This is a genomic window from Chitinasiproducens palmae (genome assembly GCF_900095735.1).
In the GTDB taxonomy this organism is placed as follows: Bacteria; Pseudomonadota; Gammaproteobacteria; order Burkholderiales; family Burkholderiaceae; genus Chitinasiproducens; species Chitinasiproducens palmae.
In genome coordinates this window covers 1-41,667 of the sequence record NZ_FNLO01000018.1, presented here as the reverse complement: position 1 = coordinate 41,667, position 41,667 = coordinate 1, and the positions used below count along the sequence as shown (strand labels likewise).

Sequence of the window (41,667 nt, the reverse complement as noted above, 5' to 3'; positions counted from 1 at the left end):
GTAGTGCTGTAGTGCTGTAGTGCTGTAGTGCTGTAGCGCTGTAGCGCCGTAGTGCTGTAGTGCTGTAGTGCTGTGGCTGCTGGCGGCGCCGGAGGCCTTGGCGGACGCGCCCGGCAAAGCGGCCGGTTGCCACCCGGTCTGGCGTCGTGCCGGCGCGCGGCCGCTGCCTCGATCAAGACGGCCCCGCGCCGGCGTCGAGGCTGGTCAATGCCTGGAATCGTGCGCGGATGCCGCACGCCGCGACCCCTACGCTGTTCACTAAGTTAATGACTTTTCGTGCGTTGCCGGGCCGCCGGCGGGTTGCTATCCTCGGTCGCTGTCAAGCTTTCAATAATCCAAGGAGTCAACATGATCGGACACGTCAAACGGGCATTGGTCGCGGCAGTCGCCGTCGTCGGCTTTGGCGCGCTTGCCTCGCAGGCCTCGGCCGAGACCTTGAAGATCGGCGCGTCGGCCGTACCGCACGCCGAGATTCTGAACTTCGTGAAACCGAAGCTCGCCTCCGAAGGCGTGACGCTGCAGATCGTCGAATTCTCCGACTACGTGCAGCCGAACGCGGCGCTGGCCGACAAGCAGCTCGATGCGAACTTCTTCCAGCACAAGCCGTATCTGGACTCGTTCAACAAGAATCACGGCACCAACATCGTGCCAGTGCCGAACGGCAATGTGCACATCGAGCCGTTCGGTGTCTATTCGCGCAAGGTCAAGGATCTGAAAACGCTGAAGGACGGCGCGACGGTTGCGATCCCGAACGACCCGTCGAACGGCGGCCGGGCTCTGCTGCTGCTGCAGAAGGCCGGCTTGCTCAAGCTGAAGGATCCCAGCAACCTGCTGGCGACGCCGCTGGACGTCAGTCAGAACCCGAAGCACCTGAAGTTCCGCGAACTCGAAGCCGCGCAGTTGCCGCGCGCCCTTGACGACGTGGATATTGCCCTGATCAACACGAACTATGCGCTGCAGGCGGGCCTGAATCCGACGCGCGATGCGCTGCTGATCGAGAGCAAGGACTCGCCTTACGCGAACTTCATCGCGGCGCGGCCGGATAACGCCAATTCGCCGGCGCTGCGCAAGCTGGTGAACGCGCTGCACACGCCGGAAACCCGTCAGTTCATCGTCGACAAGTACAAGGGCGCAATCGTCCCGGCCTTCTGAGCCACCGCCTGACGCGGCGTCGAGACCGCGAACGGTCCGCTCCGCTTTGCGGACCGTCGCCGAGCGCGGTGCTTGCGGACCGTTCCGACCGGCGCCGCCGCCCGCACGAAACGGCCATGCCCGACACGCGCCGTTCGTGCGCCCTCCTGCACCCGCATAATGCCGCGGAGCGGGTCCGGCACCCGCCCCGGCGAATCGCTATGATGGTGACATAGCCGTCGACGCGCTTGCCCCCTCGGCAGCCGACGCCGACCGTCCCGGCACGGCGCGCGCGACGTCTTCCGGCAGCGACGGCAATGAACTCACGCCACAACCCCGCACAACGATCCCAGTCAAAATGAAACCGTTCCGCTCCCTACTGCTGCTCGGCCTGCTGCAGGCCGCCTTCATCACGTCGGCAGTCGCCGCCGACGGACTTGCCCAGATCAAATCGGCCGGCGTCTTCAAGATCGGCACCGAAGGCACCTACGCGCCCTTCACTTACCATGACGCGTCGAACCAACTGACCGGCTTCGACGTCGAGATCGGACGCGCGATCGCCCAGCGCCTTGGCGTCAAGGCGGAGTTCGTCGAAGGCAAGTGGGATGGCCTGATTGCGGGCCTGGACGCGAACCGCTACGACGCGGTGATCAACGAGGTGGCGATCACCGACGCGCGCAAGGCGAAGTACGACTTCTCCGACCCGTACATCGTTTCGCATCCGGTGCTGATCGTCGGCTCGGACAACACGACGATCAAGTCGTTCGACGACCTGAAAGGGAAGAAGTCGGCGAACACGTTGACCAGCAACCTCGGCCGGATCGCCAGCGAACATGGCGCCCAGGTGGTGCCGGTGCAGGGATTCAATGAATCGATCGACCTGCTGCTGTCGCGACGCGTCGATGCCACCGTCAATGACAGCCTGTCGTTCCTGGACTTCAAGAAACACAAGCCGGACGCGAAGGTGAAGGTCGTCGCCACCGAGACCGCCGGCGGCGACCATTCGGCCGTGCTGCTGCGCAAGGGCAATCCCGAGCTGGTGGCGGCGGTCAACAAGGCGCTGGCCGACCTGAAGGCCGACGGCACGTATCGCAAGATCTCCGAGAAGTACTTCGGCCGCGACGTGTCGAAGTAAGCACGCGCGTCCTCGCAACCGACCCGGCCGCGCGGCGCTGGCTAGCCGGTCGGGCCGCGCTTCATCGCTGCGGCGACGCGCAGGGCGCGCCACCGCTGCCCGTACCCTGCGTGGCGCACCACCTGCCGCACCGCCCGCCGCCAGGACCGCACGGTTGTGGTTGTGCGGGTGCTCGCCGACGCCGCGCCCGTACGTTGCGTCGCCCGCCGTCGTTGCCGACTTGCCGTCCAGCCACCCGGCCCGTTGACCCGACAAGGCCGGCACGACCGACGCGACGAGGCTGGCAGGGCCGGCCCTGGCCGCCGTTCGCGCGGCCTGCCGAATCAAGCGGCCACGCCGCCGCGCGTGTCGATTCGCCGCGACACTTCACAGATCGTCAACCAGCGCATTCATCGACCAAGCGCGACTGCGCGCGACACAGTACGATGAAGCGGCGCTTGCCCCACTCATTTCAGGATGTCCTTCATGCCCGCATGGCTGACTCTGATGCGCGAGTCGTTCTGGCCCCTGCTGCAGGCCGGTCTCGCCTTCACCGTGCCGCTCGCACTGGTTTCGTTCGCGCTCGGCCTGACGCTGGCCTTCCTGGTGGCGTTGGGCCGGCTGTACGGTCCGCGCTGGCTGGTCCAGGTGCTGCGCTTCTACGTCTGGCTGATCCGCGGTTCGCCACTGCTGGTGCAGCTGTTTCTGATTTTCTATGGCTTGCCGAGCGTCGGCATCGTGCTCGATCCGCTGACCGCGGCGGTGATCGGCTTTACGCTCAACGTCGGCGCGTACAACTCCGAGGTCATCCGCGGCGTGATCGAGTCGATCCCACGGGGCCAGTGGGAAGCCGCCTATTCGATCGGCATGACGCGTTCGCAGGCCCTGCGTCGCGCGATCCTGCCGCAAGCCATGCGCGTGGCGTTGCCGCCGCTCTCGAACGCATTCATCTCGCTGGTCAAGGACACTTCGCTGGCCGCCGTGCTGACCGTGCCCGAGATCTTCCAGGCCGCGCAGCGCATCGCCGCGGTCACCTACGAACCGCTGGTCCTCTATACCGAAGCGGCGCTGATCTACCTCGTGTTCAGCTCGGTCCTGTCGTCCGCTCAGGCGCGGCTGGAAAAGCGCTTCGGCCAGCATGCCCGTTTCTCCCGATCCTACAGCTGAAGCGATGATCCGACTCGAACACATCGACAAGCGCTTCGGCGACCACCACGTGCTCAAGTCGATCGACCTGGCGCTCGCGGAGAACAGCGTAACCGCGTTGATCGGCCCCTCGGGCAGCGGCAAGAGCACCTTGCTGCGTTGCGTGAACCTGCTGGAAGTGCCGGACGCCGGCCGTCTCGTGCTGGGCAGCACGGCCCTCACGCTGGTGCCCGGCAAGGCCCCGGCGCGCGAGTCGGTGCAGGCGATCCGACGCAAGACAGGCATGGTCTTCCAGAATTTCCAGCTGTTTCCGCATCTGAGCGTGGTGGCGAACGTGATGGAGGGGCTGGTCACGGTGCAGCGCTGGGATCGGCCACGCGCGCGCAAGCGCGCACTGGAACTGCTCGACCGCGTCGGCATTGCGGACAAGGCCGATGCGTGGCCGACGACGCTCTCGGGTGGCCAGCAACAACGCGTGGCGATTGCGCGTGCACTGGCGCCGTCGCCGCAAATTCTGTTGTGCGATGAACCCACTTCGGCGCTGGATCCCGGGCTGGCCGCCGAGGTGGTCGAGGTGTTGCGTTCGTTGGCGGCAGAGGGAACGACGATGCTGATGGCCACGCACGACCTTCGGCTGGCCGCCACGATCGCGCGCGAAGTGGTGTTCCTCAGTGACGGCGAAATCGTCGAGTCGGGCACGCCTCGCGATGTTTTCACGCGCCCCCGCGAGCCACGCACGGCGTCGTTCGTGGCGACCATCACCCAGGGTTTGCCCGAAGACTGGAAACGGCCTGCCTGAGCACTAGACACTGAGCACTAGACACTGAGCACTGGACACCGCGCCGAGCACCGCGTCGACGCACGTGGCGCGTGCTGCGGCAGGCCGCTACCCCGGCGCGCGTCCGGGGATCGAAGGCGGATCGCGAAGTACCCAGCGCATAACGTGCGGCGCCGCGCTTTGCTCAGCATAGCTTGCGATATGATGGCTGCCGGCAATGCGCCCCCGCGCGGACGCGTCCGCGCGGGGCGGGGGAGAGCGGCATAGGAATGCGCTCCTCATACGGCCGACCGGCAGCCTGCCGCGCCGTCGTTGCGGCCACGTCCGTGACGCCAAGTCCGTGACGCCCAGGCCATGGCGTCCATACCGTTGACCGGGCAACCGAAAACGCGCGTCGCGCGGCGGTGACTTCCGGGCAACCGGTCAAACGGTTGCTGTCGACTTGCCGGTTCGTTACGGCGTTGTGCTGTTCGACCGGTGCTTGGCGTATGCTTCGTAGACCGTAGCGCCACCTCACGCAGGGCCGCGCCGATTCCGCCTTCGCCTGAGCATATTGGTCTGCGCGTGTTGGTCTCCACGTCTTGGTCCTGGCGTGTTCCACCATGCGCGCGCGGCCAGCACGCGTTACGGCAGGCGCCGCGGACCGCGTGCGCGAAGGCCGAATCACCGGAGTTCTCCTTGGAAAGGCATGACCATCCCTTGAGTACGCAGGCGGAGGGACGCGTGCTCGGCCAGCTCGCGCGGCCTGGCCGCTGGCTTGTGCTGCCCGCCGTGGTCGGCGCAGTGCTGGCGCTGGCGCTGGCTGTGCTCGTCACCGCATGGACCGGCCAGCGCAATCTGGCGTCCGCCGCACGCCAGGCGCTGCAGGTGCAGAACGAACGGACCGCGGAGTTGCGAGCCCTGTTCAACGCCCTGGACCAATGGACCGGCACGCCGTGCACGCCGGAGCATCTGACCGCGATGCGGACCTTGTTTCTGCGGATCGGACCGGTGCTGGACATCGCTTACCACCAGCGCGGCCACATGCGGTGCTCGACCACGCTGGGTACGTCGATCCGGTCCCTGCCGCCGATCGCCCCCGGCGAGCGACGTCTCGACGCACAGCTGGCGATTCGCGACGGGGTGCGGCCATCGTTCGCGCCCGAGGTCGTGACCTCGCAACTGTCGAACGAGCATTACTCGGTGCTGATCGAGGGCGCGAAAATCACCGATGGCGCCAGACGGGCGTTGGCCCGAAGCGTGTCCGGCGGCGCGTGGATCGGCTTGAGCTGGGCCGATGCAAGCGGGCATCCGACCGACGTCGGCACGGAGATCGATGCGGCCGGCGTCGGTGGTACCGTCACCCACTCGCCGGCGTCGCTGCGGGCATCACTATGTGCCGGTCCCGATGGGCTGTGCGCCACTGTCGTCGAGCCGCCCGCCGCGTGGCTGGGCCGCGCGGCCGCTGCGCTCGGTGCGGCGGCGCTCGCCGGCGCGCTGGCCGCCGCCCTGCTCGCCGCTGGCTGGCGCGCGCGCCGCTTCCGCGCCACCGCGCTCGACCGTCGGCTGACCGAGGCGCTGCGCGAGCGGGCGTTCACACTGCACTACCAACCGATCGCCGACTGCATCGATGGCCGCGTCGTCGGCGCCGAGGCCCTGATTCGCTGGACACCGCGCGATGGCAAGCCGGTGCCGCCCGACGTCTTCATTCCGGTGATCGAAGCGATGGGCCGCATCGGCGAAGTGTCCTGCTTCGTCGTCGAACAGGTCGGCCGCGAACTCGGCGGCTTCCTGCGCGACCGTCCCGGCTTCTCGATCAGCGTCAACGTCCATCCGGCCGACCTGGCCAGCCAGACGTTCCACGCCTGCCTGCGGACCTGCCTGGAACGGCACGGGCTGGCGCCTCGGCAGCTGTCCCTGGAACTGACCGAGCGCCAGCCGGTGACGCTGGACGCGGAGCTGGACGGCATGCAACGGCTAGCCGCGCGGGGACACCAGTTCTACCTGGACGACTTCGGCACCGGACATTCGAACATCGTCCGCCTCGACGCAATGCCGGTGCACCGCGTCAAGCTGGACCGACACTTCACCGCATCGGTCGGCGCGGCGGGCGCCCGCAACCCGATCGTCGAATCGACGCTGGAAATGATCCGCGAGACCGGCCGTGACGTCGTCGTCGAAGGTATCGAAACCAGCGATCAGGCCAGCTATTTCGCGCTGCGCGGCGTGCGGCTGATGCAGGGGTGGTGGATCGGGCGGCCCGTACCGGCGGCGCAATTCATGCCGCTGGCGGATCGGCCCACCCCGGTCGCCACGGTGCCGGACGCCGCCACCGTGACCGCGGCGACCGAGCGGAGCGGTCCGAAGCGGCGCTCGCCGGGACAGGCTGGCCGGCAGGCGGACGAGCGGCTTGGCGTCACGTCAGGCGCCCAGCTAGCCGCTCAGGCAGGGGCTCAGGCAGGGGCTCAGACAGGCCCCCAGACCGGCGCCGAGACTGGTGCGCAGGCCGACGCGCGCGCGGCCGACGGTGCCGGCTGTGCCGACAGTGCAGGCCCGGGCGGCGCGATTGCGGCCGGCGCGCACGCCGTCGTCGGCCCGCAGACCTGAGACGGCTCGCGCGAGCTGGCCGCCGCGCGTGCCGGCCGCGCCTGTGCAATGCTTGCGCGCAACGCCGCTTGCCCGCATCCTAGTCGTTTGGCCCGTCCTTCGTTTCATGCAATCCGATCCATCGCTTCAATCCGTCCCAAACACGATTGCCGTCTCGCAACAGCGCGCGACCCGCGTGATCTTCCTGGCCGCCGGCCTCTCGATGGCGACCTGGGCGCCGCTGGTGCCGTTCGCGAAAGCCCGGCTGAACATCGACGACGGCGTGCTCGGCCTGCTGCTGCTGTGCCTCGGCGGCGGCTCGATCGTCACGATGCCGCTGGCCGGCGCGCTGGCGGCACGCGTCGGCTGCCGTGCCATCATTGCCGGCGCCACCGCCCTGATCTGTGTCGCGCTGCCGGCGCTCGGCGGCGTCGCAGCCACGCCGTTGCTGGTCGCGGCGCTGCTGGTATTCGGCGCCGGCATGGGCGCGATCGACGTCGCGATGAACATCCAGGCGATCCAGGTCGAGCGCGCCAGTGGCCGCGCGATGATGTCCGGCTTCCATGGCCTGTTCAGCCTCGGGGGCATCGTCGGCGCGGGCGCGGTCAGTGCCTTGCTCGCGTTGGGTGCCTCGGCCCTGCAGGCCGCCGTCGCGATGGCCGCATGCACCGCCGCGCTGTTCCTGCTCGCGCGCCCTCACCTGCTGGCCAATGGCAGGGCGGAGGGCGGCGCACCCGCTTTCGCGCTGCCGCATGGGCCGGTGTTGCTGCTCGGCGCGCTGTGCTTCGTGGTTTTTCTCACCGAAGGCTCGGTGCTCGACTGGAGCGCGCTGTTCCTCGGCAGCGAACGCGGCGTGCCGCCAGCGCTGGCGGGTCTGGGCTATGCCGCGTTCTCCGCGACCATGACGGTCGGACGCCTGACCGGCGATCGGGTCGTGCATCGCTTCGGCGGCAGTCGCGTGGTCCTGGCCGGCGGCGTGGTGGCCGCGCTCGGCATGGCGTTGGTCGTTGCCGTGCCCGCCTGGCAGGCGGGGCTGGCGGGCTATGCGCTGGTGGGCGCGGGTTGTTCGAATATCGTCCCGGTGCTGTTCACCGCGGTCGGCCGCCAGCGCGCGATGCCGGAGAGCACCGCCGTGCCTGCGATGACCACGCTCGGCTACGCCGGCTTGCTGGTCGGGCCGGCCGGCATCGGTTTCGTCGCGCACGCGCTGGATCTGCGCGCCGCCTTCGTGTTGACGCTGGTCCTCCTGCTCGGTGTCGCCGCCTGCGCACGGCTCCTGCCGTCCGGCCGCGACTGAGTCCGCCCGTCCGCCACCCACCCGCCGCCCTCGCCGATGCGCCTCGTCCGCCACCTGTTCCGCTACCACTCGCCGCTGTTGGTCGCGGCCACCGCCGGCGCGCTGGCGAGCGCCCTGCTGCCCGACCGCATGGAGACGGTGACGCGTGCGCTGATCGGCTGGACGCTCTGCGCGTGGCTGTATCTCGGAGTCGCGTGGTTCACGATGGCGCGCGCCTCGGCCACCGACGTGCACACGCTGGCCCGGCGCGAAGACGAGAGCGCGGGCACGTTGCTGGTGGTGATCGTGGCGGCAAGCTTCGCGAGCGTTGCGGCGATCATTCACGAACTGGCCCGCGCCAAGGGCGGACTCTCGCCGGGCATGCGTGTCGAGCACGTGGCGCTGTCGGTAACCACGCTGCTTGGCGGCTGGCTGCTGCTGCCGACGCTCTTCACGCGGCACTACGCGCGACTGCATTTCGCGTCGGTCGACGCCACCGGCGAAGGCCTGCGGTTTCCGGATGAGAAGGTGAAGCCGAACTATTGGGACTTTGCCTACTTCGCGTTCACCATTGCGGTGGCCTCGCAGACCGCGGACGTCTCGATCGCTTCGCCGCGAATGCGACGAACCGTGCTGTGTCAGTCGGTGCTGTCGTTCTTCTTCAATCTGGCGGTGCTCGGCCTGTCGGTCAATATCGTTGCCGGACTGTTCGGCTGACCTCGCCCGATGCCGTCGGCCGGCGACGACGGTCGGCTCGGCCGTGCATCAGTGCACGCCACGTGCGGCATCCGTACGTATTCTGGACGTGCTCGGGACGTGCTCGGGACGTGTTCCTGACGCATTTCCGACCCGCACCGCTCGTCTTCCGGCCGCGCTCGCGCGATGATTCGGCATTGGCATCGCACACGCGGTGACGACGCGCCGCCGACGTCGTTGCATCAACGCCCTTGCACGCCGGGCCCGCGTCCCACCTTGTCGCCGCCCTGTCGCTGCCTTGTCGCCGCCCTGTCGCCGCCTTGTCGCCGCCTTGTCGCCGCCTCTCCCGTCGGCATTCAATCTCTCGCGATCATGAAACCACGCCGTGGACTGCTGCTCGAAGTGCTGGTCAATTTCGGCCTGCCATGGCTGCTCTACAAGCTGGCCGTTGGTCCGCTCGGCAGCCGTGATGCATTGCTGCTCTCGGCGTTGCCGCCGGTGCTGTGGGCGATCTGGGAATTCGCGCGCAACCGGCGGCTCGATGCGCTCAGCGCGCTCGTCGTGATCGGCATCGCGGCGTCGCTGCTGGCCCTGGCACTGGGCGGCAGCCCACGCCTGCTGCTGATGCGCGAGTCGCTCGCGTCCGGCGCGATCGGCCTCGCCTTCCTCCTGTCGCTGATGATGCCGCGCCCGCTGGTCTTCCATCTTGGGCGGGCCACCGTGGCGCGCGAGATGGACGGCGGCGCGGCCCGGTTCGAGCAGTTGTGGGATGCCCAGCCGGGTTTCAGGCGGTCGATCCGGCTGATGACGCTGGTCTGGGGAATCGGCCTGACCGGCGAGAACCTGCTGCGCGCGTGGCTGGCGTGGCACTGGCCCGTGGACCGCTATCTGGCCGTGTCGCCAGCGATCTCGTACGGCATCTACGGTGCGCTTGCGTGGTGGACGCTGTGGTATCGCCGGCGCATGAAACACAAACACACGGTGGCGACCGCGCGGCGGCCCCACTCGATACGCTGACACGCTGACACGCTGAAGCCGAGGCAAGTCGGCGGCATCATGCACCACGGCCTGCGGCCACGTGCGGCCACTGTTCGCCGCCCGCGACAATGGCTCCGCGTCATGCGGACGGTGCGTTGGCGGCCGTCGCGCAGCCCCCGCGTGATGCGCTGGCGCGGGGGACGGCGCGTCAGGCCGGCTCGACCTGCTGCGCCGGCTGCTCGGTCTCGTTGAGCAAGGCACGAATGTCCTTCTTCGTGATCTTGCCATAGGCCGACTTCGGCAATGCGTCCCAGAACACGAAGCGCTTCGGCCACTTGTAGCGCGCGAGGCGCGGCGCCAGATGATCGAGCAGGGTCTGCTCGTCCGGCTGGGCGGCGCCCTCCCGGCAGACGACGACCGCGACGCCAGCCTCGCCCCACTTCGGATCGGGCATGCCGAGCACCGCGACCTCGCGAACCGCGTCGTGCATCAGCAATGCTTCCTCGACCTCGCGCGGATAGACATTCGAGCCGCCCGAAATGTACATGTCGGACTCGCGGCCGGTGATGTAAAGGAAGCCCTCGCGATCCAGATGGCCCAGGTCGCCGGTGTGGAACCAGCCGTGCTTGAACGCCTTCTCGTTCGCTTTCTCGTTGTTGTCGTAGCCGATGAACACGGCCGGGCCGCGCACGCAGATCTCGCCGGTCTCGAACGGCGCGAGACGCTGGCCAGCCGCGTCGAGGATTGCGATGTCGATGCCCGTGCGCGCGTAGCCGCAGCTTCCAACCCGGCCGAACGACGCGTCGTCCTCGTCGTGCAGCCAGGGCGGCAGCACGGTGATGTTGCCGGTCACTTCTCCAAGTCCGTAGTACTGCACGAGCACGCGCCCGAGCTTGCGCAATGCATGCTTCTGATCGGCGCGGTACATCGGGGCCCCGGCGTAGATCACGTATTTCAGCGAGCTGTGGTCGTAGCGATCCACCGCCGCATCCTCGGTCAGCATTTTCACGATGGTCGGGACCGTGAACATGTTGTCGACGCGATGCGCTTCGACCAGCGCCCACGCTTCGTCGGCGTCGAGGCGCTCGCCGCCGGGCAGCACGCTCGCGGCGCCGCGCGCGGCATTGACGATCGCGTGGATGCCGGCGCCGTGCGACAGCGGCGCAACCACCAGCGAGCGCGACTCGTGGGTCACGCCGGGCATCAGGTCCGCCAGATGATTGTTGACCACGAAGGCCATCTGGCCATGGGTCAGCGTGCCCGCCTTCGGCAGCCCGGTGGTGCCCGACGTGTAGAAGAACCAGAGCGGATCGTCCCGGTCGACCTCGGCGGACGCGAACGGCTGCTCGCGACGGGCCGCGGCCAACGTCTCGTACGCGTGTTCGCCGTCCCGCGGCGTGCCGATCGCCAGCACGTGCTTGAGCGCCGGCGACGCTGCCCGGACCGCATCCACGTACGGTTCGAAACCCCGGTCGTAGATCATCACGCTGGCGCCGCTGGAGCTGCCCAGGTAGGCGGCCTCCGGCGGGGCGATGCGGAAATTGGTCGGCACCCACACCGCGCCGAGCTTGAACGCGACCCAGGCGCTTTCGAACAGCGGCAGGTTGTTGCGCGAGTGGACCAGGATGCGGTCGCCCTTGCCGACGCCGAGCTCGCGCAGCGCGCCCGCCACGGCGTCGACGCGCTGGTTGATCTCGGCCCAGGTATGGCTGCGCTCGCGCAGGATGAAGCCGGGCGCATCGCCGAGCCGGCGGGCGTTGTTGCTCAGCAGATCGCCGAGATTCATGACGGTGGTCAGCATCGTGTCTCCTTTTTCGTGGTCGTGGGCCGCATCGCCTGGGGCCTTACTGGCGGCGCTCGAGCACGCTCAGATAGTTGGTCACCGCGGCGCCGCCCATGTTGAACACGCCCGCCAGCCGCGCGTCCGGAACCTGCATGTCGCCCGCCTCGCCGGCCAGCTGCATCGCGGCCATCACGTGCATCGATACGCCGGTTGCGCCGATCGGATGCCCCTTCGATTTGAGACCACCCGACGGGTTGATTGGCAGGCGGCCATCCTTGCGGCTCACGCCGTCGAGGATCACCTTGGCGCCCTGACCACGCTCGGCCAGGCCCATCGCTTCGTATTCGATCAGTTCCGCGATCGTGAAGCAGTCGTGGGTCTCGACCAACGACAGATCGTCCAGCGTCAGTTTCGCGTCGGCCAGCCCGCGCTGCCACGCGATGCGCGCGCCCGCGAATTCGGTCGGGTCGCGGCGCGACAGGGGCAGAAAATCGCTGATCTGCACGGCGCTGCGGAAGGCGATCGAACGCGCCGCCTCGCGCGCCAGATCGTCCGACACGATGATCAGCGCGGCGGCGCCGTCCGAGATCAGCGAGCAATCGGTCCGCTTGAGCGGGCCCGCCACGATCGGGTTCTTTTCCGACGGCGTGCGGCAGAAGTCGTAGCCGAAATCGCGGCGCATGTGCGCATACGGATTGGCGACGCCGTTCGCATGATTCTTCGCGGCGATCGCGGCAAGCGCATCCGACTGATCGCCGTAGCGATCGAAGTAGGCCTGCGCGATGCCGCCGAAGATGCCCGCGAAGCCGCCCGGCACGCCGGCTTCCTCCTTCGCGTACGAGCACTTCTGCAGGATCTCGCCGACCGTCGCGGTCGGTTGGCTGCTCATCTTCTCCACGCCGATTACCAGCGCGCAGCGCGAGCGCCCGGCGGCGATCGCGTCGAGTGCCGAGTACACGGCCGCCGAGCCGGTTGCGCAGGCGTTCTCGCAACGCACGGTGCTGGCAAAGCGCAATTCGGGCAAGGCGTTGAACACCAACGCCGAAGGAAAGTCCTGATAGTTGAAGCCGCCGTTGAAATGTCCGACGTGGACCGAATCGACCTGCGTGGCGTCGATGCCCGCATGGGACAGCGCCTCGCTCGCGGTGCGCGCGATCATGTCCTCGACTTCCAGCGCGTCGATCTTGCCGAAGGGCAGATGGCTCCAACCGATGATTGATGCACTCATGTTCGCTCCCGGATGCGAAGCTCGCTCGCATCGTTTTATATTGTGAACCCTAGGATCACTGCATTTCTCGATTAGAAACCAATAACCGCAACGTTTCAACGTCTGCAATCCAATACCAAGGGAAAACCATTGGATCAAATTGTGGACCGTCTGAGAGATTCTCTGCCGAGCCGTGGCCAGCCACCCGCGCGCGGCCAGGCGCGCGGGTCGGCAGGGCCGCCGCGACGGCGTGCCACCGCACTGCGCCCTGGCCGCTCAAGATTTGCCCGGCGCGACCGTTGACCATGGAACAACCATGCGGCGCGGTCACGCCACCCGTGCGCGCCGTCTCCAAGGGGATCACCTATGGAAACAGGAGCCGTACCACGCGCAGTCCTGGGTGTGCACGCCAACGCGGCGCCATCGCCGCGCAACACGCGATGGCGCCGCGGACTGTCCGTGCGCCTCTCGGTAAAGACCACGTTGCGCCTGGCGTTCGCGATTCTGTTGTGCGGCGCGCTGGCGATCGGGGGTTTCGCGCTGTGGCAGATCGACCGCCTGAGCCTGTCGGCGCAGTCGATCTACGATCACGGCCACGTGGCCAGCCGTGCGGCCGAACAGGCGCGCGGCTATCTGTTGCGCGCCAGCCGCTCGCAGAAGATGTTGGTCACCGCGACGACCGCGAAGGAACGCGACGAACTGGCGGCCGACATCGAGCGCGATCTGGACGGCCTGTCAGAAGCCTTGACGACGCTGCGCCGATACTCCGGCGCGACAGGGCGGGCCGGCACCTCGGCCGGCGATGGGGACGCGCTGCAACGCGCCTTCGCGTCGGCAGTCGCGACATGGCGCGACAATCTGCGGGCGTTCGTCAAGCTGGTCAGGGAACAACCGCTCGATCCGTCGCAGATGAGCTGGCGAGTCGGCACCCAGGACGTCTCGCTGCTGGTCGAGACCGGCAAGCTGGAAAAGCGCGTCGACGAGTTGGTGACACGCAGCGGCGCCACCGCCAGAACGACGATGGAAGCCTCGATGTCGATCTTTCGCACGTCCTTCCTGCTGATCGCGGCCATCACCGCCGCGCTGATCGTCGGCGCCCTGGTGGTCAGTGAATGGGTCGTGCGGCGCCTGACCGCGCAACTGGGCGGCGAGCCGGTCCACGCGATGGAAATCGCGCGGCGGATCGCCGGCGGTGAGCTGGACCGGCCGATCGGCCTGCGGCGCGGCGACAGTTCGAGCCTGCTTCATGCGCTGAGCGAAATGCAGCGCGGTCTGTCGGTCATGGTCGGCGAAGTGGCGAGCAGCGCCGAAGCCATCGCGGCCGCCTCGGGCGAGATCTCGGCCGGCAACCTGGACCTGTCGCGGCGCACCGAGGAACAGGCGGTGTCGCTGGAACGCACGGCCAGCAGCATGGCGCAGTTGACCACCACCGTTCGGCAGAACGCGGACCACGCGCGGGAGGCGAGCCGGCTCGCCGAAAACGCCTCGGCCATTGCACAGCGGGGTGGTACCGCGGTGGCGCGGGTGGTCGCGACGATGGGCGACATCAGCCAGAGCGCACACAGCATCGCCGACATCACCGGCGTCATCGAAGGCATCGCGTTCCAGACCAACATCCTTGCCCTGAACGCGGCGGTCGAAGCGGCGCGCGCCGGCGAGGAAGGACGCGGCTTCTCGGTGGTTGCCGGCGAAGTCCGCTCGCTGGCGCAGCGCAGCGCGGCGGCCGCGAAAGAGATCAAAACCTTGATCGACGCATCGCTCGCACGCACCGACGCAGGCGGCGCGCTCGCCCAGGAAGCCGGCGATACGATGCATGAAGTCGTCGACGCGACGCGACGGGTCACCGAGATCATCGCCGCGATCTCGTCCGCCTCGGCCGAACAAAGCGCCGGCATCGAGGGAATGGGTCATGCAGTGGCGCAGATGGACGCGAGCACGCAGCAGAACGCCGCCCTGGTCGAGCAGGCCAGTGCCGCCGCGCGGTCGCTCGACGACCAGACCCAGGCGCTGAAACGTCTGTTTTCCCGCTTCCGACTGGCTCGCGCCTGAGCGGCAACGGTCGCGCGCACCGCGCCGGCGGCGCGCGCCAGACAGGAGCCCGCCACGCCTACTCTCGCAGCCCCCGCCGGGGCGAGGCCCGCGAGTGCTCCGAGTGCCGCCGCCGGGCATCGGCGCGGCGCGCAGCCGGCGTGACCGATGACCGGTTTCCTGCCGTGCGGTCGCGCGCCTCGCCGTTCCGACGGGCGCGGCAGCGCGGCCGCCATGGCCGCGCTGATCAAGCGCTGGCGCGGCCCGCGCGGCTTCCGGCAACGCCAATGTTGTATTACAGTGTGAGCCGATTCACCTACGCCACGGTCGGCGCCCGACGTACGCGATGCCTGATGGCTGATCGTTTCGCTCGGTCCCGCGCTCCACGGAACGCTCTCATGGCTTCACAGTATGGACCCCAGGACGCGGCCAGTGAAGCCGTGCCGGGCACGCAGGCGGTGGCGCGCGCGTTTCGCGTGCTACGGGCCGTTGCGCGCAGCCGCGCCGCCGGCATCAGCCTGGCGCAGGTCACCCGCGAGACCCAACTGAACAAGGCCACCGCGCATCGGCTGCTGCTGGCGCTAATCGCGGAGGGGATGATCGAACAGGACCGGCAGAGCCTGCGCTATTTCGTCGGTCCCGAATGCCAGGTCCTGGGCAGCATCGCAAACGAGCGCTTCGGTCTCGGACGCGCGACCGGCGACGCCGTCGCCCGGCTTGCACATGCATGCGGCGATTCCGCGTTCTTCTCGGTGCGCAGCGATGTCTTCGCGGTCTGCGTGAGCCGCGCCGACGGCGATTTCCCGTTGAAAACGCACGTGCTGATGCCGGGCACGCGTCATCCGCTGGGCGTGGGCGCCGGCAGTCTGGCGATGCTCGCGGCATTGGACGACGAGGACATCGAACGCTGCCTGAATGCCAATCGCGCGCTGCTCGACAGCACCTACCCAACGTTTGCTCCGGACACGCTGCGCGCGGCGGTTGCGCAGACGCGCGCGCGCGGCTACTCGGTCAACGAGGGCGGCGTCGTGGCAGGTTCGTGGGGCGTGGGCGTCGCCGTGCACTCGCCGCAAGGCGAGGTGGTCGGTGCCCTGAGCATTGCCGCGGTCGAATCCCGTCTGCCGGCCGCGCGCCAGGTCGAGCTCGGCAAGCAGTTGCAGGACGAGGCGCAGCGTCTCGAAACCCGCTTGCGCGAAGCCGCGGCCGTGCGCGCCGAGCCGACGCCGCGCAAGCGCTGACGCGTGCGCGGGCGCCGCTCCGTCGGTCCGGCAGCCCGTCGGCCGCAAACTTCCGCGGCGCGCCATGTTTGCGCCGCGCCGTTAATTCGGTAAAGTCGCGCAGCCTGCCCGTGCAACGCTGCGCATCGCTTCCCTTCCCGTCAAACGATCGCCATGTCGAGTTCCTCCGCCTCTTCCCGCACCCTCCCCGCCGAGCAACGGCGGCGGCAACTCATCACCGACCTGCAGGCCATCGTCGGCAATAGCTGGGTGTTGACCGCGGACGAGGCGACGCGCCGCTACCGTACCGGCTTCCGCTTCGGCAGCGGCAAGACCGTCGCGGTGATCCGGCCAGGCAGTCTGGTCGAACAATGGCGCGTGCTGCAGGCCTGCGTCGCCGCCAACGTCATCGTCATCATGCAGGCGGCGAACACGGGATTGACCGGCGGCTCGACGCCCGATGGCGACGACTACGACCGCGACGTCGTCATCATCAATACCTTGCGCATGAAAAAGCTGCACGTGATCGATGAAGGCCGGCAGGTGATCTGCTTCCCAGGCGCGACGCTGGATCAGCTTGAGCAAACGCTGAAGCCGCTGGGCCGCGAGCCGCACTCGGTGATCGGCTCGTCGTGCATCGGCGCCTCGGTGTTCGGCGGCGTGTGCAACAACTCGGGCGGCTCGCTGGTGCAACGGGGTCCGGCCTACACGGAAATGGCGCTGTTCGCGCAACTCGACGAACACCATCAGCTTCACCTGGTCAACCATCTTGGCGTACGCCTGAGCGGCACGCCGGAAGAAGTGCTGGATCGTCTCGAACGTCACGTCTACACCGACGACGACATCGAGCATGGCGCCGGCGCCGCGTCCGACCGCGAGTATGCGCAGCACGTGCGCGACGTCGACGCCGATACGCCGGCCCGCTTCAACGCCGATCCGCGCCGCCTGTACGAAACCTCGGGCTGCGCGGGCAAGCTGATGCTGTTCGCGGTGCGTCTCGACACCTTCCCGATGGAAAAGGGCGCGAAAGTGTTCTACATCGGCACCAACGATGCCGGCGACCTGACCGAGATCCGCCGTCACGTCCTCGCCCACTTCCAGCACGTGCCGATCGCGGGGGAATACCTGCATCGCGACGCGTTCGACATCGCGGACGTGTACGGCAAGGACACCTTCTTGCTGATCGATCGGCTCGGCACCGCGCGACTGCCCTCGATCTTCTCGGCCAAGAGCCGCGTCGACGCGTTCTGCGATCGGCTCGGCTTCCTGCCGGCGAACCTCAGCGACCGCGTGATGCAGGCGCTCAGCCGCCTGTTTCCAGACCACCTGCCGCCGCGCATCCGCGAGTTCCGGGCCCGCTATGAACATCATCTGCTGCTCAAGGTGAGCGCCGCGTCGGCCGACGAGACCCGGGCCTTTCTCGCCGAGCAGGCCGGGCGCGGCGGTGCCGCCTACTTCGAATGCAGCGACGACGAGGGGCGCAAGGCGTTCCTACTGCGCTTCGCCGCGGCGGGCGCCGCGGTGCGCTATCGCAACGTCCACGCGCGCGAGGTGGAGGACATCGTGGCGCTCGACATCGCGCTGCGCCGCAACGACCGCGACTGGCTCGAAACGCTCCCGCCCGAAATGGACCGCGACATCTCGATCAAGATGTATTACGGTCACTTCTTCTGCCATGTCTTCCACCAGGACTACATCGCGAGGAAAGGCGTCGACTGCCTGGCGCTCGAACACGCGATGTGGCGCCTGCTCGACGAGCGCGGCGCGGAATACCCGGCCGAGCACAACGTCGGCCATCTGTACGAGGCCAAGCCGGCGTTGCGCGACTTCTACCGCAAGCTGGACCCGTGCAACTGCTTCAATCCGGGCATCGGCAAGACACCGCGGTTCAGCCACTGGGTCGACCAGGCGGCGGCCGAACAGGCCGCGACCGCGGCCGAATGAACCGTACGCCGGCCGCTGCGCCGGCGCAGCCACTCGAACCGCTGGCGCGCGTGCGCGGCCGGCCCAAGCGAAGGAGGCGGCATGACCGCGATGGACGAACACGAGCGCTCGCACGGCGAACGCGCACACCAGGCGCTGCGCGAGGACGTGCGCATGCTGGGCAAGATGCTTGGCGACGTGCTGCAGGCCCAGGAAGGCATGCAGACCTTCGGCATCGTCGAGGACATTCGTCAGCTTGCCGTGCGCTTCGCGCGTGACGCGGATGGCGAGGCGCGCGCGCGGCTGGACGCCCTGCTCAACGGACTCGAAGGCGCTGCATTGCAGACCGTGGTGCGGGCCTACAGCTACTTCCTGCTGCTCAGCAACATCGCCGAGGACCAGCACCAGATCGATCTGAGCCGTCAGGCGGAGATGCGCGGCGATCCCCCCGGCGAAGGCAATCTGCAGGCGGAATGGCCGCGCCTGGCCGAGCGCGGTCTGAGCCCCACCGACGTGCGGTCCTTCTTCGAGCACGCACTGATCGCACCGGTGCTGACCGCCCACCCCACCGAGGTGAAGCGCCGGTCGATCCTGGAGTGCGAACGCAATATCGCGCACTTGCTGCGGGTGCGCGCCCGGCAGACACTGACGCCCGAGGAGGCCGAGGAAAATCGCGCCGAGCTCGCGCGCAATGTGCTCACGCTATGGCACACGCGCATGCTGCGGCCGACCAAGCTCGCGGTGACCGACGAGGTGAAAAACGGCATCAGCCACTTCCAGGACACGTTCTTCTCCGAACTGCCGCGCATGTACCGTCGCATCGAGCATTGGCTCGCCACGATCGAACAGCAAGACGGCGGCGCACCCGGCGACGCGAAGGCTGGCGCCGGCGACGGCGCGCGCCTGCCAGCCTTCATGCAGATCGGCTCGTGGATCGGCGGCGACCGCGACGGCAATCCGTTCGTCACCGCCGAAGTGCTCGACGAGACGTTTCGTCTGCAGTCCGCGGCGCTGCTGCGGCTGTACGAACGGGAGTGCTACGCGCTCAACATCGCCCTGCCGCTCTCGACGTCGCTGCGGGCCGCGACACCCGGCCTGCTGGCGTTGGCCGAGCGCTCCGGCGACACGTCTCCGCACCGTGAGGACGAACCGTACCGCCGCGCGCTGATCGGCATCGAGGCGCGGGTTCGCGCGACCGCGCTGGCCCACGCGGAACGCGTCGGCGAAACCGGCGGCCGGCCGGCCGCCGAGCGCAGCCGCGCCGCCGACGGAGCCGCGCCCTATCCGGACGCGGCGGCGCTGCGCGCTGATCTCGTCTGTGTCGCCGATTCGCTGCGCCAGCAGGGCTGCGACGACCTGGCCAACGGCCGTCTCGGCGATCTGATCCGGGCAGTCGAAGTATTCGGGCTGCATCTGGCGACAATCGACCTGCGGCAGAACGCCGAGGTGCACGAGGCCACCGTCGCCGAATTGCTGGCCCGCGCCGGGCGCGCCGACGACTACGCCGCGCTGCCCGAGGACGCGCGCGTGGCCTTGCTGACCGAGGAACTGGCCACGCCCCGTCCGCTCTGGTCGCCGTATCTCGATTACTCGGCGCAGACGCAAGGTGAGTTGCGCATCTTCTTCACCGCGCGCTGGCTGCGCGAGCGCTTCGGCGAGGCGGCGATCCGCCACGCGATCATCTCCAAGAGCACCAGCGTCTCGGACATGCTCGAACTGGCGTTGCTGCTGAAGGAGGCGGGCCTGTTGCTGCCGGCGGAGGCGGCGCACGCGACACGAACCGGCGCGGCGGCCAATGCGGGCGAAAGTAGCGAAGGTGATGGAAGTGGCGAAAGCGGCGACCTGCGCGCCGGTGGACCGAGGCTGGCGCTCGACATCGTGCCGCTCTTCGAAACAATCGACGATCTGCGCCACGCCGGCCAGGTGATGGAAGCGCTGTTCTCGCTGCCGCTCTATCGCGCGCTGCTGCGCTCCACCGGCGACCGGCAGGAAGTGATGCTCGGCTACTCCGACAGCAACAAGGACGGCGGCTTCCTGACCTCTGGATGGGAGCTGTATCAGGCGGAGAAAGACCTGATCGCGGTATGCGCCCGTCACGGCGTCGGCCTGCGCCTGTTCCACGGCCGCGGCGGTTCGGTGGGCCGCGGCGGCGGCTCCAGCTATCAGGCGATCGTCGCGCAACCGGCGCGCACCGTCGACGGACAGATCCGCATCACCGAACAGGGCGAGGTCATCGCATCGAAGTACGCGACCGCCTACATGGGCCGGCGCAATCTCGAAACGATTGTCGCCGCCACCCTGCGGGCAAGCCTCGGCGACGGTCGCGACGCGCCCGCCGACGAGCCGCGCTACTGCGAGGTGATGGCCGAACTCTCCGAGCTGGCCTACCGCGCGTATCGCGAACTGGTCTACGAAACGCCGGGCTTCGTTGCCTATTTCCGCGAGTCGACGCCGCTCGCCGAGATCGCCGACCTGAACATCGGCAGCCGGCCGGCGGCGCGCAAGCCGGGCGTGCGCATCGACGACCTGCGCGCGATACCGTGGGTGTTCTCGTGGTCGCAATGCCGGCTGATGCTGCCCGGCTGGTATGGCTTCGGCACCGCGCTCGAACGGTGGCTGACAGCCAACCCCGACGGCATGGCCACGCTGCATGCGATGAACCGGGAATGGCCGTTCCTGCAGATGCTGCTCGGCAATATGGAGATGGTGATGAGCAAGAGCGATCTGGGCATCGCGTCGCGCTACGCCGAACTGGTCGAGGACGTGGAACTGCGCGAGCGGATCTTCGGCACCATCCGCGACGAGTGGCAGCGCACGCACCGACTGTTGCTCGCCGTGCTCGAACAGGACGCGCTGCTCGCCACCAAGCCGGCGCTGCGCCGCTCGCTGCGGCAACGGCTGCCGTACATGGACCCGTTGAACCACCTGCAGGTCGAGTTGCTGCGCCGCTACCGCAGCGACGATCGCACGGCGGAAACGCAGCGGGCGATCTATCAGACGATCAACGGCCTGGCCCAGGGACTGCGCAACAGCGGTTGACCGGTCAGTCGCCGGCGGCGGCGTTGGCAAGGCGCGCGACCAGCGCGCCGAGCCGCCGCAGCGCATCGTCGATCGCGGCGGAGAAAGGCGCGGGGCAACTCAGCCGCATGCAATGCGCGTAGCGGTCGGAGTTCGAGAACATCGTGCCGGGCGCCACGCGGATGCCCTCCTCGACCAGCGCCCGCTCGAACACGCGCTGCGACGACACCCCCGTCGGGAGTTCCACCCACAGCACCAGGCCGCCTTCGGGCGTGCCCAGGCGCGTGCCCGGCGGGAAATAACGGCAGATCGCATCCGCGCAGGCCTCGCGCTGCGCGCGCAAGCGGGTGCGCAACTGCGCGAGATGGCGGTCGTAGGCGCCCGACGCGATCATTTCCGCCGCCACGATCTGCGGCCACGTCTCGTTGTGCCGGCTCTGCGCGAACTTCAACATCGCCACGCGCGCCTGCCAGCGCCCCGCCGTGATCCAGCCCAGGCGCAAACCTGGCGCCAGCACCTTGTTGAACGACGCGCAATGAATCACGCCGCCGTCCCGGTCCCACGCCTTCAGCGCCTTCAACGACGGCGTGTCGGCCAGTTCACGGTACGGCTCGTCCTCGATCAGCGGCACGCCATGGCGGGCGCACAGGGCGACCAGCGCAGCCTTGCGCGCGTCGGGCATGATGCTGCCGAGCGGATTCTGCAGATTCGGCACGACCACCACTGCCGCGATGCGCTCGTAACTCGCCAGCGCCAGTTCGAGCGCTTCGACCGACAGGCCGTGGCGCGGGCTGGTCGGGATCTCCAGCGCGCGCAGACCCAGGCTCTCAAGAATCTGCAGCAGACCGAAGAAGGCCGGTGACTCGATCGCCACTGTATCGCCGGCCTGCGCCACCGCGCGCAGGGCCAGATTGACCGCCTCGATTGCGCCATGCGTGACGATCACATCCGCCGGCGCCACGGTGAAACCAGCCGACAGCGCGCGGCGCGAAATCGCCTGGCGGAAGGCGGCGTGGCCATGATCGGCGCCGACCGCGGTCAGCAAGGCCGGCTCGCGACGCAGCGCCTTCGTTGCCAGCGACTGCAGACGCTCGCCCGGATACAGCGCCGGCGCGGCGGTCGCGCCCCCCAGGTTCATCGCATCCGGGTAACGCTGCTGCATCGCGATCACCGCCGAGATGCGTTCGTGCAGACCGACGTACTGCGCGGCCGCGGGCAATGCACTGGTCTCCGGTTCGGCGACCGCGGGCAGCGTCGCGCCGCGCTGCCGCCGCACGAAATAGCCGGACCGAGGCCGCGCTTCGAGCCAGCCGGCGTCCTCCAGTTCATGGCACACGCGCGTGGCCGTGGCGAGGCTGACGCCGTGCTGCCGCATCAATGCGCGGACCGACGGAAAGCGATCGCCGGCCTTCAGCGCGCCGGCGGTCATCACGCGACGATACTGCGCCGCCAGGCGCTGATAGAGCGGCCCATCCTGCCTGGGGCCAGAGACGGAAGCGTGACCGGCGACAGGCGCAAGATCGGAGCCGGCGTCGAGGTCGGTCTCGGAGGGGGAAGCGGACAGCGTCATGCGCACAGGATGCCCGCAGCGGCGTGCGCGCGGCAGATACAGAGGCGGCCGAAGTGGCGCGCTACAGCAAGTGAAAAGGGCGGCTGTATCGACACAGACGGTGAGCCGCTGTGACTGTCGCGGTGATCGAACCCGCCGTAGCCTGACGTCATCGTTCCACTCGCTCCGCTGCCATGTTCACGCGTCATATGCTGCCCTCCCGCCTCGTCCGAAACCTGTCCTGGCTGGCCGCGCTGTCCCGTCGCGCACTCGCCGACCTCATGCCGCCCCACTTCGCACACGGCCGCCCGGCGCGCCTGTCGGCCGTGGCGGCCACTGCGGCGAACTCGGTGCGCGCGGCGGTCGGCCCCGGCCAGTCCGACCTCGCCGAGCGCGCTCACGATGCCACAGAAGTGCTGATGCTGCCCGCCGGCGCCTGCCGATGGATACGAACGCGACGCGGCGACCGCTTGCTGGTGCGCGCCGGCGTCGTGTGCATCGCCGTGAGCAATGGCGCGGTAAGCGAGCTGGCGCACGACGCCGGGGTTCCCGCCGCGACGTGTCGCGTCGCCGCCGGCCAGGACTGGCACGCCGACGGGCCGGCCTGGCTGCGGCTGGCCAACCCAGGGCCACGCAGCGCGGATTGCCGTCTGGTCCGAGCCGCCGGGGCCGGGCTTGCGCGCCGCTGCTCACGTCGCCACGCCAGCCGACGTTGAACCGGCACGCCGCGCGCCGGCATGGCCAGACGCGGCCGGCCCGCGCCGCCGATCATCGCGCAATTCTGGCTTGCCCGCACGCGCGGGCACGGGCCGCGGCGTTAGAATTCGGGCTCGACTCCGCGACCCGTGCCGCCCCGCTCACGACGGCATGCCGCGGAGCCTGTCGGAATCCACGGATGGCGGAGAGCGTGTCGAATCGATCGTCAAAAGGCGTGCTGCTGTCGGTGATGGCATCGGTGCTGTTCAGCGTGCTGTACTACTTCGTGACGCTGCTCGGCCCGCTCGATGCAACGGAAATCTTCGGCTGGCGCATGCTGCTGACCGCTCCCTGCGTCGCCCTGTTCGTAGTCCTGAGCGGTGCCTGGCCGCAGGTCCGCGACATCGCCGAACGTGCGCGGACGCACGGCGCACTGTGGCTGGCCATGCCCGTCTGCGCGTTGCTGCTCGCCGTGCAGCTGCTGCTGTTCATGTGGGCGCCGTTGCACAACCGCGCGCTCGAAGTCTCGCTCGGCTATTTCCTGCTGCCGCTGCTGATGGTCGTGATCGGCCGGCTGCACTACGGCGAGCGATTGACGCCGCTGAAGCGCGTGGCGACGCTCTGTGCCGCGTTTGGCGTATGCCATGAACTCTATCGCGTCGGCAGCGTGTCGTGGGAAACACTGGTCGTGGCGCTCGGCTACCCGCTCTACTTCATCCTGCGCCGCCGTTTCCGGCTGGATTCGCTGGGCGGCTTCTGCTTCGACGTATGGCTGATGGTGCCAATCGCGGTCTATCTGGTACTGCACGGCCCGTCGACGCTGGCGACCTATCGCGCCCATCCGGCGCTGTTCGGTCTGGTGCCGGTGCTCGGCCTGATCAGCGCCGCGGCCCTGGTCAGCTACATGGTGTCGAGCCGGCTGCTGCCGTTCGGGCTGTTCGGCCTGCTCGGCTACGTCGAACCGGTGATGCTGCTCGGCGTCGCATTGCTGCTGGGCGGTCGCATCAGTGGCGATGCGTGGCTGACCTACGCGCCGATCTGGCTCGGCGTCGCGATGCTGGTCGCCGAAGGCGCGATGCATGTGCTGGCGAGCCGCGCAAGCCACGCGGCGCGCTGAGGCAATCCTGCCCCGTCTGCCACGCATCCGTGCCATGTGGGCGGCGGGAGGGCTGGGCGCTCAGGCCGGCCGGTTGAAACGCGGACGTTGCTCGACCGTGTCGGCCTGATAGAACGCCGGGAAGCGCTCGAACTGCCGCGCCGCGTCGGCTGGGTCGACACCTTCCTTGAGCACCGCGCTCGTGAAGCCGACACGTTCCATCTGCACCAGTTGATCGATCAGCACGTCGCCGGTCGCACGCAGGTCGCCGGTGAAACCGAGACGCCGCCGCAGCAGATAGGCCTGGCTGAACGCCCGTCCGTCGGTGAAGTCGGGAAAATGCAGGTCGATCCGTTCGATACGATCGAACGAGTCCGCCAGGCTGGCCGGATCGGCGTCGTTGGCCAGCGCGATGCTGCGGATACCGTCGGCCGGCACATGGTCGCCGGCGAGCAGGAGTTGGAAATTGACCGGATTCATGAGGCTTGGCGAGTGGCGGACGGGGTGGCAGACGAGGCTGCCGCTGTGGCTGCCGCCGTGGCGCCATTCGGGGCGGCATGGCGGGCGGCATTGGCCGCCGCCTTGAACGCGTCGAGGCCGACGCGCCGGACCGTCGCGGCGAAGCTTTCGCGCGCCTGTTCGGTGGCAACGCGCGTGTCGCGATAGGTGGCGAGCACGGCCTCGATCACGTCCGGCACCTCTTCGGCCGAGAACGACGGCCCGATCACCTTGCCGGCCTGGGCCGCGCCGTTGCGCGACGAACCGTCGGCACCGCCGAGCGTGATCTGGTACCACTCCTTGCCGTCCTTGTCGACGCCCAGAATGCCGATATGACCGCTGTGGTGGTGTCCGCAGGAATTGATGCAGCCGCTGATGTGCAGATCGATCTCGCCGATGTCGTCGAGCTCGTCCAGATCCTGATAGCGCTCGGTGATCGCCTCGGCAATCGGAATCGAACGCGCATTGGCGAGCGCGCAGAAGTCGCCGCCCGGACACGCGATCATGTCGGTCAGCAACTGGACATTGGTGCTCGCGAAGCCTGCGGCGCGCGCCGCCTGCCACAGTGTGAACAGGTCCTCCGCATGGACCCATGGCAACACCACGTTCTGTCGGTGCGTGACGCGCGCCTCGCCGGCCGAAAAGCGGTCGGCCAGCTCGGCGACGGTGTCGAGCTGATCGGCCGACGCGTCGCCCGGTGCCTGGCCCGGCCGCTTGAACGACAGCGTGACGATGCGCAGGCCCGGCAGCTTGTGCGGCGCGACGTTGCGGTCAAGCCAGCGCGCGAACGCGGGTTCGGCGGCGGCATGCGCGTCGAGCTGCGCGGCCGCCGCGTCAGGGTCATGGGGTGCGCGCTGTGCGAGCGCCGGCGGCACGAAGCAGGCAGCGACGCGGTCGAGTTCCGCCTGCGGAATGGTGTGCGGGCCGCCGTCATGTTCGACGATCTGCCGGTACTCCGCCTCCACCTCGTCGATGTAACGCTGGCCCTCGGCCTTCACGAGGATCTTGATCCGCGCCTTGTACTTGTTGTCGCGGCGCCCGAACCGGTTATAGACCCGCACCACCGCTTCGAGGTAGTTCATGATCTGGTTCCACGGCAGGAAGTCGCGCAGCCGGGTCGCGATCACCGGTGTGCGTCCCATGCCGCCGCCCACGTGCACGCTGAAACCCAGTTCGCCGGCCGCGTTGCGCACCAGATGCAGGCCGACATCGTGCCAGCCGGTGGCGGCGCGGTCCTCGCTGGCGCCGCTGATCGCGATCTTGAACTTGCGCGGCAGGAAGGCGAATTCCGGGTGGAGCGTCGACCACTGCCGCATGATCTCGGCAAACGGCCGCGGATCGGCCACTTCGTCGACGGCAATGCCGGCGCGCTCGTCGCTGGTGATGTTGCGGATGCAGTTGCCGCTGGTCTGGATGCCGTGCATGTCGACGTCGGCCAGCAGGTCCATCACATCGGCGGCCTTCGTCAGCGGGATCCAGTTGAACTGGACATTGGTGCGCGTGGTGAAGTGCGCATAGTGCGTGGGCAGATGGCGCGTGCCGAGCTTGCCCTGCGTCTCCATCGCGGTGCGGTAGACCTCCGCCTCCGGCTCATCGTAGTCGCGCGCCACCCTGGCGAGCGCACGCAACTGGCGGCTCGACAGTTCGCCGTACGGGACGGCGACGCGCAGCATCGGCGCATAGCGTTGTACGTACCAACCGTTCTGCAGCCGCAGCGGGCGGAATGCTTCCTCGGGCAGCCGGCCGCTCTGCCAGCGTTCGAGCTGGTCGCGGAACTGGGCGGCGCGGCTGCGCACGAAGGCTTTGTCGAATTCTGTGTATTGATACATCGTATCGGGAACGAGCCGAGCGCATCTACCGAGGCAACACGGCAAAGCGGTATGCGGGGGGCGCCGGCGGACGGCGCACTTGTCGGGGTCGAGTTTCAGCTATTGCATGGGAAAAGCGAAATACTTTTTAGTTGAAGACATATAACCGGCTCTGGCTTGGGCCGGCATCCCCGATGGCGCGGCGCGATTCTTGCGGCGACGGACGCTTCAGCGCTCCCTGGCCCCTTCGATGCCCGCTCCCCGCGACACCCAGACCTCCGCCCCCGCGCGGCCCGGCGCTTGCGCCACCCCGCGCCGCGTCATGTCTCGCCGCGTCATGTCTGGCCGCGCCGGCTGGCTGCGTCTGGCGGCGGCCCTGGCGATCGCACCGATCACAGGCGGCTGCGCGTGGACGCTCAATGCCACCGCGGGTCACGCGCGAACGGTGCGCGACGTGTCGTACGGCGGCGCGCCGCGCCAGCGCCTCGACGTGTATCTGCCGGCACAGACCAGCGGCGAGACCGGTCCCGGTGCAAACGCGAGCGAGCCGGCAGCCCACGCCGCGCCGGGTCGCCCGATCGTGGTTTTCCTGTACGGCGGCACCTGGCAGCACGGCGACAAGGCAAATTACCGCTTCGTCGCCACCGCGTTCGCCCGGCACGGCTATGTCGCGATGGTTCCCGATTATCGCCTCTACCCCGAAGTCCGCTATCCGACCTTTCTGCAGGACGCCGCGCAGGCCGTGCGCTTCGCGCGCGATCACGCGGCGGACTACGGCGGCGATCCGACCCGGCTGGTGCTGGTCGGCCACTCGGCCGGCGCCTATATCGCGGCGATGCTCGCGCTCGATTCGCGCTGGCTGGCCGCAGAGGGCCTGCGCCCCGAACGGGCGCTGCGGGCGGTGGTCGGCATTGCCGGACCTTACGACTTCCTGCCGCTGACCGATCCCGTGCTGCAGGAGATCTTCGCCACGCCGCAGGGACTGCCATCGACGCAGCCGATCACGCACGTCGGCGAGGCCACGCCGCCGATGCTGCTGCTGGCCGGGGCCGCCGATCATACGGTCGACCCCGGCAACACGGAACGTCTGGCGGCCCGTATTCATGAACACGGTGGCCCGGTCCAGGCGGCCGTCTATCCCGGCAACGTCAGCCACCTGTCGATCATCGGCGCGTTCGCCCCGCCGCTGCGCTTCCTGGCGCCGAGCCAGCGCGACACCTTCTCGTTCATCGACGCGCAGACCGGCTGGGCCGAGTCGGCGAGCGCAGGGAGCGCGGCGAACGTGACCGCAGCGACGCGCGCGGCCGACGCGCGTCCCTGAGAGCCGGCCGGGGCAAGCGGTTGGCCGGTCGTGCGGGCCAGGCGGTCCGATCGTTCAAGCAGACGGCTCAAGCGCTGCCGAGCCGGCCTGCCGGCAGCGGCCGGCAGCGGCCGGCATCAGGCACAGGGTCGCGAAGCGCGGCATACGCTCCGGCGTTGTGTCGCGCGGTCAAGCATGCGCTCAACCGTGGCAGTCGGGCACCGATTGGTCGAGGTAAACGTCGAAGGCGACCTGCCGCGACCACTGCCCCGCCAGGCGCGTGATGGTGCCGTCGCGTGCCCAGGCCCGCGCGGTATCGGCGAGCGCCGCCGCATCGTCGCGGCGCGCCGCTGCCTCGCCCGCCGGCAACAACCAGACGCGCTCGCTCAGGGCGGTGCTGCGCGGCAGCGACGCCGAGAACTTGCGCCATTCCGGCAGTCGCATCAGTGGCGCGTAGGACACATCGTCGATCAGCGCGAGGTCGCAACGTCCCTCGCGCACGGCCACCAATGCGTCCGAGGGAAAGCGGAAAGTCGTCACGCGAGCGTCCCAGCGCGCCGCTTCGCGTTGCGCGGGCAGCGCGGCCTGCGCGATGCACACCGTCCGGCCATGTAGATCCTGCCAGCGCCGCAGCGTCGTGTCGCTGCGCATCACCGCCTGCGGCCGGGTACGGTAGCCGGTTTCGATCGGCACCGTCCGCTCGGCGAACCAGCCGTGCCGGCTGCTGTCCGCGCCCACTGGCCGGATCGCCAGTACGACGTCGACGTCGCCGCCGGCGGGTGCGCCGGCGCTGTCCGCGCGCGTTTCGACCGGCAGTCCCAGCCGCTGGCCGAGCGCTTCGGCGAGTGCCGCGTCGAGCCCGTCCTCGGTGCGTGCCGCGGCGCCCTTCACTGCAACGGGCCGCGGCGGCAGGCCGACGATCAGGCGTCCGCGCGCATGGGCGGCGGCGAAGCCGCGCGCCGGCTCGCCAGCCCGCAGCGTGGCGTCGCCCCGCTGCTGCAGCCAGACCACCCCGAGCGCGAGCGCGGCCAGCAGCAGACCGAGCGCGACCGCCACCCATGCGAACGTCGCCTCGACGCCCAGTGAAGGCGTCGGCAGATCCGCATGGGTGCGGCGTTCGGAGCGGAGGATGGAACGCATCGGCTTCGTCAGGGAGTTACACGTACTGGTAACGCAGCAAACGGTGTTTCAGCGCTTCGAGGATCAATTGGTCGATCAGCGCGGCAAGAAGCGCGATCACCAGGATGTTGCTCATCACACCGGCCATATCGGCGATTTCGCCGGAGTACTGCAGCGTGCGACCGAGGCCCTTGCCGAAGCCGACCAGCATTTCGGCCGAGATCAGCGCACGCCACGCATTGCCGAACGCAAGCTGCGCGCCGGTGATCAGCGACGGCATGACAGCCGGCAGATAGACGCGACGCACGAGGCCGCCGGCGCTGGCGCCCATCACGCGCGCCGCTGACACATGCACCCGCTGCACCGACTCGGTGGCGTTCATCACGCTCAGCGCGGCGGGGAAGAACGCGGCCAACGCCACCACGACGATGATCGGCAAACTGCCGAAGCCGAGCGCGATCAGGAACAGCGGCACCCACGCGATCGACGGAATCGACTGCAGAACGACGATGGCGCCGCGCAATACCTCGCGGAAGAACGACTGGACGGCGGCGAGCAGCCCGAAGGCAACGCCGAAGGCAAGCGCGACGCCGTAGCCGACCGCCAGTCGGCCCAGCGTGCCGCCCAGCGCCTGATAGAACGCCGGCCGGCCGAGTTCGGTCGACAGGCGTTGCAAGACGGCGGGGATGCCCGGCATCAGAAAGGCCGGCAGCACCCAGGCCGCGCACTGCCAGAGCAACAGGATCAATGCGACGCCGAGCGCGGCCGCGAGCCGCTTGTTGGTCGGGCTCAGGCGATCCGGCCGGCTCAAAGCTTGCGGTCCTTTTGCCAGGACAGGTCGACGATCGCGGACGTGTCATAGCGGGAACCGTCACGCGTCTTCAATGCACCCTGCGACTGCAGAATGTCCGCCACTTCCTGGATCCGCTTCAGGTCCTGCGGCGTGAGCGCGGCGTTGAAGGTCTGCGTCTTGATCGCGCTGCTCACCACCGTTTCGCGCGGCACCGGGCCGTGCAGGGTCTGCAAGGTCGGTTCGGCGACGAAGTACGGCGCAATCAACTTGGCGGCCTGATCGGGATGCTGTTGCAGCAGCGTGATCGCCGAGCGCTGTGCGTCGAGCGCCTTCCAGACATCGCCCTTGCGCGTTTTCAGCGTCTCGCCCGAGGTGATGACCACCATGCACGGGAACGGCCACTTCTCGCCGACCTCGTAGATTTCCCGGACCGGCGCGACCAGCTTCGCGATGGTGGCTTGCGGCTCGAACAGGAACGCCGCGTCGGCGCGCTTGCCGACCAGCGACTGCACCGCGACCGACGGGCTGACGCCCAGCAGATTCACGTCGTCGGGCTTCAGGCCGGCCTGCTTGAACACCACGCCCTTGAGCACCACGTCGGCAGTGCTGCCTTCGGACTGCGACGCGAGCGTCTTGCCCTTCAGGTCGGCGACTTTCTTGATGCCGCTGTCCTCGCGCGCGACCAGCGCGTGGTAGCCCTGCTGAGCGCCGCCGACCACCTTCAGATCGGCGCCTTTCGACGCCCAGGTGGCAGCATTCGTGAAGCCGAGCACGCCCAGGTCGACCTGGCCGCCGACGATGGCCTTGATCATGTCGGGGCCGGACTTGAATTCGATCAGTTCCGAATCGAGTCCCGCCTTCTCGTAGAATTTGCCTTCATGGGCGACCATCGCCTGCGCGTCGTCCATCACGCGCAGATAGCCGACGCGCAGCTTGTCGGCCGCGAAGGCGGAATGGCACAGCACGGCGGCCAACAGAAGCGGCGCCGCGATCCAATGTTTCGCTTTCATGATTCGTCCTGGATGTGAGAGAAGCAGTCGGTCATGCAATGGCGTCGACCTCGACGCCAAGCAGCGCGAGAATCTGGCGTTTTTCCGTGGCGAAGTCGCCCAGATCGTGGCCTTTCCTGCGATGCGGCAGCGTGAACTCGCGCAGCACGCGGGCCGGCCGCGCGCTGAACACCAACACGCGGTCGGCAAGGAACAAGGCCTCGTCCACGTCGTGCGTGACCAACAGCACGCTGGGCTGCGCTTCGGCGACCAGCGTGCGCAACACGTCCTGCAGACTCAGCCGCGTCAATGCATCGAGCGCGCCGAACGGCTCGTCGAGCAGCAGCGTCGCGGGCCGCGCGATGAACGCGCGCGCCAGTGCCGCGCGCTGACGCATGCCGCCGGACACCTGATGCGGGTAATAGCCTTCGAAGCCGGCCAGGCCGACATGGGACAGCCAGGTGGTTGCCTGCGTCCGCGCCGCGGCCTTCGACTGCTTCTGGAATTCGAGCGCGAGCGCGACGTTGTCGCCCAACGTCAGCCACGGGAACAGCGCGTGTTCCTGGAACACCAGCGTGCGGCTCGGGTCCGGCTTCGCGACTGGCTTGCCATCGCACAGCACCTGACCCGACGACGGTCGTTCCAGTCCGGCGGCCATGTGCAGCAAGGTGGACTTGCCGCAGCCCGACGGGCCGACCAATGCAACGACCTCGCCGGTGCGAAACGTCGCGCTAAAGCGGTCGACGACTTGAAGATCGCCGTAATGCTTGTCGACATTGTCGAAAACCAGGCTCATCGTTGCTCCGGACGAAGATTGACCCGACAGTATATCGATTGAATTTAGCTATTGATCGTCTTCATCACATTGCCTCAAGATAGATAAATCATTTGCTTATGGCGTGACCCGCCTGTAGCGGAGTTGGCGATGCAAACAACTGGAATTCGACCGGCGACCTAAGGTTTTCCCTGATAGGCATGACCCCTATTAACGCGCAGTATCCCTGCAACCGATAAACCGTTCGAACGGTTTATCGGTTAATCTGAAAACGATGACGAAGACTCAGACTGCCGCCGTACTGACCAAGCTAGACATTGCACGGCCCGAAACCATGACCGAGCAGGTCGCCCAGCGCCTGCTCGACTACCTGCTATCGGGTTCGGTCGAGCCAGGCCAGCGCATCCCGTCGGTCACCCGACTCGCCGAGCAACTCGGCGTATCGCGTTCTTCGGTGCGCGAAGCCGTGAAGTTGCTGGAATCGCGCGGCGTGTTGGATGTGCGCCAGAGCAGCGGCTGCTACTTCAAGGGCAACGATCCGAACGCGCTGTTCCGCACGTTTGAGTGGGCGCTGTTGTTCGGGACCAAGGACGTGGCGCAATTCGTCGAGGCGCGGTGGCATATCGAGATGCTGCTGGTCGAACTGGCGGCGCAGCGGCGCAGCGACAGCGACGTGGCGCGCCTGCATGGCTACCTCGCCGCGATGCGCGACAGCCCGGACGGCGAAGCGTTCACGCGGGTGGATCTGGATTTCCATCTGGCCATCGCCGAAGCGGCACACAACGTCGTGCTGCGCGATGTTCTGCGTGGCATCCGTTCGCTGACGGTGGGCTGGATCGGCCATAACCTGACGCGCGCGACCACGCCCGCGCTGGCCTACGTCGACCACGTGCCGATCTTCGAAGCCATCGTCGAGGGCGACAGTCGCAAGGCACGGGCCGCGATGCGCGAACACATGATTCGCGCGACCCACCGGCTCGCCGCGACGATGGAGCCGGAGGCCGCCGATGCCGTCCGGCAACGAATCACCGCCCTCGCCGCCCTGGCGCCGGAGGGCGGCGCAACACAGCCGGCGCCGGCCTGACGCGCGGCGCGCGGGACAGGACGCCGGGCGCGCAGCGCCGGCGCGGCCTCGCGCCGGGCATGCGGCGACCGGTTCGCGCCGGGCACCGCACCGGTCTGCTGGCCGCGCACCGAGCGCTCGATCGGCGCGGCTGCACAGGATCACAAAGGAGAGGCAAGATGAGCAACACGGCGACAGACATCGATAAGCAGTACCAACCAGAGGAGTTGAAGCGGCATCGACGCAATGCGTCGCTGGCTAGCCTCATCGGTACGTCGATCGAATGGTACGAGTACTACATCTACGGCGCGGCGGCCGCGCTGGTGTTCCCGCATGTGTTCTTCCCCAACGTCAGTCCGCAACTGGGACTGGTGTATTCGTTCGCATCGTACGCGGTGGCCTTCATCGTGCGGCCGATCGGCGGCGCGATCTTCGGCCACTACGGCGACCGGATCGGACGCAAGCGAACGCTGGTCATCACGCTGCTGATCACCGGCCTGTCGACGTTCGCAATCGGCTTGCTGCCGAGCGCGGCCACCGCCGGTGAAACCGGCGCGGTGATTCTGGTGCTGCTGCGCGTGCTGCAGGGCATCGGTGTCGGCGGCGAATGGGGCGGTTCGGCGCTGCTGTCGCTGGAATGGGGCGACCAGAAGAAACGTGGTTTGTCCGGCGCATGGCCGCAGCTCGGTACGTCGGTCGGCCTGATCCTGTCGACGGCGGCGATCCTCGGCGGCAACGCGATCGCCGGTGACGCGTTCCTGGAATGGGGATGGCGCATTCCGTTCCTGCTGAGCTTCATCCTGATCATCGTCGGCCTGGTCGTGCGGCTGAAGGTCGAGGAAACGCCGTCGTTCGCGAAGCAGAAGAAGAGCGGCGCGGTGGTGCAGAACCCGGTCAAGCAGGCGATCGTGAAGTATCCGAAGGAAATCGTGCTGTCGGCCTTCCTGCGCATGTCGGAGCAGATGCCGTTCTACGTCTTCACCGCGTTCACGCTCGACTATGCAACCCGCAAGGTTGGCATGGACCGGCAGTTCGTGCTGCTGGCGACCATCGTCGCGGCGGTCATCGACATGTTCCTGCTGCCCTACTTCTCGATCCTGTCGGACAAGGTGGGACGCCGCAAGATGTACTACATCGGCTGCGCGGTGCTGGCGTTGATGGCCTACCCTTATTTCATGCTGCTCGATACCGGCAAGCCGGCCCTGGTGTTCCTCGCGATCGCGCTCTCGATGCTGCCCCACTCGCTGCAGTATGGCGCACAGGCCTCGCTGATCGCCGAGCAGTTCCCGGCCAATATCCGCTATGCGGGCTCGGGCATCGGCTACCAGCTGGCATCGGTCGTCGCCGGCGGTCCCGCGCCACTGGTCGCCACCGCCCTGCTCGCCTACTTCGCCAGCGGCTATGCGGTCGCGAGCTACCTGCTGTTCGGCGCCGTCGTCGCGGCCATCGCGCTGCGCCTGATGCCGGACCGCTCGAATGTCGAGATGTGATCGCGCCGCCCGACGCCGACACATCGTTCATCCCCACGCATCACAGGAGCACCGAATGACACGCAAGATCGAAACGCTGGCCGTGGTCGGCAGCGGCTACATGGGTGGCGGCATCGCCCAGTCGCTGGCACTGACCGGCTGCACCGTCTATCTGACCGATGCCGACGCCCAGCGCGCGCGCGACTCGCATGCGCGCCTGCTGCGCGAAGCCGAGGCGTTCGAAAGCGCCGGCCTGTTCCCGGCCGGCAGCACGGCGACGCTGAAGGAAAAGCTGATCGCGGCCGAATCGATCGAGGCGATCGGCCAGCGCGTCGATTACGTCGCCGAAGTCGTGCCCGAGAATCTCGAACTGAAGCTCGACGTACTCAAGCGCATCGAAGCCGCGGTGCGGCCGGACTGCATCATCGCGACCAACACGTCGGCGATTCCGATCAAGACGATGGCGCCGTCCCTCCAGCACCCGTCGCGTTTCCTGGGTGTGCACTGGATGAACCCGGCGCCGTTCGTCCCGGCCGTCGAAATCATTCCGGGCGCGGACACCAGCGAAGACGTCGTCGCGGCATCCGAGGCGCTGGTGCAGGCGGCCGGCAAGGTCACCGCGCGGGTGGCTGACGTGGCCGGCTTCGTGGCCAATCGCCTGCAGTTCGCGCTGTTCAAGGAAGCGGTGGCGGTCGTCGAGGAAGGTCTGGCCACGCCGGAAGACGTCGACAAGGTGGTGAGCAATTCGTTCGGCTTCCGGCTGGCGCTGTTCGGGCCGTTCGCGATCGCCGACATGGCAGGACTCGACGTGTACGCCGCCTCGTACGGTTCGCTGGAGCGGCAGTACGGTCCCCGCTTCTCGGTGCCGGCCGGCCTCAAGCAGCGCGTCGACCAGGGCGACCTCGGCCTGAAGACGGGCGGCGGTTTCCTCGGCCTGCCGCCGTCGTGCGCGCAACCGCTCGCCGCCTATCGCAACAAGGCATACCAGCGTCTGATGCAACTGCGTCAGGAACTCGGCGAGCCGCCGTTTGGCGCCAGCGAAGGCTGAGGCCCGAGCCGGACGCGCGCGGTGCGCGTCCGGCCCGCCGTCGAGCGCCCGTCAGGTTCAAACGAACACGAGACGGGCACCGACGATCGCCAGGATCAGCGCGAGCAGATAGCGCAGCAAAACCTCCGGCGCCCGCGCCGACAGACGGCTGCCTGCCACGATGCCGGGCACCGAGCCCACCAGCAGCGACGTCAGGATGTGCCAGTCCACCGAGCCCATCAGCCAGTGGCCGCTGCCGGCGATCAAGGTCAGCGGCACCGCATGCGCGATGTCCGATGCCACGATCCTGCCGGTCGGCAGCTTCGGATAGAGCATCAGCAATGCGGTCACCCCGACCGCTCCGGCGCCTACCGACGTCAACGACACCAGCGTACCCAGCACGGCGCCGACCGCGACCGTCGCCACCACGGTGCGGACGGCACCGCTGCTGCCCGGCTTGGCGTCGGCAGGCCGCTGTGTCGCGGCATTGCGTCGCGCCGCATAGGTCGCCAACTGCGGGCGAAACAGCAGCGCCAGCGAAGTCGTCAACAGTGCGACGCCCAACACCATCTCGATCAGGCCGCCGTGCGCCGCATGGCCGGCGGCGCCGCGCCGGTACAGCCACCACAGCGTCACCAGCGCCGCCGGGATGCTGCCGGCCGCAAGGCGTCCGGTGATGCGCCAATCGACCGCCCCCTTGAGCCCGTGCACGACCGTGCCCACGCCCTTCGTCACTGCCGCGTACAGCAGATCCGTGCCCACCGCGCTGGCCGGTGCCACGCCGAACAGCAGCACGAGCAAGGGCGTCATCAGCGAGCCGCCGCCGACACCGGTCATGCCGACAAGAAAGCCGACGCACAGTCCGGACAGGGAATACAGCGGGTCGATCGGCAGGGACATCGGAACAGGAGTCGAGGGACAGGAATCGAGACGCAGCAGCAGCCGACGGGCCGAAGCGCGAGGGCCGAAGCACGCGACGTGACGAAGCAACGCAGCGGGCGAGCGCGGGTGTCGAACGGCATCGCGGCCAACACGGCGTGCGGGGCATGCCGCGGCCTGCCGGTCAAGCCGGGCGCGCCGCATTGTCGCAAAAAATGCGCGCGCCGGCGCGATGCGCCATCCGCGACCCGAAGCGCGCGTGCCGGCGACCGGGTGGCATTGCGGTAAAATATCGCGCCATGCGGCACGGTGCGCGGCCGGGGCATGCTTGCGACGGCACCGTCGGCTGACCGGCGCGAGCGCAGAGCGCGCTGCGGCGCGCCGCGCTTCGCCCGCCGTCTGTCGTAACAGCGGAACGGCGGAATGGCCCGGGCCGCGCCGCCCGACCCGGCACGCGTCACGACCGATACGGGACGACGGACATCGCCGCGGTCCGCCCCGCCACTCTATGTATGCCGCGGCGCTCACGCCGCGACGCTGATATCAGGACACAGCCATGAAACGCAGGACCTTTGTCGGTTTGACGGGGGCGGCAGTCGCCGCCGTGGCCGGCCGCGGCGCGCTCGCCCAGACCGCCGCCGCCGCACCGGCCGACCCGGCGCAGACCGCGACGCTGCCGGAGGCCACGCGGCGCTGGCGCACCTTCGAGCTCCGCACCGACGTCCGGCTACCCGCCGACGCCGGCGCGTCCAAGCTGTGGCTGCCGCTGCCCAATCCGCAGGACACCGCCTATCAGCGCGAACTCGGGGTGGCGTGGGAAGGCAACGCGAGTCACGTCGAAGTGCGCCGCGATCCGGTGTACGGCGCGCCGGCCCTCTACGCGCAATGGGACGCATCGGTGAAGTCGCCGGCGCTGACGACGCGCGCGTGGGCGGCGACCCGCGACCGCTGGGTCGATCTGCGTGCTTCCGACGGCCCCTACAAGCTGGCACCGGAGGAGCGGCTGCGCTGGCTGGCTGCCACGCCGCACATCCCGACCGACGGCATCGTGCGCGACACGGCGCTGAAGGCGATCACCGAAGCGCCGCGCGACCCGGTCGCGCAGGCGCGCGCGCTGTTCGATTGGATCATTGCGAACACGTACCGCAATCCGAAGACGGTCGGCTGCGGCACCGGCGACATCCGTTTCATGCTCGAATCGGGCGACCTCGGCGGCAAGTGCGCCGACCTCAACCCGCTGTTCGTCGGCATGGCGCGCTCGATCGGCATTCCGGCACGCGACGTGTACGGGGTGCGCGTTGCCGATTCGAAGTTCTGGAAGTCGCTGGGCAAGAGCGGCGACATCACGCGCGCGCAACATTGCCGTGCCGAATTCCACGATCCCCGCTTCGGCTGGGTGCCGGTCGATCCGGCCGATGTGCGCAAGATCATCCTGGAGGAAGCACCGGGCACGCTGCTGCCGATGGACGACCCGCGCGTCGAAATGGCGCGTCGCAAGCTGTTCGGTTTCTGGGAGATGAACTGGGTCGGCTACAACAATGCGAACGACCTGACACTCAGCCCGCCGGCTGCGCGCCCGCTGAACTTCTTCATGTATCCGCGCGCGGAAACGGCGTCGGGCCCGCTCGATCCGTACGATCCGGCCGCGTTCCAGTATTCGATGAACGCGCGCGAGATCGTGGGCTGAGATGGACGCGCCCGTCGTGACGACGCGTCGTTCGGCTCGCTGGCCGCTGCTGGGCGCGGCGCTTGCCGCGTTGCTGGCCTCGACGTGTTGCCTCGGCCCGCTGCTGCTGGTGCTGCTCGGCCTGGGTGGCGCCTGGCTCGCGCACCTGAGTGCGCTCGCGCCTTACCAGCCGTTCTTCGTGGCGGCGGCGCTGCTTGCGCTGGCGGTCGCGACGCCGCGACTGTTCGGCCGCGCGGCGCGCTGCGCGCCGGACCAGTCATGCGCGTCGCCACCGGTGCGCCGTGTCGGCCGGGTCGGCTATGTGCTCGTCGTGTTGCTGCTGTTGATCGTGCTCACCACGCCGTGGACCATGCGATGGTTCTATTGATCCGGCCGCCCCGCAACACCGTCACCCGCGCGTCCGCCCCATCAGATACGTCAGCCCGCCCATGAAACGCTTTCGAACCCTGTCGTTGACCACCCTGTTCACCGCGCTGCTCGTCGCAGGCCCGGCAGCGCATGCCGCCGAGCGGGTCGTCGTGCTGACGATCCCCGGCATGATATGCGCGACCTGCCCGGTCACCATCAAGCATGCGCTGAGCCGGCTGGACGGCGTGAAGAAAACCAATATCGATCTCGAAGGGAAGGAAGCGTGGGTCACCTTCGACGACCAGAAAGCCAGCGTCGCGGCGCTGATCCGGGCCACCACCGACGCCGGCTATCCGGCCAGCGTGAAGCCCTGAGCCGGTCGTGAACGAGGGGCATGACGCACCCGTCGCCGTCATCGGGGGCGGCCCGGCAGGCTTGATGGCCGCCGAGGTGCTGTCCGATGCCGGGGTTGCGGTGGACCTCTACGATCGCATGCCGTCGGTTGGACGCAAGTTCCTGATGGCCGGCGTGGGCGGCCTCAATCTGACGCATGCCGAGCCTTACGCCGACTTAGTGGCGCGCTACGGCACGGCCCGCGAGGCATTGGCGCCGCAGCTCGACGCCTTCGGGCCGCAGGCACTGCGCGACTGGGCCGCCGCGCTCGGGGTCGCGACCTTTGTCGGAACGTCGAACCGTGTGTTTCCCACCGACATGAAGGCGGCGCCGCTGCTGCGCGCGTGGCTGCATCGTCTGCGTGCCCGCGGCGTCCGGCTGCACATGCGGCACCGCTGGCTCGGCTGGGACGCGGGCGCCGAGCTGCTGCGGTTCGAGACCCCGGCCGGCATCCTGTCGCGCCAGGCGGCCGCGGTGGTGTTGGCGCTGGGCGGCGGCAGCTGGCCCAAGCTCGGTTCGACCGGCGACTGGACCGAGGTACTCGCAGCGCGCGGCGTCGGCGTGGCGCCGCTGCTGCCATCGAATTGCGGTTTCGACGTGGCGTGGAGTCCGTTCATGCAGGCACGCTTCGCCGGTGCACCGGTCAAGCCGGTTGCGGCCAGGCTGGCCGCCGATGCCGATGCAGCGGCACACGTCGCGGCGCGCCGTGGCGAGTTCGTGGTCGCGGCGACCGGTGTCGAAGGCAGCCTGATCTACGCGCTGTCGGCGCCGATTCGCGACCGCATCCGGCAACATGGCGAGGCATGGCTCGAACTCGATCTGCTGCCGGACCTGACGCCCGCGCGCGTGGCCGCTGCGCTCGAACGTCCACGCGGTCGCCGTTCGCTATCGAGCCACCTGCAGAGCCGCCTCAACCTGACGGGCGTAAAGACAGCGCTGCTGCGCGAGTGCCTGCCCGACGCGACGTTCGACGCGCCCGACGACCTGGCCCGCGCGATCAAGGCGCTGCCGTTGCGGCTGCGGGCGGCTCGGCCGCTTGCCGAGGCGATCAGCAGCGCTGGCGGCGTGCGCTTCGACGCGATCGCTGCGCACGGTGGCCTGAGCGCGATGCCGAACGTGTTCTGCGCCGGCGAGATGCTCGACTGGGAAGCCCCTACCGGCGGTTACCTGTTGACCGCGTGCTTTGCAAGCGGGCTGCACGCCGGTCGCGCCGCCCTTGCCCGACTGCGCGCCACGTCCGCGCATCGGTCCTGATCGGCAGGCCGCCTTCAGACCTTCGCGGCGAGACGCCACAGCGACGTCATCTCATCGCGCCGCGCCGCATGCAATGGGTCGTTGCGATCGCTGGCGCGGGGATGGCGCGGACGGATCTGGCTGCGCGCCAGTACACGCAGGCCGGCCGCGTCGACCCAGGCGAGCAATTCGGCCCGCGTGCGCAGGCCCAGGTGTTCGGCAAAGTCCGACAGGATCAGCCAGCCCTCGCCCTGCGGCGCCAGATGCGCGGCCAAGCCTGCGAGAAAACCCTTCAACATCCTGCTGTCGGGGTCGTAGATCGCGCTTTCGAGCGGCGAACTCGGGCGTCCGGGCAGCCAGGGCGGATTGCAAACGATCAACGGCGCCTGGCCGTCCGGAAACAGGTCCGTTTCAACGACGTCGACCCGTTCGGTCAGGCCGAGCCGCGCGACGTTGTCGCGCGCGCAGGCCAGCGCACGCGGGGCGATCTCGGTTGCCACCACTCGCGCCACGCCGCGCTTGGCCAGCAAGGCCGCCAGCACGCCGGTGCCGGTACCGATGTCGAACGCGAGCGTGTCGGCCGGCAGCGGCGCGTTCGCCACCAGGTCGATGTACTCGCCGCGGACCGGCGAGAACACCCCATGGTGCGGGTGGATCCGCGCGCCGAGCGGCGCGATCTCGACCCCCGCCTTGCGCCACTCGTAGGCCCCGATCAGGCCCAGCAGTTCCCGCAACGAGACGATCGACGGTTCGGTCGCCGGACCATAGGTCTGCAGACAGGCCTCGGCAACGTCCGGGGCACGCCGCAGGGCGATCCGATATGCCTCGTCGAGTTCGATCAGCACCATGCCCAGCGTGCGAGCGCGTTGTGCCTGCGCCTGCCGATAGGCATTGAACGCGTCGCGCAAGGTGGCGGGCGGCGCTTTGGGCTTGCGCGGCTTCTGGTCGATCCGACGCGCCAGCGCCTGCAGCAACTGACGCGCGTTCTGGTAGTCGCCGCGCCACAGCAGGCCGACGCCCTCCGAGGCCAGGCGGAACGCATGGTCCGCCTTGACCCGGTCGTCGACGATTTCGACACGCCGCGGCGGCGCCGCTTGGGCGCGCCAGAGGCGTCGTTCGATTGCCTCGCCGTCGGTCCAGGACACGGTGCCATGCGAATCGGAGTCGCTGAAAGCGCCGGCAGGCGTGGGCGCCGATGGCATGGAAGCGGCCGAGGACGGCTGGAAATTGGGGGCTGTCGCCATGTTTCGGCTCCTGGGCTCGGGGAAAGGCATACATGCGGCACGTATGCGACAAGAGTGCGGCATGCGTGCGCGAACCGCATGGTACACGGCTGTTGCTCCTTGGCGCGAAGCCGGGTGAGCCGGGCACGTCGAGCCGGTCCCTAGCAGGTCAGAAGCGGCGCCGGGTCTCGGTGCGGCCGAAACGTACCGGGCCGAACGTGCAAAGGAAAAGGCCGGCTGAGCCGGCCTTTTCCTTTGCACGCTGCACACCTCGCTCCGCTCGCTATGGGACCGGTGCCGTAATCGGCACGGTCACCGGTACGGTCCAAGCACGACCGATTCAACGGAATTCGAGAGCGACGCGCTGCTGCCCGGCGCCGCATCACGGGCGCTGCGAAGCGGCGCCGGGCGAACCCGAGCGGCGTTCCGCGTTCTGCAGGTTGTTCGGGTAGTGCGGATCGTTGTACTCGGGCCGATAGCCGTTGGCTTCGAGCTTCTTCAACTCAGCCTTCTTTTCCTGGCGGGTCGTGTTCGACCCGCTGTTGTCCTGTGCGCCGTTCTGCGCGATCGACGGTTGCGAGGCGAGGATCGCGGCGCCGCAGATACCGGCCAGCAACATCGAGGTCGGGCGGAAGATCTTCTTCATGTCTTTCTCCGGAAAGGATGCTTTCCCCTCCAGGAGCACGACGCGTGCCCGACCGACCCGGCTTGGTGCGCTCGAATACCTGCACGCGCCGCGTCCGCCGTGGTCAGCGCTGCCGTTCAAGGGGCTGGCGCGTCAGCCAGCCGGTGCGGCCGATCGCGGCCACCGCGAGGGCGCTGATCACGGCCGCGGCGATCACGTAGAAGCTCGGCGCGAGCG

The 41,667-nt window shown here is 68.6% G+C and carries 34 protein-coding genes; 22 read left to right on the top strand and 12 right to left on the bottom strand.

Going from position 1 to position 41,667, the window contains the following annotated elements; all coding sequences use genetic code 11:
• The first annotated feature begins 348 nt into the window (after positions 1-348).
• The 8 genes from BLU54_RS22275 (at position 349) to BLU54_RS22240 (ending at position 9,723) form a co-directional block, all read left to right on the top strand.
• Positions 349-1,152: a MetQ/NlpA family ABC transporter substrate-binding protein gene (locus BLU54_RS22275; RefSeq protein WP_091913256.1), complete on the top strand. Its 804-nt coding sequence runs from the start codon at positions 349-351 to the stop codon at positions 1,150-1,152.
• A gap of 337 nt (positions 1,153-1,489) precedes the next feature.
• Entirely contained in the window at positions 1,490-2,266 is a 777-nt protein-coding gene (locus BLU54_RS22270; protein WP_091913253.1) for an amino acid ABC transporter substrate-binding protein, read from the top strand.
• A gap of 465 nt (positions 2,267-2,731) precedes the next feature.
• Entirely contained in the window at positions 2,732-3,412 is a 681-nt protein-coding gene (locus BLU54_RS22265; protein ID WP_091913337.1) for an amino acid ABC transporter permease, read from the top strand.
• A gap of 4 nt (positions 3,413-3,416) precedes the next feature.
• Positions 3,417-4,190 (top strand): amino acid ABC transporter ATP-binding protein, encoded by a 774-nt coding sequence (locus tag BLU54_RS22260; protein WP_091913251.1) that lies wholly within the window; start codon positions 3,417-3,419, stop codon positions 4,188-4,190.
• A gap of 657 nt (positions 4,191-4,847) precedes the next feature.
• On the top strand, positions 4,848-6,755 hold the full coding sequence (locus BLU54_RS22255; protein WP_170845268.1) for an EAL domain-containing protein: 1,908 nt from the start codon (positions 4,848-4,850) through the stop codon (positions 6,753-6,755).
• A 106-nt stretch (positions 6,756-6,861) separates the two neighbouring features.
• Positions 6,862-8,031 carry an MFS transporter gene (locus BLU54_RS22250; protein WP_091913247.1) on the top strand — a complete coding sequence of 390 codons (1,170 nt, stop codon included), beginning with the start codon at positions 6,862-6,864 and terminating at the stop codon, positions 8,029-8,031.
• Between the two features lie 36 nt (positions 8,032-8,067).
• Entirely contained in the window at positions 8,068-8,727 is a 660-nt protein-coding gene (locus BLU54_RS22245) for a DUF1345 domain-containing protein (protein WP_091913245.1), read from the top strand.
• 351 nt (positions 8,728-9,078) lie between these two features.
• Positions 9,079-9,723, top strand: a complete 645-nt coding sequence (locus BLU54_RS22240; protein ID WP_091913243.1) for a VC0807 family protein — start codon at positions 9,079-9,081, stop codon at positions 9,721-9,723.
• Between the two features lie 169 nt (positions 9,724-9,892).
• On the opposite strand, the gene BLU54_RS22235 is transcribed toward BLU54_RS22240, so the two are convergent.
• Both BLU54_RS22235 and BLU54_RS22230 read right to left on the bottom strand, forming a co-directional pair.
• The gene (locus BLU54_RS22235; protein ID WP_091913241.1) at positions 9,893-11,485 is read right to left on the bottom strand and encodes an acyl-CoA synthetase; all 1,593 of its coding nucleotides are present in this window, start codon (positions 11,483-11,485) and stop codon (positions 9,893-9,895) included.
• 43 nt (positions 11,486-11,528) lie between these two features.
• Complete coding sequence (locus BLU54_RS22230; protein ID WP_091913239.1) at positions 11,529-12,695, bottom strand: acetyl-CoA acetyltransferase; 1,167 nt, start codon at positions 12,693-12,695, stop codon at positions 11,529-11,531.
• A 345-nt stretch (positions 12,696-13,040) separates the two neighbouring features.
• Here BLU54_RS22230 and BLU54_RS22225 point away from each other — a divergent pair, with 345 nt between their 5' ends.
• The 4 genes from BLU54_RS22225 to ppc all read left to right on the top strand — a co-directional run bounded on the left by BLU54_RS22225 (position 13,041) and on the right by ppc (position 20,881).
• Complete coding sequence (locus BLU54_RS22225; RefSeq protein WP_091913237.1) at positions 13,041-14,723, top strand: methyl-accepting chemotaxis protein; 1,683 nt, start codon at positions 13,041-13,043, stop codon at positions 14,721-14,723.
• 377 nt (positions 14,724-15,100) lie between these two features.
• Entirely contained in the window at positions 15,101-15,940 is an 840-nt protein-coding gene (locus BLU54_RS22220) for an IclR family transcriptional regulator (RefSeq protein ID WP_091913235.1), read from the top strand.
• A 153-nt stretch (positions 15,941-16,093) separates the two neighbouring features.
• Complete coding sequence (gene dld, locus BLU54_RS22215; RefSeq protein WP_091913233.1) at positions 16,094-17,863, top strand: D-lactate dehydrogenase; 1,770 nt, start codon at positions 16,094-16,096, stop codon at positions 17,861-17,863.
• Positions 17,864-17,944: 81 nt separating this feature from the next.
• Positions 17,945-20,881, top strand: a complete 2,937-nt coding sequence (gene ppc, locus BLU54_RS22210; RefSeq protein WP_091913230.1) for a phosphoenolpyruvate carboxylase — start codon at positions 17,945-17,947, stop codon at positions 20,879-20,881.
• A gap of 4 nt (positions 20,882-20,885) precedes the next feature.
• Here ppc and BLU54_RS22205 read toward each other — a convergent pair whose 3' ends face one another.
• Complete coding sequence (locus BLU54_RS22205; protein WP_091913228.1) at positions 20,886-22,430, bottom strand: aminotransferase-like domain-containing protein; 1,545 nt, start codon at positions 22,428-22,430, stop codon at positions 20,886-20,888.
• Positions 22,431-22,603: 173 nt separating this feature from the next.
• Between BLU54_RS22205 and BLU54_RS22200 the strand changes: the two genes are divergently transcribed.
• Both BLU54_RS22200 and rarD read left to right on the top strand, forming a co-directional pair.
• Positions 22,604-23,125 (top strand): hypothetical protein, encoded by a 522-nt coding sequence (locus BLU54_RS22200; RefSeq protein ID WP_091913226.1) that lies wholly within the window; start codon positions 22,604-22,606, stop codon positions 23,123-23,125.
• Between the two features lie 179 nt (positions 23,126-23,304).
• Complete coding sequence (gene rarD, locus BLU54_RS22195) at positions 23,305-24,222, top strand: EamA family transporter RarD (protein WP_091913224.1); 918 nt, start codon at positions 23,305-23,307, stop codon at positions 24,220-24,222.
• A 60-nt stretch (positions 24,223-24,282) separates the two neighbouring features.
• Here the strand turns inward: rarD and BLU54_RS22190 are convergent, their stop codons facing one another.
• Positions 24,283-24,681: a DUF934 domain-containing protein gene (locus tag BLU54_RS22190; RefSeq protein ID WP_091913222.1), complete on the bottom strand. Its 399-nt coding sequence runs from the start codon at positions 24,679-24,681 to the stop codon at positions 24,283-24,285.
• A complete protein-coding gene (locus BLU54_RS22185; protein WP_091913220.1) occupies positions 24,678-26,528 on the bottom strand; it encodes a nitrite/sulfite reductase in 1,851 nt (616 codons plus the stop codon). Before BLU54_RS22185 ends, BLU54_RS22190 begins: the two co-directional genes overlap by 4 nt.
• Before the next feature lie 301 nt (positions 26,529-26,829).
• Here BLU54_RS22185 and BLU54_RS22180 point away from each other — a divergent pair, with 301 nt between their 5' ends.
• Complete coding sequence (locus BLU54_RS22180; protein ID WP_211435394.1) at positions 26,830-27,828, top strand: alpha/beta hydrolase; 999 nt, start codon at positions 26,830-26,832, stop codon at positions 27,826-27,828.
• A 180-nt stretch (positions 27,829-28,008) separates the two neighbouring features.
• Here the strand turns inward: BLU54_RS22180 and BLU54_RS22175 are convergent, their stop codons facing one another.
• Genes BLU54_RS22175 through BLU54_RS22160 form a run of 4 tightly spaced genes read right to left on the bottom strand, consistent with a single transcriptional unit; the run spans position 28,009 to position 31,504 of the window.
• On the bottom strand, positions 28,009-28,947 hold the full coding sequence (locus BLU54_RS22175) for a type 2 periplasmic-binding domain-containing protein (RefSeq protein WP_091913218.1): 939 nt from the start codon (positions 28,945-28,947) through the stop codon (positions 28,009-28,011).
• A 16-nt stretch (positions 28,948-28,963) separates the two neighbouring features.
• The gene (locus tag BLU54_RS22170; protein ID WP_091913216.1) at positions 28,964-29,737 is read right to left on the bottom strand and encodes an ABC transporter permease; all 774 of its coding nucleotides are present in this window, start codon (positions 29,735-29,737) and stop codon (positions 28,964-28,966) included.
• Entirely contained in the window at positions 29,734-30,729 is a 996-nt protein-coding gene (locus BLU54_RS22165) for an ABC transporter substrate-binding protein (RefSeq protein ID WP_091913214.1), read from the bottom strand. Before BLU54_RS22165 ends, BLU54_RS22170 begins: the two co-directional genes overlap by 4 nt.
• 31 nt (positions 30,730-30,760) lie before the next feature.
• Positions 30,761-31,504 (bottom strand): ABC transporter ATP-binding protein, encoded by a 744-nt coding sequence (locus tag BLU54_RS22160; protein ID WP_091913212.1) that lies wholly within the window; start codon positions 31,502-31,504, stop codon positions 30,761-30,763.
• A gap of 253 nt (positions 31,505-31,757) precedes the next feature.
• Between BLU54_RS22160 and BLU54_RS22155 the strand changes: the two genes are divergently transcribed.
• From BLU54_RS22155 to BLU54_RS22145, 3 genes are all read left to right on the top strand, one after another.
• Positions 31,758-32,567 carry a FadR/GntR family transcriptional regulator gene (locus BLU54_RS22155; protein ID WP_091913210.1) on the top strand — a complete coding sequence of 270 codons (810 nt, stop codon included), beginning with the start codon at positions 31,758-31,760 and terminating at the stop codon, positions 32,565-32,567.
• 158 nt (positions 32,568-32,725) lie between these two features.
• Positions 32,726-34,036, top strand: a complete 1,311-nt coding sequence (locus tag BLU54_RS22150; protein ID WP_091913208.1) for an MFS transporter — start codon at positions 32,726-32,728, stop codon at positions 34,034-34,036.
• Between the two features lie 55 nt (positions 34,037-34,091).
• The gene (locus tag BLU54_RS22145) at positions 34,092-35,063 is read left to right on the top strand and encodes a 3-hydroxyacyl-CoA dehydrogenase family protein (RefSeq protein ID WP_091913206.1); all 972 of its coding nucleotides are present in this window, start codon (positions 34,092-34,094) and stop codon (positions 35,061-35,063) included.
• 57 nt (positions 35,064-35,120) lie between these two features.
• Here the strand turns inward: BLU54_RS22145 and BLU54_RS22140 are convergent, their stop codons facing one another.
• Positions 35,121-35,942 (bottom strand): sulfite exporter TauE/SafE family protein, encoded by an 822-nt coding sequence (locus BLU54_RS22140; protein WP_091913204.1) that lies wholly within the window; start codon positions 35,940-35,942, stop codon positions 35,121-35,123.
• Between the two features lie 535 nt (positions 35,943-36,477).
• Between BLU54_RS22140 and BLU54_RS22130 the strand changes: the two genes are divergently transcribed.
• The 4 genes from BLU54_RS22130 (at position 36,478) to BLU54_RS22115 (ending at position 39,603) form a co-directional block, all read left to right on the top strand.
• Positions 36,478-37,608 (top strand): transglutaminase-like domain-containing protein, encoded by a 1,131-nt coding sequence (locus tag BLU54_RS22130; RefSeq protein ID WP_091913200.1) that lies wholly within the window; start codon positions 36,478-36,480, stop codon positions 37,606-37,608.
• Position 37,609: 1 nt separating this feature from the next.
• On the top strand, positions 37,610-37,975 hold the full coding sequence (locus BLU54_RS22125; RefSeq protein ID WP_091913198.1) for a mercuric transporter MerT family protein: 366 nt from the start codon (positions 37,610-37,612) through the stop codon (positions 37,973-37,975).
• Positions 37,976-38,036: 61 nt separating this feature from the next.
• Positions 38,037-38,330: a mercury resistance system periplasmic binding protein MerP gene (gene merP / locus BLU54_RS22120; RefSeq protein ID WP_091913196.1), complete on the top strand. Its 294-nt coding sequence runs from the start codon at positions 38,037-38,039 to the stop codon at positions 38,328-38,330.
• A gap of 7 nt (positions 38,331-38,337) precedes the next feature.
• Entirely contained in the window at positions 38,338-39,603 is a 1,266-nt protein-coding gene (locus BLU54_RS22115) for a TIGR03862 family flavoprotein (protein WP_091913193.1), read from the top strand.
• 14 nt (positions 39,604-39,617) lie between these two features.
• On the opposite strand, the gene BLU54_RS22110 is transcribed toward BLU54_RS22115, so the two are convergent.
• Positions 39,618-40,784: a methyltransferase gene (locus BLU54_RS22110; protein WP_091913191.1), complete on the bottom strand. Its 1,167-nt coding sequence runs from the start codon at positions 40,782-40,784 to the stop codon at positions 39,618-39,620.
• A gap of 403 nt (positions 40,785-41,187) precedes the next feature.
• Complete coding sequence (locus tag BLU54_RS22105; protein WP_091913189.1) at positions 41,188-41,451, bottom strand: DUF4148 domain-containing protein; 264 nt, start codon at positions 41,449-41,451, stop codon at positions 41,188-41,190.
• Positions 41,452-41,667: the final 216 nt, after the last annotated feature.

What these genes read in the sequence shown, in the direction of transcription:
- BLU54_RS22275 (WP_091913256.1), top strand. Translation starts at nt 349, where the DNA reads ATGATCGGACACGTCAAACGGGCATTGGTCGCGGCAGTCGCCGTCGTC.
- BLU54_RS22270 (WP_091913253.1), top strand. Translation starts at nt 1,490, where the DNA reads ATGAAACCGTTCCGCTCCCTACTGCTGCTCGGCCTGCTGCAGGCCGCC.
- BLU54_RS22265 (WP_091913337.1), top strand. Translation starts at nt 2,732, where the DNA reads ATGCCCGCATGGCTGACTCTGATGCGCGAGTCGTTCTGGCCCCTGCTG.
- BLU54_RS22260 (WP_091913251.1), top strand. Translation starts at nt 3,417, where the DNA reads ATGATCCGACTCGAACACATCGACAAGCGCTTCGGCGACCACCACGTG.
- BLU54_RS22250 (WP_091913247.1), top strand. Translation starts at nt 6,862, where the DNA reads ATGCAATCCGATCCATCGCTTCAATCCGTCCCAAACACGATTGCCGTC.
- BLU54_RS22245 (WP_091913245.1), top strand. Translation starts at nt 8,068, where the DNA reads ATGCGCCTCGTCCGCCACCTGTTCCGCTACCACTCGCCGCTGTTGGTC.
- BLU54_RS22240 (WP_091913243.1), top strand. Translation starts at nt 9,079, where the DNA reads ATGAAACCACGCCGTGGACTGCTGCTCGAAGTGCTGGTCAATTTCGGC.
- BLU54_RS22235 (WP_091913241.1), bottom strand. Translation starts at nt 11,485, where the DNA reads ATGCTGACCACCGTCATGAATCTCGGCGATCTGCTGAGCAACAACGCC.
- BLU54_RS22230 (WP_091913239.1), bottom strand. Translation starts at nt 12,695, where the DNA reads ATGAGTGCATCAATCATCGGTTGGAGCCATCTGCCCTTCGGCAAGATC.
- BLU54_RS22225 (WP_091913237.1), top strand. Translation starts at nt 13,041, where the DNA reads ATGGAAACAGGAGCCGTACCACGCGCAGTCCTGGGTGTGCACGCCAAC.
- BLU54_RS22220 (WP_091913235.1), top strand. Translation starts at nt 15,101, where the DNA reads ATGGCTTCACAGTATGGACCCCAGGACGCGGCCAGTGAAGCCGTGCCG.
- dld (WP_091913233.1), top strand. Translation starts at nt 16,094, where the DNA reads ATGTCGAGTTCCTCCGCCTCTTCCCGCACCCTCCCCGCCGAGCAACGG.
- ppc (WP_091913230.1), top strand. Translation starts at nt 17,945, where the DNA reads ATGACCGCGATGGACGAACACGAGCGCTCGCACGGCGAACGCGCACAC.
- BLU54_RS22205 (WP_091913228.1), bottom strand. Translation starts at nt 22,430, where the DNA reads ATGACGCTGTCCGCTTCCCCCTCCGAGACCGACCTCGACGCCGGCTCC.
- BLU54_RS22200 (WP_091913226.1), top strand. Translation starts at nt 22,604, where the DNA reads ATGTTCACGCGTCATATGCTGCCCTCCCGCCTCGTCCGAAACCTGTCC.
- rarD (WP_091913224.1), top strand. Translation starts at nt 23,305, where the DNA reads ATGGCGGAGAGCGTGTCGAATCGATCGTCAAAAGGCGTGCTGCTGTCG.
- BLU54_RS22190 (WP_091913222.1), bottom strand. Translation starts at nt 24,681, where the DNA reads ATGAATCCGGTCAATTTCCAACTCCTGCTCGCCGGCGACCATGTGCCG.
- BLU54_RS22185 (WP_091913220.1), bottom strand. Translation starts at nt 26,528, where the DNA reads ATGTATCAATACACAGAATTCGACAAAGCCTTCGTGCGCAGCCGCGCC.
- BLU54_RS22180 (WP_211435394.1), top strand. Translation starts at nt 26,830, where the DNA reads ATGTCTCGCCGCGTCATGTCTGGCCGCGCCGGCTGGCTGCGTCTGGCG.
- BLU54_RS22175 (WP_091913218.1), bottom strand. Translation starts at nt 28,947, where the DNA reads ATGCGTTCCATCCTCCGCTCCGAACGCCGCACCCATGCGGATCTGCCG.
- BLU54_RS22165 (WP_091913214.1), bottom strand. Translation starts at nt 30,729, where the DNA reads ATGAAAGCGAAACATTGGATCGCGGCGCCGCTTCTGTTGGCCGCCGTG.
- BLU54_RS22160 (WP_091913212.1), bottom strand. Translation starts at nt 31,504, where the DNA reads ATGAGCCTGGTTTTCGACAATGTCGACAAGCATTACGGCGATCTTCAA.
- BLU54_RS22155 (WP_091913210.1), top strand. Translation starts at nt 31,758, where the DNA reads ATGACGAAGACTCAGACTGCCGCCGTACTGACCAAGCTAGACATTGCA.
- BLU54_RS22150 (WP_091913208.1), top strand. Translation starts at nt 32,726, where the DNA reads ATGAGCAACACGGCGACAGACATCGATAAGCAGTACCAACCAGAGGAG.
- BLU54_RS22145 (WP_091913206.1), top strand. Translation starts at nt 34,092, where the DNA reads ATGACACGCAAGATCGAAACGCTGGCCGTGGTCGGCAGCGGCTACATG.
- BLU54_RS22140 (WP_091913204.1), bottom strand. Translation starts at nt 35,942, where the DNA reads ATGTCCCTGCCGATCGACCCGCTGTATTCCCTGTCCGGACTGTGCGTC.
- BLU54_RS22130 (WP_091913200.1), top strand. Translation starts at nt 36,478, where the DNA reads ATGAAACGCAGGACCTTTGTCGGTTTGACGGGGGCGGCAGTCGCCGCC.
- BLU54_RS22125 (WP_091913198.1), top strand. Translation starts at nt 37,610, where the DNA reads ATGGACGCGCCCGTCGTGACGACGCGTCGTTCGGCTCGCTGGCCGCTG.
- merP (WP_091913196.1), top strand. Translation starts at nt 38,037, where the DNA reads ATGAAACGCTTTCGAACCCTGTCGTTGACCACCCTGTTCACCGCGCTG.
- BLU54_RS22110 (WP_091913191.1), bottom strand. Translation starts at nt 40,784, where the DNA reads ATGCCATCGGCGCCCACGCCTGCCGGCGCTTTCAGCGACTCCGATTCG.
- BLU54_RS22105 (WP_091913189.1), bottom strand. Translation starts at nt 41,451, where the DNA reads ATGAAGAAGATCTTCCGCCCGACCTCGATGTTGCTGGCCGGTATCTGC.